55 protein-coding genes, 1 tRNA gene and 1 other annotated feature (2 of these 57 cut by a window edge) are annotated in these 57,671 nt (G+C 37.8%); of the genes, 3 read left to right on the top strand and 53 right to left on the bottom strand.

Annotated features, from left to right (window positions below; all coding sequences use genetic code 11):
* The 14 genes from sigH to DW000_RS02300 form a co-directional block, all read right to left on the bottom strand.
* Positions 1 to 171, bottom strand: the 5' portion of a protein-coding gene (gene sigH, locus DW000_RS02235) for an RNA polymerase sporulation sigma factor SigH (protein ID WP_004695993.1). Its footprint begins 504 nt before the window's first position; 171 of the gene's 675 nt are visible here — the first part of the coding sequence; the start codon lies at positions 169 to 171; its stop codon lies off the left edge, out of view.
* A 73-nt stretch (positions 172 to 244) separates the two neighbouring features.
* Positions 245 to 778: an NYN domain-containing protein gene (locus DW000_RS02240; protein ID WP_004695995.1), complete on the bottom strand. Its 534-nt coding sequence runs from the start codon at positions 776 to 778 to the stop codon at positions 245 to 247.
* A 2-nt stretch (positions 779 to 780) separates the two neighbouring features.
* Positions 781 to 1,512 (bottom strand): 23S rRNA (guanosine(2251)-2'-O)-methyltransferase RlmB, encoded by a 732-nt coding sequence (gene rlmB / locus DW000_RS02245; protein ID WP_004695997.1) that lies wholly within the window; start codon positions 1,510 to 1,512, stop codon positions 781 to 783.
* 1 nt (position 1,513) lies between these two features.
* Positions 1,514 to 1,990, bottom strand: a complete 477-nt coding sequence (locus DW000_RS02250) for a ribonuclease III domain-containing protein (RefSeq protein ID WP_101928324.1) — start codon at positions 1,988 to 1,990, stop codon at positions 1,514 to 1,516.
* Positions 1,980 to 3,428: a cysteine--tRNA ligase gene (cysS, locus tag DW000_RS02255; RefSeq protein WP_120054823.1), complete on the bottom strand. Its 1,449-nt coding sequence runs from the start codon at positions 3,426 to 3,428 to the stop codon at positions 1,980 to 1,982. Before cysS ends, DW000_RS02250 begins: the two co-directional genes overlap by 11 nt.
* Positions 3,429 to 3,477: 49 nt before the next feature.
* Positions 3,478 to 3,684 (bottom strand) — a binding site (T-box leader).
* Positions 3,685 to 3,923: 239 nt separating this feature from the next.
* Positions 3,924 to 4,877, bottom strand: a complete 954-nt coding sequence (locus tag DW000_RS02260; RefSeq protein WP_230949586.1) for a bile acid:sodium symporter family protein — start codon at positions 4,875 to 4,877, stop codon at positions 3,924 to 3,926.
* Between the two features lie 136 nt (positions 4,878 to 5,013).
* On the bottom strand, positions 5,014 to 6,483 hold the full coding sequence (gltX, locus tag DW000_RS02265; RefSeq protein WP_008601075.1) for a glutamate--tRNA ligase: 1,470 nt from the start codon (positions 6,481 to 6,483) through the stop codon (positions 5,014 to 5,016).
* Between the two features lie 2 nt (positions 6,484 to 6,485).
* Positions 6,486 to 7,661 carry a 2-C-methyl-D-erythritol 4-phosphate cytidylyltransferase gene (ispD, locus tag DW000_RS02270; RefSeq protein ID WP_120054824.1) on the bottom strand — a complete coding sequence of 392 codons (1,176 nt, stop codon included), beginning with the start codon at positions 7,659 to 7,661 and terminating at the stop codon, positions 6,486 to 6,488.
* On the bottom strand, positions 7,645 to 8,796 hold the full coding sequence (locus tag DW000_RS02275; RefSeq protein ID WP_004696009.1) for a TRAM domain-containing protein: 1,152 nt from the start codon (positions 8,794 to 8,796) through the stop codon (positions 7,645 to 7,647). Before DW000_RS02275 ends, ispD begins: the two co-directional genes overlap by 17 nt.
* 15 nt (positions 8,797 to 8,811) lie before the next feature.
* Positions 8,812 to 10,185, bottom strand: coding sequence for a DNA repair protein RadA (gene radA / locus DW000_RS02280; protein WP_120054825.1), 1,374 nt, complete (start codon positions 10,183 to 10,185; stop codon positions 8,812 to 8,814).
* Positions 10,186 to 10,348: 163 nt separating this feature from the next.
* A complete protein-coding gene (locus DW000_RS02285) occupies positions 10,349 to 12,796 on the bottom strand; it encodes an ATP-dependent Clp protease ATP-binding subunit (RefSeq protein WP_120054826.1) in 2,448 nt (815 codons plus the stop codon).
* Between the two features lie 234 nt (positions 12,797 to 13,030).
* A complete protein-coding gene (locus DW000_RS02290) occupies positions 13,031 to 14,092 on the bottom strand; it encodes a protein arginine kinase (protein WP_120054827.1) in 1,062 nt (353 codons plus the stop codon).
* Positions 14,093 to 14,101: 9 nt separating this feature from the next.
* Positions 14,102 to 14,641 (bottom strand): UvrB/UvrC motif-containing protein, encoded by a 540-nt coding sequence (locus DW000_RS02295; protein ID WP_077708473.1) that lies wholly within the window; start codon positions 14,639 to 14,641, stop codon positions 14,102 to 14,104.
* A gap of 6 nt (positions 14,642 to 14,647) precedes the next feature.
* Positions 14,648 to 15,127 carry a CtsR family transcriptional regulator gene (locus DW000_RS02300; protein WP_004696020.1) on the bottom strand — a complete coding sequence of 160 codons (480 nt, stop codon included), beginning with the start codon at positions 15,125 to 15,127 and terminating at the stop codon, positions 14,648 to 14,650.
* A 213-nt stretch (positions 15,128 to 15,340) separates the two neighbouring features.
* Between DW000_RS02300 and DW000_RS02305 the strand changes: the two genes are divergently transcribed.
* Positions 15,341 to 15,847: an S-adenosylmethionine decarboxylase gene (locus DW000_RS02305; RefSeq protein ID WP_004696023.1), complete on the top strand. Its 507-nt coding sequence runs from the start codon at positions 15,341 to 15,343 to the stop codon at positions 15,845 to 15,847.
* A gap of 80 nt (positions 15,848 to 15,927) precedes the next feature.
* Here the strand turns inward: DW000_RS02305 and DW000_RS02310 are convergent, their stop codons facing one another.
* From DW000_RS02310 to recG, 32 genes are all read right to left on the bottom strand, one after another.
* Complete coding sequence (locus DW000_RS02310; RefSeq protein WP_004696982.1) at positions 15,928 to 16,611, bottom strand: HAD hydrolase-like protein; 684 nt, start codon at positions 16,609 to 16,611, stop codon at positions 15,928 to 15,930.
* 1 nt (position 16,612) lies between these two features.
* Complete coding sequence (gene sufU, locus DW000_RS02315; protein WP_004696027.1) at positions 16,613 to 17,038, bottom strand: Fe-S cluster assembly sulfur transfer protein SufU; 426 nt, start codon at positions 17,036 to 17,038, stop codon at positions 16,613 to 16,615.
* Between the two features lie 14 nt (positions 17,039 to 17,052).
* Complete coding sequence (locus DW000_RS02320) at positions 17,053 to 18,282, bottom strand: SufS family cysteine desulfurase (RefSeq protein ID WP_004696029.1); 1,230 nt, start codon at positions 18,280 to 18,282, stop codon at positions 17,053 to 17,055.
* A gap of 12 nt (positions 18,283 to 18,294) precedes the next feature.
* On the bottom strand, positions 18,295 to 19,341 hold the full coding sequence (locus tag DW000_RS02325; RefSeq protein WP_004696032.1) for a SufD family Fe-S cluster assembly protein: 1,047 nt from the start codon (positions 19,339 to 19,341) through the stop codon (positions 18,295 to 18,297).
* Positions 19,342 to 19,350: 9 nt separating this feature from the next.
* Positions 19,351 to 20,760: a Fe-S cluster assembly protein SufB gene (gene sufB, locus DW000_RS02330; RefSeq protein ID WP_004696034.1), complete on the bottom strand. Its 1,410-nt coding sequence runs from the start codon at positions 20,758 to 20,760 to the stop codon at positions 19,351 to 19,353.
* Positions 20,761 to 20,768: 8 nt separating this feature from the next.
* The gene (gene sufC, locus DW000_RS02335) at positions 20,769 to 21,512 is read right to left on the bottom strand and encodes a Fe-S cluster assembly ATPase SufC (protein WP_004696035.1); all 744 of its coding nucleotides are present in this window, start codon (positions 21,510 to 21,512) and stop codon (positions 20,769 to 20,771) included.
* Positions 21,513 to 21,806: 294 nt separating this feature from the next.
* Positions 21,807 to 23,063 carry a diaminopimelate decarboxylase gene (locus DW000_RS02340; protein WP_004696038.1) on the bottom strand — a complete coding sequence of 419 codons (1,257 nt, stop codon included), beginning with the start codon at positions 23,061 to 23,063 and terminating at the stop codon, positions 21,807 to 21,809.
* Positions 23,064 to 23,126: 63 nt separating this feature from the next.
* On the bottom strand, positions 23,127 to 23,543 hold the full coding sequence (locus DW000_RS02345; RefSeq protein WP_120054828.1) for a DoxX family protein: 417 nt from the start codon (positions 23,541 to 23,543) through the stop codon (positions 23,127 to 23,129).
* A 332-nt stretch (positions 23,544 to 23,875) separates the two neighbouring features.
* On the bottom strand, positions 23,876 to 25,501 hold the full coding sequence (gene groL / locus DW000_RS02350) for a chaperonin GroEL (RefSeq protein WP_004696042.1): 1,626 nt from the start codon (positions 25,499 to 25,501) through the stop codon (positions 23,876 to 23,878).
* Between the two features lie 112 nt (positions 25,502 to 25,613).
* The gene (gene groES / locus DW000_RS02355) at positions 25,614 to 25,895 is read right to left on the bottom strand and encodes a co-chaperone GroES (protein WP_004696047.1); all 282 of its coding nucleotides are present in this window, start codon (positions 25,893 to 25,895) and stop codon (positions 25,614 to 25,616) included.
* Between the two features lie 131 nt (positions 25,896 to 26,026).
* Complete coding sequence (locus DW000_RS02360) at positions 26,027 to 26,605, bottom strand: response regulator (RefSeq protein ID WP_120054829.1); 579 nt, start codon at positions 26,603 to 26,605, stop codon at positions 26,027 to 26,029.
* Positions 26,606 to 27,997, bottom strand: coding sequence for a sensor histidine kinase (locus tag DW000_RS02365; RefSeq protein WP_120054830.1), 1,392 nt, complete (start codon positions 27,995 to 27,997; stop codon positions 26,606 to 26,608).
* A 2-nt stretch (positions 27,998 to 27,999) separates the two neighbouring features.
* Positions 28,000 to 29,031: a tRNA (adenosine(37)-N6)-threonylcarbamoyltransferase complex transferase subunit TsaD gene (gene tsaD / locus DW000_RS02370; protein ID WP_120054831.1), complete on the bottom strand. Its 1,032-nt coding sequence runs from the start codon at positions 29,029 to 29,031 to the stop codon at positions 28,000 to 28,002.
* Entirely contained in the window at positions 29,028 to 29,477 is a 450-nt protein-coding gene (gene rimI / locus DW000_RS02375; protein WP_120054832.1) for a ribosomal protein S18-alanine N-acetyltransferase, read from the bottom strand. The genes tsaD and rimI overlap by 4 nt, the downstream gene beginning before the upstream one ends.
* A complete protein-coding gene (tsaB, locus tag DW000_RS02380; RefSeq protein ID WP_120054833.1) occupies positions 29,477 to 30,235 on the bottom strand; it encodes a tRNA (adenosine(37)-N6)-threonylcarbamoyltransferase complex dimerization subunit type 1 TsaB in 759 nt (252 codons plus the stop codon). The genes rimI and tsaB overlap by 1 nt, the downstream gene beginning before the upstream one ends.
* Positions 30,219 to 30,713, bottom strand: a complete 495-nt coding sequence (tsaE, locus tag DW000_RS02385; protein ID WP_120054834.1) for a tRNA (adenosine(37)-N6)-threonylcarbamoyltransferase complex ATPase subunit type 1 TsaE — start codon at positions 30,711 to 30,713, stop codon at positions 30,219 to 30,221. The genes tsaB and tsaE overlap by 17 nt, the downstream gene beginning before the upstream one ends.
* On the bottom strand, positions 30,703 to 31,683 hold the full coding sequence (gene thiL / locus DW000_RS02390; RefSeq protein WP_120054835.1) for a thiamine-phosphate kinase: 981 nt from the start codon (positions 31,681 to 31,683) through the stop codon (positions 30,703 to 30,705). Before thiL ends, tsaE begins: the two co-directional genes overlap by 11 nt.
* Positions 31,684 to 31,795: 112 nt before the next feature.
* Entirely contained in the window at positions 31,796 to 32,356 is a 561-nt protein-coding gene (locus tag DW000_RS02395) for a GerMN domain-containing protein (protein ID WP_120054836.1), read from the bottom strand.
* A 3-nt stretch (positions 32,357 to 32,359) separates the two neighbouring features.
* Positions 32,360 to 33,457, bottom strand: coding sequence for an N-acetylmuramoyl-L-alanine amidase (locus tag DW000_RS02400; RefSeq protein ID WP_120054837.1), 1,098 nt, complete (start codon positions 33,455 to 33,457; stop codon positions 32,360 to 32,362).
* Positions 33,458 to 33,701: 244 nt separating this feature from the next.
* A complete protein-coding gene (locus DW000_RS02405; protein ID WP_120054838.1) occupies positions 33,702 to 34,646 on the bottom strand; it encodes a ComEC/Rec2 family competence protein in 945 nt (314 codons plus the stop codon).
* A complete protein-coding gene (locus DW000_RS02410) occupies positions 34,643 to 36,220 on the bottom strand; it encodes an NAD(P)H-hydrate dehydratase (protein ID WP_120054839.1) in 1,578 nt (525 codons plus the stop codon). Before DW000_RS02410 ends, DW000_RS02405 begins: the two co-directional genes overlap by 4 nt.
* Before the next feature lies 1 nt (position 36,221).
* Positions 36,222 to 36,593 (bottom strand): holo-ACP synthase, encoded by a 372-nt coding sequence (acpS, locus tag DW000_RS02415; RefSeq protein WP_120054840.1) that lies wholly within the window; start codon positions 36,591 to 36,593, stop codon positions 36,222 to 36,224.
* Between the two features lie 68 nt (positions 36,594 to 36,661).
* Positions 36,662 to 37,453: a hypothetical protein gene (locus DW000_RS02420; protein WP_120054841.1), complete on the bottom strand. Its 792-nt coding sequence runs from the start codon at positions 37,451 to 37,453 to the stop codon at positions 36,662 to 36,664.
* Positions 37,454 to 37,547: 94 nt separating this feature from the next.
* Positions 37,548 to 37,631: transfer RNA gene (locus DW000_RS02425), tRNA-Leu, on the bottom strand.
* 54 nt (positions 37,632 to 37,685) lie between these two features.
* Positions 37,686 to 38,447 (bottom strand): 5'/3'-nucleotidase SurE, encoded by a 762-nt coding sequence (gene surE, locus DW000_RS02430; RefSeq protein WP_120054842.1) that lies wholly within the window; start codon positions 38,445 to 38,447, stop codon positions 37,686 to 37,688.
* A 17-nt stretch (positions 38,448 to 38,464) separates the two neighbouring features.
* Positions 38,465 to 39,727 (bottom strand): glycosyltransferase family 2 protein, encoded by a 1,263-nt coding sequence (locus DW000_RS02435; RefSeq protein WP_120054843.1) that lies wholly within the window; start codon positions 39,725 to 39,727, stop codon positions 38,465 to 38,467.
* Positions 39,728 to 39,746: 19 nt separating this feature from the next.
* Positions 39,747 to 40,418 carry a CDP-diacylglycerol--serine O-phosphatidyltransferase gene (pssA, locus tag DW000_RS02440; protein WP_120054844.1) on the bottom strand — a complete coding sequence of 224 codons (672 nt, stop codon included), beginning with the start codon at positions 40,416 to 40,418 and terminating at the stop codon, positions 39,747 to 39,749.
* Positions 40,411 to 41,052 carry a phosphatidylserine decarboxylase family protein gene (locus DW000_RS02445; RefSeq protein ID WP_120054845.1) on the bottom strand — a complete coding sequence of 214 codons (642 nt, stop codon included), beginning with the start codon at positions 41,050 to 41,052 and terminating at the stop codon, positions 40,411 to 40,413. The genes pssA and DW000_RS02445 overlap by 8 nt, the downstream gene beginning before the upstream one ends.
* Positions 41,053 to 41,066: 14 nt before the next feature.
* Complete coding sequence (locus DW000_RS02450) at positions 41,067 to 41,789, bottom strand: WecB/TagA/CpsF family glycosyltransferase (protein WP_012864466.1); 723 nt, start codon at positions 41,787 to 41,789, stop codon at positions 41,067 to 41,069.
* 15 nt (positions 41,790 to 41,804) lie between these two features.
* Complete coding sequence (gene guaB, locus DW000_RS02455; RefSeq protein WP_004696085.1) at positions 41,805 to 43,259, bottom strand: IMP dehydrogenase; 1,455 nt, start codon at positions 43,257 to 43,259, stop codon at positions 41,805 to 41,807.
* A gap of 76 nt (positions 43,260 to 43,335) precedes the next feature.
* Positions 43,336 to 43,521: a 4-oxalocrotonate tautomerase gene (locus DW000_RS02460; protein ID WP_004696087.1), complete on the bottom strand. Its 186-nt coding sequence runs from the start codon at positions 43,519 to 43,521 to the stop codon at positions 43,336 to 43,338.
* Positions 43,522 to 43,651: 130 nt separating this feature from the next.
* Positions 43,652 to 45,694, bottom strand: coding sequence for an ATP-dependent DNA helicase RecG (gene recG, locus DW000_RS02465; RefSeq protein ID WP_077708490.1), 2,043 nt, complete (start codon positions 45,692 to 45,694; stop codon positions 43,652 to 43,654).
* A 223-nt stretch (positions 45,695 to 45,917) separates the two neighbouring features.
* On the opposite strand from recG, the gene rpmB reads away from it, so the two are divergent.
* A complete protein-coding gene (rpmB, locus tag DW000_RS02470) occupies positions 45,918 to 46,106 on the top strand; it encodes a 50S ribosomal protein L28 (RefSeq protein WP_008601135.1) in 189 nt (62 codons plus the stop codon).
* Between the two features lie 85 nt (positions 46,107 to 46,191).
* On the opposite strand, the gene DW000_RS02475 is transcribed toward rpmB, so the two are convergent.
* From DW000_RS02475 to tyrS, 6 genes are all read right to left on the bottom strand, one after another.
* Entirely contained in the window at positions 46,192 to 47,181 is a 990-nt protein-coding gene (locus DW000_RS02475) for a deoxyguanosinetriphosphate triphosphohydrolase (RefSeq protein ID WP_120054846.1), read from the bottom strand.
* Positions 47,178 to 47,999 (bottom strand): pyruvate, water dikinase regulatory protein, encoded by an 822-nt coding sequence (locus DW000_RS02480; protein WP_008601139.1) that lies wholly within the window; start codon positions 47,997 to 47,999, stop codon positions 47,178 to 47,180. The genes DW000_RS02475 and DW000_RS02480 overlap by 4 nt, the downstream gene beginning before the upstream one ends.
* 10 nt (positions 48,000 to 48,009) lie before the next feature.
* Positions 48,010 to 48,639, bottom strand: a complete 630-nt coding sequence (locus DW000_RS02485; protein ID WP_243624513.1) for a helix-turn-helix transcriptional regulator — start codon at positions 48,637 to 48,639, stop codon at positions 48,010 to 48,012.
* A gap of 98 nt (positions 48,640 to 48,737) precedes the next feature.
* Positions 48,738 to 51,119, bottom strand: coding sequence for a phosphoenolpyruvate synthase (gene ppsA / locus DW000_RS02490; RefSeq protein WP_120054848.1), 2,382 nt, complete (start codon positions 51,117 to 51,119; stop codon positions 48,738 to 48,740).
* Between the two features lie 77 nt (positions 51,120 to 51,196).
* The gene (locus DW000_RS02495) at positions 51,197 to 51,838 is read right to left on the bottom strand and encodes a CoA pyrophosphatase (RefSeq protein WP_005386328.1); all 642 of its coding nucleotides are present in this window, start codon (positions 51,836 to 51,838) and stop codon (positions 51,197 to 51,199) included.
* 239 nt (positions 51,839 to 52,077) lie between these two features.
* A complete protein-coding gene (gene tyrS, locus DW000_RS02500) occupies positions 52,078 to 53,286 on the bottom strand; it encodes a tyrosine--tRNA ligase (RefSeq protein WP_005386327.1) in 1,209 nt (402 codons plus the stop codon).
* A gap of 162 nt (positions 53,287 to 53,448) precedes the next feature.
* Here tyrS and DW000_RS02505 point away from each other — a divergent pair, with 162 nt between their 5' ends.
* Positions 53,449 to 55,539, top strand: a complete 2,091-nt coding sequence (locus DW000_RS02505; RefSeq protein ID WP_119207992.1) for a penicillin-binding protein 1A — start codon at positions 53,449 to 53,451, stop codon at positions 55,537 to 55,539.
* A 183-nt stretch (positions 55,540 to 55,722) separates the two neighbouring features.
* On the opposite strand, the gene DW000_RS02510 is transcribed toward DW000_RS02505, so the two are convergent.
* Positions 55,723 to 57,671 carry the 3' portion of an endonuclease MutS2 gene (locus tag DW000_RS02510; RefSeq protein WP_105089544.1) on the bottom strand. The gene runs 430 nt beyond the window's last position, so the window shows 1,949 of its 2,379 coding nt (coding positions 431–2,379); the start codon falls outside the window, past its right edge; the stop codon is at positions 55,723 to 55,725.

Consider the following 57,671-nt stretch of genomic DNA (forward strand, 5'->3'; position numbering starts at 1 on the left):
GGCACCTACCAAAAAATAGGAGCGAGCCTTAGCTCTTACAAAGTTCTTATATTTATTAACAATATAATCGATTGCAAACTCATTTTGCTCTTCCTGAGCTATGACCACAACTTGCTCATCGGTCATTTCCTTGAAATTGTAATCGGACTTGCGTGTATGAATCATTTTCATAAGCTCCTCCTTACAATTGAGCGAGAAAAACCAATATATTTATTATACTGGAACGGTATATGATTTTCAACTATCAATGACCTCGACGCAATTTCTCAAGCTTTTCAGCAACTTCAGGAGATAATAAACCTCCCACTTCATTACGACGCACTGAAAATTGATCACGTCTATGTTCATGAGCATATTGAAGTCGTTCTTCTTCCTTAGCTATACGAATCATATTTTGCAACTCACGAGCAGGAATGCGCAACCCGCCAGAGCCTAGAATTTGATTCTGTTCTGCCCCATCGGAGGTTACAACATATACATTAGTATATTTGCCTTTACGTAAAAATACCTCTCGTTCAATAAAGGAATCCGCCGTTTCTCCATCCTCAGTATACACTTCGATAAATCCACTTGTAATAGATTCAATGGAACCTCCAGATTTTGTATACTTACCATCAAATACAAGGATTACTTCGTAACCCTTAAATTTACCATAGTTCAACAATCTATCTCGAAGCTCCATTCTCGCATGTTCTAAAGACTCATGAGCCAATTTTTTCAAATGAGTCCAAGCAAAAATAACATTATAGCCGTCTACAATTAAAATATCTTTTAGCATGATTATTTCGCCTGGCGTTGACGTACCGCCTCATACATAAGAACTGCAGCTGCAACAGATGCATTCAAAGAATTCAAATTTCCATACATAGGAATTGTTACAAGGAAATCACAAGCTTCTTTTACAACGCGACTAATCCCCTTACCTTCATTACCAATGACTATAACCGTAGGAATTGTCATATCTGCTTCATACAAGGTACGATCACCTTCCATATGAGCCCCCATTACCCAAAATCCTTGTTTTTGAAGTTGTTTAATGGTTTGCACTACATTGCCAATTTGTACAAGTGGAATTTGTTCAATAGCTCCAGCAGATGTCTTTGCAACAGTAGCATTAATAGGCGCATTATGTCGTTTAGGAATGAGTACAGCCGTAGCTCCCGCACATTCAGCAGTACGAATGATAGCTCCCATATTATGTGGGTCTTCAACCCCATCCGTTAAGATGAGTAAAGGAACCTCATGTGTCGTTTCTTGTAATACCTCGCCCAATTCTTTAAATTGAACGGCCGATACAAGAGCTATAACCCCTTGATGTGGTACCTCTAAATCGTACTTATTCATCTGTTTAACTGGTGTTGGTCTAACTTCAATACCTTGAGATTTAGCAAGATTTACAATATCAGCTAACCCTGTTTTTACCTTATCTTCACTGACCAGAATACGTTGAATAGAACGGCCACTTTTAAGGGCTTCTTTAACCGCATTGCGACCTACAATATAATTATCCATACTACATACCTCGTAGAGTTATAGAAAAGGCTTGCCCCAAGATATGCTGTAAGCGCTCATCTTGGCGCGTTTCATAAAGAAATCCTAGTACTGCTTCAAAGGCCGTACTACTGCGATATTCTTGAACAGTACTACTTTTAGGCACGTTTACATTACTATTTCTAGCACGGCGTGCAATAGCTTGTTCATCTTCTGTGAAAGTATTTTCTATTTCTAGCAATACTTTTGCCTGTGATTTAGCACAAATAAATTCAGTAACGATAGTATGTAAGATCTGTACTTTTGTAATATTCATTTGTACTACGCGTTCGCGCACATACATGGAGTATACTGCATCACCGATATAAGCTAGCATAACTGCATCGGCACTTAGGCACTCCTCTATTGTTCGTTTGCGCAAACGAAGCGGCTCTTCTTCAAGAGCCGTTAGTTTCTTTATCGCTTCATTCTTTAAGAATTGAAATTGTTTAAACTTCACGTTTTTTCCACCGTGCACCTTGAGGAGAGTCCTCAATGGTAATACCAATCTCAGCTAATCGATCGCGGATACAATCAGCTAATGCCCATTGTTTTTGCTCGCGACAAGCTTGACGTACAGAAAGAATAACTTGCATTAATTCTTCATATTCAGCAGCATTAGCACCCGTATTGCCTTCCCAAGCTTCTTCAAGAACACCAATAACATCTGTCATAAATTTGAAGATTCGTTTCACTTCAGCAATTGCCTCTTGGCAAACAACGCCTTCTCTACTTGTTACAGCTTGATAGTAGATATTAATTTCTTTTGCAAGACCGAACATACTAGAAGTTGCTAAAGCAGTGTTGAAATCATCACTCATAGCATCCTCAAATTCTTCTTCGTATGCTTTCGCTTTTTCTAATAAGCGTTGAGCTTCATCACATGAGCCTGGCTCACATTTTTCAAGGTAAAGAAGGTTTTCAATAGCTGTGCTTAACCGTTCCAAAGATTTATTAGCTTCTTCTAGACGCTCATCAGAGAAATCTAATGGGCTACGGTAATGCGTGCTCAATAAGAAGTAACGCAATGCATCAGGACTATATTGTTCTAAAATATCTTTTACCAAGAAGAAATTATTCAAGGACTTAGACATTTTTTCAGAATTAATAGTGATAAAACCATTGTGCAACCAGTAGCGCACTGCTGGATGTTGACCAGAGCAACCTTCTGATTGAGCAATTTCATTTTCATGATGAGGGAAAATCAAATCGCTACCACCACCGTGGAAGTCAAATTCTGTGCCTAAATATTTTTGGCTCATAGCAGAACATTCAATGTGCCACCCTGGACGACCATTCCCCCATGGGCTTTCCCAATAAGGTTCACCAGGTTTTGCTGCTTTCCACAAAGCAAAGTCCATAGGATTCTTCTTACGACCATCTACTTCAATACGTGCGCCTGCTTCCATATCGTCTAATGTACGACCAGATAACTCACCGTAATGTTCAAATTTCTCCACACTATAATATACATCGCCATCGAGTTCATAGGCGTAGCCCTTGTCAATCAATGTTTGAATCATAGCAATGATATCATCAATATGTGTAGATACACGTGGATAAATGTCTGCACGTTGTACACCTAACGCATCCATTACTTCAAAATAACTATCGATATAGCGGTTTGCAATGGTATCCCAAGAGACACCTTCACCATTAGAAGTGTTGATGATTTTATCATCCACATCAGTAAAGTTTTGTACATATGTTACTTTATAGCCTACATGTTTCATATAGCGACGAATTACGTCCCAAGTCACGAAAGGACGAGCATTGCCAATATGAGGATGATTGTATGGTGTGACACCACATACGTACATTTTTGCCTCACCTGGTGTTACAGGATTAAAAACCTCTTTTTGGCGCGTCATAGTATTATAAACAGTAATTTCTCTCATCGTTACCGATGCCTCCAATTTTGTAAAATAAAAAAGACCTCTCATCTCATACAGAGACGATGGTCCGCGGTTCCACTCTGTTAGGTACCAATAGCGATACCCACTCATCGCATAACGGTGCGTCGCCGGACAAACCTACCTATAATCGGAGTGTCAGCTCGTGAATGCATTTCATCTACCTATCCATGAACCCTCCCACCATCGGTTCTCGCTAAAAAGTTAGTTGTAGAGTACTTCTTTCAGTCTCAGCTATTAAAATAATCTATATTCATATATAAAAATATTTTACCAATAAAGCTATAGAATGTCAATATTTACAAGAAAGATCCCCATCTTTCATAGGCAGCTATTCACATATCATAATAGGTATTTTAAATAGCTTAATTAGAAAGATGAGGATATATAATCAGAATATTAAATTACTATTATCATTCATAACAATAGCTTTTATAGTACACAAGTAATAATAATGTCATTACATCAAATCAATTAATATTAAGCATTTTCTAATTTATCTTGATCATCATGTTTACGGCAAATACCTGCAAAAATAGATCCTGTAAAGTTATGAATGATGGAGAATACTGCACCTGCTACCGCAGCTTGTGGTGTAAAGTGTTTTAGTGCTAAAGATACGGATAATGCAGAATTTTGCATAGCCACTTCAATTTGCATAGCACGACGAGAAGACACATCAATACTGAGAGCTTTACATATAAAGTATGTCACAACATAACCACTCAAATTTTGTACTAAACACGCTACAAAAATAATGAAACCAGTTTCGGCAATTTGCTTTTGGTTAACTGCAGTTACAGCTGCCAAGATAAGCAATACCGCGATAGCTGCAATGGTTGGACATACAGATTTTACAGGTTCAATTTTTGCGCCAATAAAGTAATTCAATACAATCCCCAAAATAATTGGTACTAACACGATTTTTACAATGGATATAAACATTGGCATAAATTGAATTTCAATAGAAGATGTTGCACCTGCATATAATACGACAAATAAAGGCGTTAAAATAGGTGCCAATAATGTGGATACAGTTGTTGCTGATACGGATAAGGGAACATTACCATTTGCAAGGAAGGTCATTACATTAGAAGCAGTACCACCAGGACATGCACCCAACAAGATAAAACCAATCCCAACTTCTGGAGGAAAATTAAATGCTAAGGCTACTAAGAAACCTGCCAATGGCATCCATAAGAATTGGATTACGGATACGAGAATAACCTTCATTGGTTGCTTAAATACATCAATAAAGACTTGAGCCGTTAATGTTAACCCCATCGCAAACATAACAAACTGTAGCATGTAAGCAATATATGGAGTCATCCAAGAAAATACTGCAGGTAGCATATATGCTAAAACAGCCATCAATAGTACTATCCAGGATAGATAACTATTGAATAAGTGATTAATAGAACGAATAACACTCATAAAAACACTCGCTTTCATAATAAATCAAAATTTAATACGCCGATTATTATAGCATTTCTATAGAATATTAACAACACATACAAAAGGAGTTCACATAACACTTGTTACGTGAACTCCTTTGATTAATTGATCAAATTTATTTTGTTAATGCACCTACATTATCTAAACGATGTAAGCACTTTTCTTTACCAAGTAATGTGACAATATTATTCAAATCCGGACCATGCATTTGACCTGTTAAAGCTACACGGATTGGCATAAATACGAATTTACCTTTTAAAGAGGTTTCTTTCATTACGGCCTTGATTGTTGCTTTTACAACTTCAGGTGTAATTTCATCAAGTTCAGCCAATGCATTCCGGAAAGCGCCGAGAACTGTTGGAGCTGTTTCTTCATTCAATACAGCACGCAACTCCTCTTCATGCCCCTCTTCAAGGAATACTGTTTCGCCCATAAACAAGCCTACATGATCTTTGATTTGAGCACCATAGCTAATATGATCACGGAATGTAGAGCATAATAATGTCAACCAATCAATATCAACTTGATTCAAGCTATCTGGAGCTAAACCAACCTCTTTCAAATGCGGCAAACAAAGGTGGAATAATTCTTCATCGCTCAAATTCTTCATGTAGTGGAAATTTATATGGTTCAATTTATCAATATCAAACACAGCAGGATTTTTCGCTACCCGATCCATAGAGAAAGCCTGAATTAATTCATCTTGTGTGAAGAATTCTTCTTCACCTTCAGGAGCCCAACCAAGAAGTGCCAAGAAGTTTACAAGTGCTTCTGGCAAGTACCCTAATTGTTTGTATTGTTCAACAGAGGTAGCACCATGACGTTTAGACATTTTCTTGTAGTCTTTACCAAGAATCAAGGAAATATGACCAAACTTAGGGACCTTCCAACCAAGAGCTTCATAGATAGCCATTTGACGAGGTGTATTGGATAGATGTTCCTCTGCACGAATAACGTGAGTAATCCCCATCATATGATCGTCCATTACTACAGCAAAGTTATATACAGGAATGCCATCAGATTTTACAATTACAAAATCACCAACGCCATTAGATTCAAAGGATACATGCCCACGTACCATATCATCAAAAGCGTATGTTTTATTCAACGGTACACGCAAACGAATTGTAGGTTTACGACCTTCAGCAATATATTTAGCCTTTGTCTCTTCATCTAAGTGTTCACAATGACCGTTGTATTTTGGTGTTTCCCCACGATCCATTTGATCTTGACGCACCGCATCTAACTCTTCAGGTGTGCAATAACACTCATAAGCTTTACCTTCATCCAATAAACGTTGTGTTACTTCTTTATATAAATCAAGACGTTCTGTTTGACGGTAAGGACCATTATTACCACCTACATCAATGCCTTCATCCCAGTTCATGCCAAGCCATTGTAAGGAAGCTTTAATATTCTCTTCACTTTCACGTGTAGAACGAGCTAAATCTGTATCTTCAATGCGCAATACAAATGTGCCTTTTTCCTTACGTGCTAATAACCAGTTAAATAAAGCAGAACGAGCACCACCAATATGGAATGGACCCGTAGGGCTTGGAGCAAAACGAACTTTCATGGAACTCATGATTAAATCTCTCCTTCATATACAGAAACGACAGCTTGTGCAGCAATGCCTTCACGGCGCCCAATAGCCCCTAGCATTTCATTTGTTGTCGCTTTAATACTAATGCGATCTAATGGTATCTCTAATATAGACTGTAAATTAGCCTTCATCATATCGATGTGAGGTTTTAATTTAGGTGTCTCAGAAATAACCATAATATCAATATTATAGGCTTGTAACCCACGTTCTTTCAATAAGAAATTTACTTTTTCTAGTAAAAGCATGCTAGAAATCCCTTTATACTGGTCGTCTTCAGGTGGAAAATAGTATCCAATATCCCGTAAACCTGCAGCTCCCAACATGGCATCCATCAAGGCATGAATGAGAACATCTGCATCGGAGTGACCATCAGGACCAAGGTCAGATTCGATATGAACACCACCTAAGATACAAGGACGACCTGCTTTTAATTGATGAATATCATAACCAAATCCAACGCGCATACACTTATCCTCAATTCCTAAATATCGTTTTGCTACAGCAATATCATTAGGTGTGGTCACCTTAATATTACAATAGTCTCCACTTACTATATGTACAGGCTTACCTAAATACTCGACGAGGGACACATCATCAGTGCCTAAATATTTTTCATCATAAGCCTTTTGATGGGCCGCTTTAAATAGTTCTTTTTGAAAGCCTTGTGGTGTTTGAATTTGATATAACTCACTGCGTTTCAAGGTTTCTATTACGGTATGCTCTGTATTAACCCGTTTAATCGTATCCGTAGCAGGGACACCTACAGTAGCAGCTCCATATTCTATTGCGGCCCTAACAACAGAATCAAACAGTTTAGTTGATGCTAATGGACGCGCTCCATCATGAACTAGCACAATATTACTATCTTCTGATACAGCTTTGAGCCCATATGCCACAGAATCTTGACGTTCTCTTCCACCAAGCACTATCTTTACAGGAATATGTAAATCCAACCCTTGAATATGGTTATACATATATTCTTGTTCGCCTTCAGCTACAACAAGAATAATTTCTTTTAAACCTTCAATCTTTTCTACATTTTGTATGGTACGTTGAATAATAGAATGTCCCCCTAAAGGAATAAATATCTTATTTTCTTTGTATCCCATACGGCGACCAGCACCTGCAGCGAGAACAATACAACTAATTGCCTTGCCCATTTTGTCCTCCATCTACACGAGCAAAAATCATCCGTCCTGCACTCGTTTGTAATATGGATGTAACCATAACCTCTACATTTTGACCAACATAAGGTTTACCATCCTCTACGACAATCATCGTGCCATCGTCGAGATAAGCCACACCTTGGTGTACTTCCTTACCTTCTTTCATGATTTGAACGCGAATCCATTCTCCAGCGATTAGAGCAGGTTTTAATACATTTGCCAATTCATTGAGGTTAAGCACTTCAATACCTTGTACACGAGCCACCTTATTCAAGTTAAAGTCATTAGTCATCAATTTCCATTGCTTATCTAAAGCAAGTCGCATAAGTTTTGAATCAACCTCTACAAGATCATCATAATCATCTTCAACAACTTCTATAGCTACCTTATTGGCATCTTGCATATCCTTCAAAATATCAAGGCCACGTCGGCCACGGTTGCGTTTCGTAGCATCCGCAGAATCAGAAATTACCTGTAACTCATTTAATACAAATAGTGGCACCATAAGAGGGCCTTCAATGAAGCCCGTAGCACATAGTTCTTTGATACGACCGTCAATGATAACTGAAGTATCTAGTAATTTTGGCGTACTAGAGGATTTATCTAATTTATGAGTTGAAAACATTTTAAAACGACTTGTTTTTTTAGTGCTATCTCCTCCCCATTGTTGTACGTAATTATTGTACATTTCGGGGCCTTTACGAGCCATGATTTTAAGTCCACTATATCCAAAAATAGCACTCAAAATTATAGGAATATAAGGTCCTATAATAGGTACTTGATTGAATGCAACGCCAATTAGATTTGCAATAATAAGGCCGAATAATAAACCGATGGTGCCTGCAATCAATTCTTGATTTGGAATATGAGTAAGAATACGCTCTAATCTTTTAGCAATTACTAAACCTTGTTTCAGAATAAATGATGAAATCAGATAACCAATAACAAGGCCTAATAGAGTACCTACGATTAATACTGCAATACGTGCAATTGTTAATGACATGTCCCCAAAAGATTCAAATTGCGAAACCAAATATGGATCAATAATAGGTGCTAAGCTATCCATTCCCACGTAGGCTGCTGTACCTACTAAAATGGCTATTACATAGCGTAAAATCCGATAAATCATGAAATCACCTCCTAATTATGAAAATACGAGTTGCATCGCCTCTTGTATAGATTTGACACCTTTAATTTTGATAGAACTATCATTATCCTTGATTTGTTTATAGTTGCCTTCAGGAATAATAAACTTTTTAAAACCTAATTTCTTGGCTTCATTTATACGCTGTTCAATGCGAGGAATACTGCGAACATTACCAGTTAAGCCTACTTCACCTAAAATTACCATATCTGTTGGAACGATTCGATTTTTCAGATTTGACACAATGGCAACCGCCATAGATAAATCACAAGCAGGTTCATTTACCTTGAGACCACCGATGACATTTACATACACATCTTTATTACCTAATGTAAAGCCACAGCGTTTTTCTAAGACTGCTAATAATACAATTAATCGGTTAAGATCATAACCAATCGCCGTACGTCTAGGCATACCAAAGGCCGTAGTAACGACCAAGCTTTGTACCTCTACTAAGATGGGCCGAACCCCTTCGAGGTAAATCATAACAGCACTGCCACTTTCTTCATCGGAACGCTCGGCTAAAAGCGAAGCAGACGGATTGGACAATTCCTGTAACCCTTCCTCTACCATGGCAAAAATGCCTGTTTCTGATGTAGAACCAAAACGGTTTTTAATGGACCGTAATATGCGGAATTGATAAGAACGCTCCCCTTCAAAGTAAAGCACTACATCTACCATATGCTCTAACATACGAGGCCCTGCAATATTGCCTTCCTTTGTTACATGACCAATGATTACAGTAGGTATATTTCGTTCTTTACAGAAGCGAAGTAGGCGAGATGTGCATTCACGAACTTGACTAACACTGCCTGGCGCAGCATCTATATCTCCAGTATACATAGTTTGTATAGAGTCAATGACTAGTAAGGAAGGACTCATTGCTTCAGCTTGCTCCAATATATGATCTAGATCAGTATCTGCAATAACTTGTAACCGTTCACTATTGATATGCAGTCGTTCTGCTCGAAGTTTAAGTTGTAACTGAGACTCTTCACCAGATGCATAAAGAACTGCTCCTACTGTATCGGCTACCTTCTGGGATACTTGTAGCAACAGAGTAGATTTACCAATACCAGGATCACCACCTAAAAGCATTAGAGCACCAGGCACTATGCCCCCACCTAATACACGGTCAATTTCACCAAAGGTTGTAGATACGCGTGCAATAGAAGAAATTTCGATATCTGGCAAGGCGGTAGGCTTCGCCGTTTGATTTCCAAGACCTCGAGAAGGTATTCGACTATGTTTAGTTTCTTTAATGATTTCTTCAACTAATGTATTCCATTCTCCACATTGTGGACAACGGCCCATCCACTTAGAGGATTCAGCCCCACAATTTTGACAAAAGAATACAGATTTTGCTTTTGCCATAACACCTCAATACATTTAAAAAGAAAGGTCATGAATGATAACCATTCATGACCTTTTATGCATAATTTTACTACATGGTTAACTATCATCATTCTATAGTATACCATTTAACTTATATTTTTTATATGAAAGGTAGTCATCAACTGTATAATTTGTATTTTTATCATATTGATACAACAAGATTGTTATCCTTTGCATCTGCTTTAATAATTTTACCTTCTTTTGCATCTCCTTTCAAAATAAGATCCGACACTGGATCCTCAATTAAACGTTGAATAGCACGTTTTAATGGTCGAGCCCCCATTGTGAAATCAGAGCCCTCCTTAACAAGTAATTGCATAGCCTCAGGAGAGATTTCTAATTGTAAATCACGCTCTTCAAGGCGTTTTGTAACATCACTCATCAAGATAGTTACAATTTCTTTTAAGTCCTCTTCTGTTAATGGATGGAATACAATCATTTCATCGATACGGTTTAAAAACTCAGGTCTAAAATGACGTTTCACCGCATCCATTACCGATTTCTTAGCCGCTTTAAAATCAGTTCCTTTATTTTCATCTACATTAGAATCAGACTTTTTAGCTGCTAAGAAACCAAGTTCTGGCAAGTTCTTATGTAAAGCTTTAGCACCTAAGTTACTTGTCATGATAATAACTGTATTTCTGAAATCAACAGTTCTACCTTGGCTATCAGTAAGACGACCATCATCAAGAACTTGTAACAAGATATTAAAGAAATCTGCATGTGCTTTCTCTACTTCATCGAGGAGAATAACGCTATATGGTTTACGACGTACCGCATCTGTTAATTGGCCACCTTCTTCATAACCTACATAACCTGGAGGGGCACCGACTAAGCGAGACACAGTATGTTTTTCCATATATTCAGACATATCAAGTCGAATCATAGCAGATTCATCGCCGAACAAGGAGGATGCAAGCGCTCTTGCTAGCTCAGTTTTCCCTACACCAGTTGGCCCAAGGAACAAGAATGAACCAATAGGCCGTTTTGGGTCTTTTAATCCAGCCCTTGCACGGCGTACAGCTTTAGCTACAGCAGTAACAGCCTCATCTTGACCTACTACGCGTTTATGAAGTTCTTCTTCCAAATGTAGTAAGGTTGCAGACTCTTCTTCTGCAATTTTAGCCACTGGAATGCCTGTCCATTGCGCTACTACAGCAGCTATGTCTTCCTCTGTTACTATTAATTTTTGATCGCTTTTTTCTTTAGCGATAGATTTTTTATCACCAATTTCTTTTAATAGTGATTGTTCTTCATCGCGAAGCTCTGCAGCCTTTTCAAAATCTTGAGACGTAACAGCAGCTTCTTTTTCTTTCTTAACTGTATTAAGGCGATCCTCTAATGCTTTAACATCAGGTGCTGCAGAAAATACTTTCATACGAACCTTAGATGCAGCTTCATCGACTACATCGATAGCCTTATCAGGCAAGAATCGATCTGTAATATATCGGCTAGATAAAGATACAGCTGCTGTTAATGCCTCATCTGTAATCTTAGCCTTATGGAAAGCTTCATACCGATCTCTTAATCCCTTTAAAATTTCAAGAGCATCCTCTTCGTTAGGCTCTCCTACTTGAACGGGTTGAAAACGACGCTCTAAAGCAGCATCTTTTTCTATATGTTTCTTATATTCATCAAGTGTTGTGGCACCGATAACTTGGAATTCACCTCGTGCCAAAGCAGGCTTTAAGATATTAGCTGCATCCATAGCGCCTTCAGTAGCACCTGCCCCAACCAATGTATGAATTTCATCTATAAAGATAATCATATCATCATGTTGTTGTACTTCATCAATGGCTTTTTTCAACCGTTCTTCAAATTCACCACGGTACTTGGCACCCGCTAACATAGAACCAATACTAAGAGAAATAATGCGTTTATTACGTAAAATCTCCGGTACATTACCAGTCACAATACGCTGTGCCAAGCCTTCGGCAATAGCTGTTTTACCTACACCTGGTTCGCCAATAAGAACAGGATTATTTTTAGTTCTACGGCTGAGAATTTGAATGACTCGTTGAATCTCCGTATCGCGGCCAATAACAGGATCAATCTTACCTTGTTTAGCAGACTCATTAAGATCAGTTGCAAAATCTGACAGCTCACCTAAATCATTATTGCTATTTATTCCCTCTTGACCACCATTGTTGCTACCTTTATTCGAGCCAAGAATACTACGAATTGCTTCTACTACATCATTACTACGTATATTCATAGCTCGTAAAATAGCAACTGCAACACCGCTACCATCGCTAAGTAGGCCCAATAGAATATGCTCAGTACCAACGTAATTGTGATTCATTTGATTTGCTACTTGAATGGCAAGCTCAAGTACATGTTTAACACGAGGTGTCATATATATTGACGTTGCTTTTTTATTACCACGTCCTACATGTTCTTCTACAGCTTCAAAAATATCTTCTGTAACAAGGCCAAGCTCTTCTAAAGCTTTAGCTGCTACACCATTTTTAACCTTTGTAAGGCCGATGAGTACGTGTTCAGTACCGACATAGTCATGTCCTAACTCCAATGCAGCCTCTTGAGCTAACGAAAGAACACGCTGTGCATCGTCTGTAAACCGTTGCATCATAATATCACCTCATCTATCTATGTAAATTGTAATTATTTCTTTTCAAATATATATAAACAATGGTGAAATAACCATTGGAATATCAAAAATAATATTAAACTCTATTAATCTATTATGCTATCTAGTATTAATATTTACTATTTTTTACAAATCTCTTAACAGTAAACTAAGAAAATTATATAAATCAATCTATACAAAATAAATAATCATACATTAATTATTTATGTACTTATATTAATTTGAAAGTTTTTGACGTATCACCTTTGCACGATAGCTGTCGCGATCGGTATCTGTCAAATTTTCACTACCTAAGTATTTAGAAAGGAAGTTTGGTCTAGTTATAGCAACAAGCTCATTAAAAGTATCTTTACCCCAGAATGGTAATATTTCTAAATCTACACCTAATTGAATGTCGCTAAGCTTACTAAGTGCCTCTTTACCGCTTACACGTCGTGCATATTGTAAAATTCCATAGGATCGCCAAAGTATATCTTCCAAACCTTCTTTATCGTTGTGTAATAAAGATTGCCGAGACTTTCGTTCTTCTGCAATAATTCCTTCTACGATTTTAATCAATTGCTCAATAGTTGCTTCTTCACTAATCCCCATCGTTCGTTGATTAGAAATCTGGTAAATACAACCTAAAGCTTCGGAACCTTCCCCATACAACCCTCGTACAGAGTAACCTAATTGTATTATGTTACGAATGAGTCTCGTAATACGACCAGATAACGTCAATGCGGGTAAATGTAACATAACAGAGGCTCGTAAACCTGTACCCACATTAGTGGGGCAAGCAGTTAAATAACCAAATCGCTCATCAAAGGCATAAGGGTATTTTGCTTCAATAGCTTTATCAATTTGAACCGCATGATTATAAGCTTGTTGCAATTTAAGTCCTGGAGCCATAGATTGAATACGTAAATGATCTTCTTCATTTACCATAATTGCGATAGAAGCATCATCAGATACGATCAAATTACGATACGGTAATTGTTCCTCTAAAGCAGGACTCATTAAATGCTTTTCAACTAAGACAGCACGTTCACGTTGACTTAATTGCTCAAGGCTAATATTTGTATATTGGTGCTCATCAGCCTTTTTTAATATTGGCAATAGGCCTCGAGAGATTATATTCACTTTTTCTAAGGAAACTGTATCTTCACGATTCGTAAATAATATATCATCAAAATTTCTCGCCAATCGTATACGGCTTGAAATTACAATGTGGTCTGTCGCCTCTGTATCCTGACACAGCCACTGACTTAGCGGAGAGTCCAATATAGTATCTAACATAAGAACCTCCTATTCGTTATCACCATCAATGATAACTTCTAGATTTTTAATTTTGTCTCTCAAAATTGCGGCTTCTTCAAAGTTTTCAGCTTGAATAGCTGTATCTAATTGGCGGCGCAATTGCTTTACTTCATACTTTGCTTTAAATACATTAGTACCACGACTAGGTATAGTCCCTTCATACTCAGAACTACCTTGTATTCGTTCTAATAATGGATTTATTTCACTATTAAAAGTCTCATAACATTGACCACAGCCAAACTTACCTACCCGATTGAATTCATCATAAGTAATACCACACTGAGGGCATCTCTTAGATTGATGAGCTTTTAATAAATTATCTGGATACACCATATTCTTAAAAAAATCATTAGTAAAAAAGTTATTATCCCACATATCATTCATAAAAGAACTATAAGGAGATAATTTCCCAGCTTGTTGTAACTCGGTGGCACAAGTACTGCAAAGATGTTGCTCAGTCTTTTGATTATTTATGATATTAGTCATATGGATAGTAGCTTCATTTTTATGGCAATGATCACATAACACAAATCATCACTCCTTCCGCAAAGTGTCCACCATTGATGCATATAATTGACGAACAGCATCATTACGTTCTTCTACGTCTACATTTTCAATTAATGTAGCAAAAGAATTATGCATCAATTGAGCTTCACGACGGGTAATCTTTTCAGATTGTAATAATTGAAATAATGATTGATCTACATCTCGCATATCAATTAATCGTTCTACCGTATTTGGACCTTCATAAATCCGATAAGTTGTAACAGCAGGTAAAGAATCTGAACTTTCTGGGTTAATTTTTTTGATTCGAATATATCCACCCAAGCCACGTCTTGACTCAACATCGAAACCGCGCTCATTAGAAAAACGCGTACTTAATACGTAACTAATTTGGGATGGCGCACAATCTAATTCATCAGCCAATTCATTACGCTTTAAAATTAGCTTTTCTTGTTCTTCACGCATACGGTCTAATATAAATTTTTCTATTTTATCAGCTATCATACTCATAAAAAACACCCCTTTAAAGTTTATTTACTATAGTTTTGACTATTTGTTCTTTAGCATAACTCTATTATATTTGACTTTTTGACCTTAGTCAATATAAAAGTCAAATTTTATAAAAATAACGTTTGACTTTTAATGTATTCTCATATAATTGGACTTAATCCTTAAATCTATGTATAATAAATGAGATATTATTTTCTGAAGGAAGGTGTTGTTATGGCAGAAGCATTAGGACAAGAACTGTTAATTGATTTATATTCCTGCGATGAAGACGCAATTTCATCCGCTACAGCTGTACAGGAAAGTGTAGCAACCGCATTTGACTTAGCTGAACTTGATGTAGATGAAATCAGTTGTCAAGTTATGGACGAGGAAATCGCCCTCCTTTCTGTCGCACCAGGTTTTCACTTTACATTGCACACATATCCTGCACTTGGTTATGTAGCAGTTGATTTGTATTCCTTCGAGCAAACATTACCACTTACATTAATTATGAAAGCCTTACGTAAATCTTTTAGAGCTGAAAAAGTAAAGGCAACAAGTGTGCAACGTGGCGACTTTGGTAACGAACGTGATATGAAGCCACGTCGCAAAACTAAGATTACTACACTTGGTCGTGTTTCTCGTACACGTATCCAACTCAAACAAACAGGGGGCAAGTTGAAAAAACAAAGTGCTAAGGTTATCAAAACATTAGCTAAAAAAAGTGGCCTAAAAAAATAACATAAAATGAAGATGCAAAAAAGCTAGAGGATTTCCTCTAGCTTTTTATTTGGGTTGATATGTAATTCTATTTATATAGCTTATCTACGAACCATCATTTCTTCAAGATTGAGAACATCAGCAATTTCATCAACATCGTCACAGATATATTCGGCATCCGCTTCCTTTAACTCAGATTCCGTACCATAACCATAGGTAACGCCAATGGAGATACAGCCAAGTTCATTAGCTGCTTCTACATCGTACTTACGATCTCCAACCATGAATGTCAATCGACGACCATTTTCATCAGTTAATGGGTTACCACATAGCGTGAGAGCTTTTTCAAGAATTTCTTTTTTGTGTAACAATCCCGCTTCGTAATTAGCACCAACAATAACATCAAAGTATGGTGTCAATTCAAAGTGATCAAGAATATCTTTAGCATAATGTTCTGGTTTTGCAGTAGCTACAGCTATAGTATATTGTTCAGTTTTGCATTTAGCCAATAAGTCTACAATATTCGGATATACTTTATTTTCAAATTTACCGATGGTACCATAACGTTCACGGAATTTAAAGTATGTTTCTTCCGCTTGCTCAAAGGTCAAACCACAATGTTCTTGGAAAGCATCTACCAATGGTGGTCCTAAGAACAATTGTAATGTTTCTTCATCAGGTACAGTATAACCGAAATGTTCCAATGCAAATTTAATGCTTTTAAGAATACCTTCTTGAGAGTCAGTTAAGGTTCCATCTAAATCAAATAATATCGTTTTCTTCATATTATTTCTTTAAAGCCTCTTTCAATGTATGCCATGCAAGAACTGCACATTTTACACGTGCTGGCATATTAGAAATATTTTGTAGAGCCATAGCATCTTCTAATTCTTCTAACTCATTTTCATCGGTAATCTCTTTTTTAATCATACCCAAGAAAATTTCTACTAAACGAAGCGCTTCCTCAACAGATTTGCCCTTAATGATATCAATCATCATAGATGCAGATGCTTGGCTAATAGCACAGCCAGAACCTGTATATGCAGCATCTTTAATGATACCATCTACTACATTGAGTTGTAATGTTAGATCATCACCACAACTAGGGTTATGTCCATGTTCAGAATTTGTAAATTCAGATAATTCATGCTTATTACGTTTATCTTGGTTATGTTCCAAAATAAGTTCCGTATATAATTGATCCATTTCCATTAGTGGTAATTCTCCTAATCTTTAAAACCCATTACTGAACGAACAGTCTTTAATACTTCAAGGAATGCGTCTAAATCTTCCTTGCGAGTGTATAAGTACATACTTAAACGAGTAGATGCAGATACATTGTAGAACGCACCTAATGGTTGTGCACAATGGTGACCGGAACGAACGCAGATCCCCTTAGAATCCAAAATTGTAGCTACGTCATGAGGATGTACATCATCTACAGTGAACGCAATAACGCCATGTTTTTCCTTAGGATTTTGAGAACCAATAACATGGACATGTGGCAATTCAACAATCTTAGGAAGAATATAAGCTACTAACTCCTCTTCATAGGCTTCTATAGCATCCATTCCAAAGGATTCCAAATAATCAATAGCTGCATGCAAGGAAACGGCACCATCAGCATTTGGAGTACCTGCCTCAAACTTATATGGAAGCTCATTGAATGTAGCAGTTTGCTCTTTTACATACTCAATCATATCGCCACCCAATAGGAATGGAGGCATAGTTTCTAATAAATCACGTTTACCGTATAGTACACCAATCCCTTGAGATGCACACATTTTATGGCCAGAGAATACGAAGAAATCGCAATCCAATGCTTGTACGTCAATTTTTTTATGAGGTGTAGATTGAGCACCGTCTAGAACAACAATAGCACCTACAGAGTGAGCCTTCTCAGTTAATTCTTTTACTGGGAATTCCATACCAAGCACGTTACTAACATGAGCGAAAGCAACAATTTTAGTCTTTTCATCAATTTTATTGATTTCACCATCTTTTAAGTGCCCATGTTCATCAAGATACATGTATTCTAAGGTTGCCCCCGTCTGTTCTGCCACATATTGCCATGTTACAAGATTCGCATGATGTTCAGCAACAGTAATGACAATCTTGTCACCTTTTTTCACATTATGAAGGCCATAGCTGTGGGCAATCAAGTTCATTGACTCCGTACTATTACGTGTAAATATAACCTCTTCTCGTTCGCGAGCATTGATAAATTCAACTACGCGATCCCGTGCATTTTCATAGTCTTCAGATGCTTCAATGGCTAAAATATGAGAACCACGATGTGGGTTACCATTACGTTGTGTCATATGTTCCACAACACGGTCAATTACGGACTGTGGAATTTGAGCAGTAGCACCGCTATCTAAATAGATAACACGATGCCCATTATGCTCTTTATGTAATATAGGAAAGTCTTTGTATGCTTCTGCAATTGGTCTCATAAAAACGCCTCTTTAAATTTTATTACGTACAGCTGCTAACGCTGCTTCTTCAATCGTTTCATCACCAATGCGATCAATAATAGGTCGAATCATAGATTCAACAATGATATGTTTTGCCTCTACCTCACTAAAGCCACGGCTCATGATATAGAACAATTTATTATGATCAATTTGGCCTGCACTTGCTGCATGATTACCAACTACATTATCTTCTTTACACAATAAAAGTGGTAACGAAACAGATTTTACAGTTGGATCTAACAATAAGCAAGTATCTTCTTCCGCACCTTCAGAAGCTGTTGCTCCATTAAGGAAATCAAGGGTCCCTCTGAAGGATTTTTTAGAATTGCCACTAAGAGCACCTAAGGTATGAATATCACTAAATGATTTTTTACCACCATGACTCATAACCATAGAAATATCAAATTTTTGCTCTTTATTACCAAGATAAGCAATATCATGAACCATACGGGATTCTTGACCTACTAAATCATGATAGTAATTCAAGATGTTTTCACTGCCACCAATTTCAATATTGATGTATTCTACATCTGCTTTTTCTTCTAATTTAGTGTATCGATGCTCGATATGTTGTACATGTTCAGGCAAAAGATTTACCTTTTTTACTACAACCTTACCAGCTTCTTTCACATCGTATTCGTTTAAATAGCTAACATTTGTCAATGCATCCCCAGAGCCCGTTACATAAAATTGCACTTCTAGTTCAGCACCTTCACCAACGATAAATTGGAAACGGTTTGCCACACGAGCATTAGCATCAATGCGGATGCCTACAACTTCTTTCGCCTTAGGAGGCACATTGATAGCATAGCCTTCCGCTTTTTCAACTAATACATGAACAGCTTCTTTATTAGCACCTTCATAATTACCATCTAGTAATGCTGTACCAACAGGTAATGGTGAAAGTATATCTTTATTAGCTTCCACAGCGATGGATTGTACCGCTGTATCTTCTCCAGCTAGAGAGCTTACAGTATGATTAACACGCAACCATCTGAATGTCGGTCTAGGGAGTTCATTAAATAGTAATTCGCTCATAATTCCTCCTTAACCGATAGAACCTTCTAATTCAAGATTGATTAGATTGTTCATTTCTACTGCATATTCAAGTGGCAATTCTTTAGAGATTGGCTCTACGAAGCCACGAACGAGCATCGCACGAGCTTCTTCTTCACTAATACCACGAGTCATAAGATAAAAAATTGCTTCGTCGGAAATACGACCGATTTTAGCTTCATGACCTAAATCCACATTGTCATTTTCTACAATAATAGCCGGGATTGTATCAGATTGAGACTCAGCATCAAGCATCAAGGATTCACAAGAAACGGTTGCTTTGGAATGCTCAGCTTTAGGGCCAATCTTCAAAAGGCCACGATAAATTGCAGCGCCACCGGATTTAGAAATAGATTTAGAGTTTACATTACTTGTTGTATATGGTGCATTATGTACCACTTTACAACCTGTATCGAGGAATTGTCCTTCACCAGCGAATGTTACACCTGTAAATTCAGCATGTGCACCTTCACCGTTGAGAATACTCATTGGATACAAACAAGAAACTTTGGAGCCAAAGGAACCAGATACCCACTCAATTGTACCATTTTTACCTACTACACAACGTTTTGTGTTAAGGTTGTACATGTTTTTAGACCAGTTTTCAATTGTAGAATAACGCAATGTAGCATTATCTTTAACGAACAGTTCAACAGCGCCTGCATGAAGGTTAGACACATCATACTTAGGAGCAGAACAACCTTCGATAAAGTGCAATTTAGCCCCTTCTTCTACGATAATCATCGTATGTTCGAACTGACCAGCACCTGGTGCATTCAAACGGAAGTAAGATTGCAATGGAATCTCTACTTGTACACCGGCAGGAACGTATACGAAGGAACCACCAGACCAAACGGCACCATGAAGGGCAGCCCATTTATGGTCTGTAGGTGGAATTAATGTCATCCAGTATTTTTTTACGATTTCTTCATGTTCATGTAATGCTGTTTCGATATCAGTATAGATAACACCTTGCTTAACAAGATCTTCTTGAATACTGTGGTAAACAACTTCAGAATCATATTGAGCACCAACACCAGCTAGAGATGTTTTTTCCGCTTCTGGAATACCTAAGCGGTCAAAAGTACTTTTAATTTCTTCTGGAACTTCATCCCAGTTTTCTTTCATATCTACTTTAGGCTTAACATACGTATGAATATTTGCCATATCTAAGCCCGAGATATCAGGAATCCAATTCGGAATGCCCATGCGATTATAGATTTCCAAAGACTTTAAACGGAAATCGAGCATCCATTCTGGTTCATTTTTATTAGACCAAATCTCACGGATAATATCTTCTGTTAAACCGGCATCAGAGATATAAGAATATTCAAATTCGTTCTTTATATCATAGACGCCACGGTCCATATCCGCGACTTGGGTTTTCTTTCTTTCTTCCATTATGCCTCCTATGCTAATGCTTTGTATGCGTCATAACCTTTTTCTTCGATTTCACGTACAAGAGAAGCATCACCAGTTTTAACAATCTTGCCATTAATCAACACATGAACATAGTCTGGTTTTAGTTTTTGCAAGATTTGGTTATGATGAGTAATGATTAATACAGCATTTTCTTCGTTATGGAAACGTTGTACACCTTCAGATACGATACGAACCGCATCTACGTCAAGGCCAGAATCAGTTTCATCAAGAATAGCCAATTTAGGATTCAAAATGGACATTTGAAGAATTTCATTCTTCTTGCGTTCACCACCAGAGAAGCCTTCATTTACATAACGTTGCGCATAAGATAAATCAAAGGACAATTCATCCATTTTTTCTTTCAATTCTTTTTTGAAAGATAATGCACGTACATTTTCACCAGTAATTGTGGATTTAGCTGTACGAATGAAGTTTTCTACAGTAATACCAGGAATAGAAATTGGATTTTGGAAGGACATAAAAATACCCGCTTTTGCACGATCATTTACTGCATCTTCCGTAATATCCTTACCATCAAAAATGATAGAACCACTATCTACTGTATATGTAGAGTTACCCATGATTGCATTAGCAAGTGTAGATTTACCAGCACCATTTGTCCCCATCACAACATGAATTTCACCTTTATTAATTGTTAAATCAATACCTTTTAAGATTTGTTTCTCTTCAACAGATACCTTTAAATCTTTTATCTGAAGTAATTCAGCCAAAATGTTCACTCCTTTTATTTGTATGTAACCATAAGAAACATACACTCATTATATATAAAACGTATATACTGACACATATAAAAAGGCGGTACGCACTAACGTGAATACCGCCGTAATTCTCGCCAACTTAGCAAGTATGTGCATAACAATCTACACTCATTATACATTCTTATCTAAATGATAGCAAGATATTCCTACTAAAATATACAGGAATTAAAAGAATATCAAGTATTACATATATTGATAGGTTTTTATTAATATTAATTCTCATCCTATTCGATTCTCAATATTAAATTATAGGTTTGAAAAATCAAGAGTTCCAAATAAATCATCATATGTTTCAGCACGACGAATTTGTGTAACAGAGCCATCTTTATGTAGCAATAACTCTGCAGAACGTAATTTACCATTATAATTGAAACCCATAGAATGTCCATGTGCACCAGCATCGTGAATGATGACACGATCTCCAATATCAATTTTTGGCAGCTCTCGTTGAATAGCAAATTTATCATTATTTTCACATAAGGAGCCTGTTACATCATATACATGATCCTTGGGAGCATTTTCTTTCCCCATTACGGTAATATGATGATAAGAGCCATACAACGCCGGACGCATAAGATTTGCCATACAAGCATCTAAACCGATGTAATGACGATAAATATCTTTTTTATGAATAGCAGTAGAAACAAGGTAACCAAATGGACCTGTTACCATACGCCCACATTCATAAGCCAATGCAACATCATTAAGTCCATTAGCTACTAAAATCCGATTATACGCTTCTTCTACACCCTTGCTTAATACGCGGAAGTCTACTGGTGTTTGTTCTGGTTTATAAGCTACACCTACACCTCCACCTAAATCAATAAATTCAATAGTGATACCAAGTTCTTTTTTAATATCTACAGCAAGATTAAAGCAAAGCTCTGCTGTACCAACTAAACCGTCAATATCAAGTTCGTTAGAAACAACCATTGTATGAATACCAAAGTGTTTTACACCTTTAGCTTGTAATTGTTTATACGCTTCAAATATTTGTTCGCGTGTCATACCATATTTAGCTTCTTCAGGAAGACCAATAATTGTATTGCCCCCTTCCTTTAAAGAACCCGGATTATAACGCACGCAGAATGTATCTGGCAAAGAGCCATGATTTTTTTCTAAATATTCGATATGTGTAATATCATCAAGATTGATAATTGCACCCATTTCAAGTGCCTTTTTATACTCCACATACGGTGTGTCATTAGATGTGAACATAATATCATGGCCCGTAATACCCACTTTTTCACATAAAAGTAGTTCCGCTAAGGAAGAACAGTCTGCGCCAACCCCAAGCTTTTGTAACAAACGCATGATATACGGATTTGGAGTTGCTTTAACTGCAAAATATTGCTTGAATCCCTTATTCCAAGAGAATGCATTGATGAAAGATTTCATATTCTCAATAATTCCTTCTTCATCATAAATATGGAATGGAGTTGGATACTGAGCAATAATATTTTCTAATTGTTCTGACGTGAATGGAACTGTTTTTTTGTTCATGATAACCTTTCTACATAAATAAAAGACTCATCAGCCGATGAGTCTTTTATTCTAATTCCCTAATTATTTAAATAAAGCTTTATCTAAACTAAAGCGACCAGCACCAGCAAAGAATAACATAAGTGCACCAAAGCCTAATTGAGATGGGTAGTCCCAGCTAAAGAAACTACCATTCAAACTCACAATAGTCGCAGTTGCTAAAGTACCTACAACTAGAATAGCACCAATACGTGTAAATAATCCTACTGCAATAAGAATACCACCAATCATTTCTGCAAGTGCTGCCATAGTGCCTAGCATCTCATAACCACCGGATACACCTAAAGGTACCAACATAGTCCCTACTTTGTAGAGCCCTTCAGCTCCGCTAAGCCATTTTAAATAACCATGATAAAACATGGAAATGCCCAATGCAAGGCGATAAATCAATAAGCCAAAGTTTACATAATTAGGTTTACTTTTAAAAATAAAGTTCAACATAGTGATCCTTCTTTCAATTCAAATATAACAAATCGAATAAATTCGATACATTAATTATACTATTAGAGAATAACTATGTCAATAAGACTCACTATTAAATTCTATAGAATTATAACATACATTGTATACAAAATCAATTTTATCGATGTAATCAACATAATATAGTCAGCTTAAATACAATCATAGTTTTTTTGAAATTTGAAATTTAAAATATTACACCCTTACAATAGATTAATTTATCAATAAAAAATAATCCTAATGAATATGAAAAATGTAATTCACAATTCATTAGGATTATTATGTTTCTTATAAAATTAATTCTAAGCAGCTGATTACATCATACCGCCCATACCACCCATTGGAGGCATTGCAGGAACTGCTGCATTTTCATCTACCTTATCAGCTACGATTGTTTCAGTAGTTAATACAAGAGATGCAATAGATGCGGCATTTTGAAGGGCAGAACGAGTAACTTTTGCAGGATCAACAATACCAGCTTTAACCATATCGATGTATTCTTCAGTCAAGGCATTGAAACCTACACCAGCTTCAGTATTTTTAACTTTTTCTACTACTACAGAACCTTCGAGACCTGCGTTGTATGCGATTTGACGAAGTGGTTCTTCTACAGCGCGTTTTACAAGGTTAATACCAGTTTGAACGTCACCAGTAGCTTCCAATGTATTCAATGCAGGGATGATATCGATGAATGTAGTACCACCACCAGCTACAATACCTTCTTCAACAGCTGCACGAGTTGCATTCAATGCATCTTCAATGCGAAGTTTCTTATCTTTCATTTCAACTTCTGTAGCAGCACCTACTTCGATAACTGCAACACCACCGGACAATTTAGCTAGACGTTCTTGTAATTTTTCACGGTCGAAATCAGAAGATGTTTCTTCAACTTGTGCACGGATTTGGTTAACGCGTTTAGCAATTACATCTTTATCACCTGCGCCATCGATGATTGTAGTTTCATCTTTAGTGATGCGAACTTGACGAGCTGTACCAAGATCTTCAAGCTCTACAGAATCAAGCTTACGACCCATATCTTCAGTAATAACAGTACCGCCTGTTAAGATAGCGATATCTTCAAGCATAGCTTTGCGACGATCACCGAAGCCAGGAGCTTTAACGGCTACAGCTTTAAATGTACCACGTAAACGGTTTACTACTAATGTAGCCAATGCTTCCCCTTCTACATCTTCAGCGATAATAAGAAGTTCTTTGCCTACTTTTACTACTTTTTCAAGTGTTGGCAACATATCTGCGATGGCACTGATTTTACGATCAGTGATCAAGATATATGGGTTATCCATAACAGCTTCCATACGATCAGGGTCAGTTACCATATAAGGGGAAATATAACCACGATCAAATTGCATACCTTCTACTACATTTAATGCAGTTTGCAAACCTTTGGATTCTTCAACAGTAATAACACCGTCATTACCAACCTTTTCCATAGCTTCAGCAATTAAACCACCGATTTCTTCGTCAGCAGCGGATACGCTTGCAACTTGAGCAATTTCAGCTTTACCAGAAACTTTGATAGAGCGTTTTTTAATTTCTTCAACCAAAGTTTTTACTGCTGTTTCAATGCCTTTTTTCAAAATCATTGGGTTTGCACCGGCTGCTACATTGCGCATACCTTCTTGAATCATAGCTTGCGCCAATACTGTTGCGGTAGTAGTACCATCACCTGCTACGTCGTTAGTTTTAGTAGCAACTTCTTTTACTAATTGAGCACCCATGTTTTCAAATGGATCTGGAAGTTCAATATCGCGAGCAATGGTTACACCATCATTTGTAATTGTTGGGGAACCAAATTTTTTATCCAACACAACATTACGACCTTTTGGACCTAATGTAACTTTTACAGCATTTGCTAATTGATCGACGCCACGGCCTAAAGCGCGACGAGCTTCTTCATTAAACAAGATTTCTTTTGCCATATGTATTACCTCCTAAATAGTAACACTATCCAATGTAACGAAATATATGTGCCTTTAGGCAATATAGAATGTATCATCAGTTTTTATAGTCATATAGACTATAAATCAGCGATTATAATACTGCTAAAATATCGCGTTCGCTAATAATCAAATGAGTAGCGCCATCGATTTCTAATTCGCTACCAGCATATTTTGCAAACATAACAGTGTCGCCAACTTTAACTTCTGGAGCTACACGTTGACCATTGTCATATACTTTACCAGCACCTACAGCTACAACTACACCTTCTTGAGGCTTTTCTTTAGCTGTATCAGGAAGGAAGATACCACTTTTAGTTTTTTCTTCTTTTGCTTCTAGACGGATAAGAACGCGGTCAGCTAATGGTTTTAACATATAATGTCACTCCTTTTTAATAGTTAATCTCCATAATTTATTAGCACTCTAACTCATTGAGTGCTAATCACAAGTATTATTATAACCGAAGTTAAAATAATTGCAAGTACTAATTTTGATTTTTTGACTTTTTAGATGTTATTTGACTTATTAGACTGTTTAATAATGAGATTACATGTTTCTATAATAGATATTTGTTTATTCATACTTAAGGTGCGAATGCGATTATACGCTTCCGCTTCAGATATAGAATATAGTTCCATTAATATACCAGTTCCCATTTGAATGATTTTACGATCTTCTAATGACTGTTCTAGCTCAGCCATCTTTTCGCGCAACTGAGCATCACTTTTATAGCGACCTAAAGCCATCTCTAAGGAAGGAACTAACTGTTCCTCCCGTACTGGTTTAATTAAATAGCCATATACACCAGAATCTCGAGCCTTATCGATTAAATCTTGCTGGCTATAACTTGTTAATAATACTACAGGTGCTTCATGGTGAAAGCCAATTTGACGTGCCGCCTCAATACCATCTAATTCTGGCATTTTAACATCCATCAATATAATATCTGGCTTATGTTTTTTACAAAGTTCTAAAGCTTCAACACCATTTGTACCTTCTGCAACGACTTCATGACCACAAGACTCAATAATATCTCGTAAATCCATACGTATTAGAGATTCATCATCCACGATTAAAACGCGCATTTATGCCTCCTTCTTCATATGTATCGTCACTAATACACCTGTACCAGTATTTTCTATGGATAAACTACCCTTCAATTCGTGGGTAACTAAATTATTAATAATAGTTAGACCTAAACGTTTATTAGATGTGAAAGAAAAATTGCTAGGCAATCCTTTACCATTATCCGAAAAAGCTAGTTCGATACTCCCGTTTATATCCGTTGCAGTCAGATGAATTTGACCATTTCTACCATCTAAACCATGTTCTAAACTATTACTAATCAATTCATTGATTATGAGGGATACATAACTTGTCATATGAGAGGAGATTAATATGTCTTCGCCACTGTAAGAAAAAGTAACCTCTTGGTCTTGCCGCACCATACTCATACGCAACAATCGACATAATTCATCGTAGATCGATCGTATACCAATATAGTCCTCATCGTAATGGGACACTATATCGTGAACAAGAGCCATACTTTCAATACGGTTAATCCCTTCTTGCAGTGCTTGCTTCACTTCTGGCAAACTGGAGCGTCTCGCTTCCATCCGCAATAAACCTGCTACAGTTTGTAAGTTGTTTTTTACACGGTGATGAATCTCTTTAATAATGGAATTTTTTACTAATAATTCTTGTTGCTGTTTACTTTCACGCGTACAATCATGAAGCACCAAGAAGCAACGCGTTTCATTACGCCCCATAGCAATAGGAATCATATGCTGACGAATTACCATATCTTGATAGATTTCTTCATTTGTAAGTATACTTCTATCTGATAATACTTGTTGTATAGCGGACATCTTTAAGGTACTGCTAAGAATTGATGAACCTACCAAGCGACGATCAAAGCCTAATACATCTACTAACTTCATAGCTGCATCGTTAGCATACAGTATTTTATAAGTGTCATCAAAAATAATTAAACCATCAAAATAGGACATTGGTTCGTAAGACAGTATTTGTTCATCTGTAGCTGTCAGCATAAGACGTTGCATCGTATCAGACAGAACATATTCTTGCTCGTATTGTTCTATCTTAATAGATGATGACAATGTAAAAGATATCCCCCCAATAATACGCCCTCCATTGTCTACAATAGGAAAAACATGTTGACGTTGCTTATCATCTAACCCGATAAGTGGCTGTCCATCTTTCATCATAGCATGCCACGTATGACTGCCTTTTAATTGACGTGTAATAATCCCTTGATCACTGCGTTCTATGCATAGCATATCCGCACATTGTTGTGGACTCTCACTTTTTCCTGTCTCTAATAGAGGTGTAAAAATCTGTATCCTTTGACGAGTTAACGACTCGCCAAAGGATATGAGTTTACTAATATGCTCAAGTAATGAGATTTGTAATGGTCCTAATGGTGTTCTATTTAAAATATCTTGACCAATATCCACAATTAATCCTCTTTCCAAGATACGTAACCAATTTCAACACTGGGCTTAGCATTTAGTGTTAAATCGGCAAATTTTCCAGCCTGTGCCATATAATAAGCTCGACAACCGATCATGGCCGCATTGTCAGTAGACAAAATTTTATGCGGTTTGTAATAAGTAAAACCTTCTTTTTCGCACATAGCTTCTAACGCTTTTTGTAAGCCTTTATTAGCTGATACACCGCCAGCGATGGTAATGCGACTTTCACCTAATGTATGTGCGGCATCTCTCGTCTTTTCTACTAACACATCAACAATGGCCTTTTGGAATGATGCGGCCACATCAGCTTGATTGATAGACTCATTCTTTTGTTGCTTACTATTTAAATAGTTCAGAACAGCGGATTTTAATCCACTAAAGCTAAATTCAAAATTACCAGGTTCACTTAAAGCCTTTGGAAATTCAATAGCCTCTGGATTCCCTTCGGTAGCAAGCGCATCAATATGAGGTCCACCTGGATAAGGGAATCCCATAACCCGTGCAATCTTATCAAAAGCCTCTCCAGCTGCGTCGTCACGTGTCTGTCCAAGAATATCAAATTCTTCATATCCTTTTACATGAACTAGCATTGTATGTCCGCCAGATACAACAAGACTCAGAAATGGTGGTTCTAATTCAGGATTTGCTAAAAAATTAGCAAAGATATGACCTTCCATGTGGTGGACTGGCACCAAGGGAATACCTGTAGCAAAAGATAAACCTTTTGCAGCAGCTACACCAACTAATAAGGCCCCTACAAGACCGGGACCATACGTTACACCAATATGATCGATATCTTGTAAAGTCACATTTGCATCACGTAATGCTTGGTCTATAACGGGTATTACTTGTTCTATGTGATGACGTGATGCAATTTCAGGTACAACGCCACCAAATTTTCTATGTATTGGCACTTGGCTTGAAATAACATTAGACAAAACAATACGCCCGTCCTTAAGGACAGAAGCAGAGGTTTCGTCACAGCTACTTTCCAAGGCTAATGTGTATATACTCATTCTATTTCCTCTGAAACGAGAGACATAATATAAGCATCTTCCGTAGGCTCTGAATAATAATCTTTACGAATTCCTTTTACAGAAAATCCTAAATTTCTATACATAGCCAATGCTGCAAGATTAGATATGCGCACCTCTAAGAAAATTTCTTTCATACCTCTCGTAAGACATTCATCTATTAATTGTTTTGTAAGTTTTGATCCATATCCCTTACCTCGTGCGGAAGGAATAATGGCGATATTCGTAATTTGACCTTCATCGTATACGAGCCAAACACCTGCGTATCCAACAATTTGGTTCTCCTCACAAATTACCATATATAATTTATTTGATGCCCCTTCTAACTCACCAAAAACAGAATCTAAACTCCAAGGAACAGAAAAAGACTGCTGTTCAATAGCATAAATAGCTTGAGCATCATCTATGGTAGCTAAACGAATCTCCATTATTCTGCTCCTGCTGCCTCAGTAACTACAACTGTGGGATTTTGGTTCAACATTTCAGGATTATTTTTATGGCGTTCTTCCCATAACACTTCTGCTTCTGAGCGTCGAATATAATAAGGAACCATATCCATAGGGTCAGAACTCTCTTCAGAGACTACCAATCTATGGCCAGCCAGTAATAGAGAACTAGCTTTTGGAATACGTTGCGATATATCTAAAATCGTTAAATTTGTATCACTTTCATCGAGTAGCTTCTCTATTCGCTTGACGCCATCCCCAAGAAATACTACATGTTCTTCAGATGCTCGGAGTCGATCTAATAAATCATTAGCAGCAATGACAAAAGGTTCCTCTTTGCAGACTAATTCATTACCATCATATTTGTAGATACTTGCATAGACATGTTTTTTTTGAGCATCAATAACGGTACAAATCGTGCGGTCCGTATAAACTACATTACGAGCTAAACTGTCCATAGTCATTACGCCATATAAAGGAATTTGTAAGGCATAAGCCATAGCTTTAGCTGTCCCCATACCGATCCGTAAACCCGTAAAAGAACCAGGCCCAATGCTGACCATAATACCTTTTAATTCACTTTTTTCAACTTGAGAGGCTCGTAATAGCATATCAATATGAGGTACCAACTGCTCAGAATGAGTCAATCCAGCTTGAATGGTCAATTCCCCAATTAGGCAACTTTCATCCATTAAAGCCACACTCGACACGAGTGAGCTCGTCTCAATTCCCAACCACATATGGGCCTCCTATTTCTTCTAAATCATCCGCTGTAAGGTAATCACTAGCTAATGTAATGGAACGGCTTGTATCGTCAATGCGCGTTAAATAAATCCATAACGTTTCATCAGGTAACTCAAGAGGGAATTTATCGGCCCATTCTACAATGGATACGCATTCTTCTGTATATTCATAGAAGCCAATATTTTCCAGTTCACTAACATCTTCCAAGCGATATACGTCAAAATGATATAAATGAGTTCTATTCACATCATAGGTATTCATGATAGCAAAGGTGGGACTTGTAATTTCTTCAGTAACTCCAAAGCCCTTTGCAATACCTTGCGACAAATGTGTTTTCCCTGTCCCCAAGTCACCAATTAAGGCTATACAAAGAGAATCCCCATTACGTTTAATCCATTCGCCTAATAGTTGGCCAAATTGTTGTGTATCTTCTACTGTATGAGTCTCTAATTGGACCTGAACCTTATCCTTCATGAAAATGATTATATCCTTTCGCTTCTATGGCCTTAATCGTTTTATCGGATGTTACCATTTGAACCCGAGGAGGGCCAGATAAAACTTCTCCAATCAACGTAATGCCTGCTAACTTTTCCAATTCCGAAAGTAATGATTTTGGTGCTGTAAAGACTAACTGAAAGTCTTCACCACCATATAAAGCATAATCTACTGGATTAGTTTGTAAATGCTTAGCTAATGCGTAAGTCTCCTCATGTAGAGGAATTGCTTGTTCTTCGATTACAATGGATACATTACTAGCTGCAGCAATTTCATTCAATTCACTACCTAGTCCATCGCTAATGTCATTCATACTATGGATACCAAGCAGTCGCAATTTTTGCCCCAATTCAATCTGTGGTTCAGGACGTTGATGCCCCACTTTGGTCATATCATAGCCTACTAAATTATATGATAACGCACCTAACCCTGTAGCTGCATAGCCTACATAGTTTGTAAGACCAACAACGTCTCCTACTTTCGCACCACTTCGCATAACCGCAGTACCTTTAGGAACCTCTCCGATAATTGTTACGGTCCAAACCATGGGGCCTTCCGTACGTACCGTATCTCCACCCAATATATTGAGTTGATACCGCATACATTGATCTTTAATTCCCCTATAAATTTCATCAAGAATTGCTGTATCAATATGGTCTGGTACAGCAAGAGATAATACAATTTGTCTAGGAATGCCACCCATAGCCGCAACATCACTCAAATTAGCCGTCATAAGGCGATACCCTACATCATAGGGCTTCATATAGTGAAAGCTAAAATGAATACCTTCTACCATTGTGTCAGTGCTTATCAATTGCTCTGTATTTTGTTCAGTTTTATAAATAGCGCAATCATCACCAATACCGTACACTACGGTATTAGGGTTGTAAATCGTGTTATTTTGAATTTGACGAATGAAATTAAATTCCCCAACATCTTTTAATTGCATCTGATCACCTAGTTTCCTATTATTACTTATTGTATTGTAACATATATAAAAGACAACAAAAATAGCAGATAGTTGATATATCAACTATCTGCTATAAATGTTCCTAAAGGAATTATTTTTTAATTAGATTCGTCATTCTCTTAACAGGTTCTTTAGTATCAAAGGAGCCTACAGTTGGAACCTTTTTACCATTATTGACGAATAGAACACCATTAATATTATCAAAGGATGTCAATGTATTTACAATGGCAGCCATTTGTAACTTAACAGTTAAATCTCCTCCATTACCCTTTATGAATGCATCATTTACTTCAACAGAAGCAATGCCATCTTTTACAGTAACAGATGTAATTTCAATATCCTTAGAGAACACTGGATATTTTTGTGCTCTATCGGCATTTAACATCGCTAAAAGAGCTGCTTTAGGCGTAACTTTATTCGCCTCTATCTCAACGGTAGTTTGTTTTACTCCAGAACCATCCTCTGTAGGAACAAAGAAGGCCATCTTAACTTTTTCTTGAGATACTTTACTTGTTTCTGCATCCTTATTGACTTTCGTCTCTTGCGTAGGTTCACTTTTACCTGTTGTAGGAGCTTGTTCATGTGTACAACCCACTACAAATGCCAGCATACCTACACAGAGAATCGATAGAACTTGTTTACGTAATTTCATCGATTAACCTCCAAAGTAATTAGCAATACCATTTGCAATGCGGTTAGCAAAGTCTTCTTGAGTTTGAGGAGATTGTAGCACACGTTCCTCATTAGGGTTAGAAATAAAACCAAGCTCTACAAGAATTGCAGGCATATTAGAATGTCTCAACACGTATAAGTTACCTTCTTGAATGCCACGATCACCATTGAAACCAGGTGTGTTAGCAATTTGAGATTGTACCTTTTGCGCTAATCGAGCATCGTTACCGGTTTTGCTATAGTAATATGTTGCAATACCACCAACGCTAGGATTATTAAATGCGTTGATATGAACGCTTACAAGAGCATCAGAATTGCTACGGTTAGCCACGTTAACACGAGCCCCCAATTCATCAACACCACTTGCATTAGGGCCATATACATCTACATCAGTAGTACGAGTCATAAGCACTTTAGCACCACGATTTTCTAAAGATTTTTTCAAATACATAGAAATCGGTAGTGTAATGTTTTTCTCTTGTACACCGTGAGGTCCAATAGCACCTGAATCACTACCACCATGTCCTGGGTCAATAGTAATTGTTTTACCAGATAAACCGCCACTAGTAGAGTATTTACCAGATTCTGTAGATACATTTTTTGCTGGATGCGCAGATTGAGATGGCTTTTTACCATAGTAAGCGGGCTTAGCTGCAACACCTTTTTTCTGAACATCAACAACGATACGATACGGTTTCTTATTAACCGTATCTTTTTTCAAGGAAAAAACCTTTACATCACTAGTATCAATAGATGAAGGTGTCTTGATTGTTACTTTAACATCTCTGCCATCTTGTGAAAGTTTAGCAGAGCTAGCAATAGCCGAGTCCATAGAAATGTTCTCTTTAGCCGTCTTTAGCTTTGTATTTTTTAAAGTAACAGTCGTAGTTTTCCCATCTTTGCTAATTGATGCAGACGCCTTTATAGGTGCCGATAAGTCCATAACAATACGAACATACGGTACAGGTGCATCTGTTCTAGTCACCCATCGAGCATCTTCTAAATTAGCTGCCTTTGCTTGCGTCAATAATAAAGGTATTGCCATCAAGACTGCAAGGCACATAAAAAATAGTTTACGCAATACATTCACTCCAATCTAACTGACATACATAGTGTCCAAACCATAGAGATGAGTCGATGATATTTTTATCTATCAAAATCTCATCGTTCCAATCTATCCATAAACTAATGTTAGATTATAAATAGATTATTTCATACAAACATGAAGATTAGTATGCCGATTACACATATTACTATATAAAGACCTTATTCAGAATACACAAAAAACAGTTTCATAAAATTATTTTTTGTATAAGTAATCAAAACTAACGTTCAGTTGTAATTTGCCATTCATTCCCATCCGTACTAATATGAATACGACCCATCGTATCTGTACGGTAAATAGCAATATTATTTTCCTGTAAACGACGTAATGTCACATCGTGAGGATGACCATACTTATTATACATGCCATTTGAAATTAATGCACTTTCAGGCTTAATAGATTTCAAAAAATCTTCAGAGCTACTTGTACGAGAACCGTGATGACCTACCTTAAGAATACGAGAAAACAATCTAGAATTCTGCTCTTTTATAAGTTTTTTCTCTTCTTGTAATTCAGCATCACCCGTAAAGAGCATAGAAAAATTACCGAAGATTAATTTACCTACAATAGAATTATTATTAAAATCTGTCTCTCCTTTTTTATCAGTCAAAGGCTCAACCCAAGGAGCATATACTACAAAGACAGCACCATGTCCAAAATCAACTACATCTCCACTTCTCAAAGTAGTTCGTTGAATTTTATTTTTCTCAATCCATTTTTCATAGGTTTTGTACATATTATTATCAACAGCAATACCATCATCATATACATGTTCAATAGGCATAGCCTTTGCAATAGCATAAAAACCACCCATATGATCAGCATGAGGATGCGTGATAATAATATTTTTTAACTTTGTTACACCCATAGTTTTAAGTTGAGCTACAATATTTTCACGATGTTCTATGTCACCAGTATCGATCATGCTATACTCATCGCCTACCTTAAGTAATATAGCATCCCCCTGACCAATATCTAGCATATATACATCTAGCTTACCTTCAGGGACAGTCGTTTTAGTATCGATAGAGTAAGCCCCATTAGCATTAGTAGTTACTTGATTTGCTGCGTTTGCTACATCATTATTTGTGCATCCTGCAATGGCGAAGATAGGAATACATAATACTAGCAAGAAAGCTATAAAGCGTTGTATTATATTTGTCATTCATAATCTCCCAAAAATTCACTAATAACACAGCCTAAAGTAGTACTGACATCACTCGGAGTATAACCCCAACTCTTTGTTTCATTCAGAATATCTGCACTACGACTATGTACATATACACCTAGAACAGCACTATCTTGTAGTGAATAACCCTGACTTATAAAACCAGCAATTACACCAGTCAGCACATCGCCCATACCGCCAGTCCCCATGCCCGCATTACCGATAGTATTTACATACACTGTTCCATCAGGTAATGCCACAATTGAAGGAATTCCTTTTAGTACAAGAATAACTTGATGAGCCTTAGAAAATTCTCTAGCCAACGTAATATAATGACGCTCAATCCATTTAATAGGTAAATCAATAAGTCTACTAAATTCACCTAAATGAGGTGTCATGACACAATATGGAAGTTCTCTTTCTACTGCATATGCAGACTCAATATCACCATCTCGCAAAATATCTTTATCAATACAACCAACATGTCCCAATGCATACAAAGCATCAGCATCTAGTACTAATGCTCCTTCGTAAGCATCTAAAATATGATCTACTAAATCACAATTTTCATGGGTGCGACCTAACCCCGGTCCCATAGCAACAACTTGGCGACAATCAAAAAGTTCTTTATTATTCTCTGTAGAAGTAACCATCACCTCAGGTATGACACGACTTTGTACAACCTGCTTGATTATTTGAGGCACGGCCAATGTTACCTTACCAGCACCGCTATGAACTGCCGCTTCAGCAGCTAAAATAGGGGCACCTATCATATCATTTGAACCACCAATAATTAAAGTATTTCCATTAACGCCTTTATGCGCCATTGGTGTACGATAGTTGATAATTTTTTCTGCTAAATCAAAATCAATGGTTATTGTTCTAACACGTTCACCCAGTACCTGCTGCCAAGGAGCACCCAATGGAGCAACCACTGAGGTTCCTCCTATAACCTTTCCTGGATATAATAACAAACCTTGTTTGATTGCCCCAAAAGTAACAGTATAATCATAGGTCAGTGTGCCTTCCGCTACTTGACCAGTAGTAGCATCCAAACCCGCAGGTACATCAATAGCCCACAAATCAAAATTATACTGACTACGCATAGTATCAATATCATGCAATATATCGATGGTCAAGTCTCTTAATTTTCCAGTTAAACCTGTTCCCAGGATACCTTCCACAGCGATAGCTACATTGGACCAATCATTGAATTCATCATACATATTGATGATACAACCCATAGCTTCACAGCGCTCTAGTTGCACTGCAAAAAGATTACTACACTTGTTTGTATCTCCTACTAGTGCAATTTGTACTGATACACCTTGCTCCATCAAATGACGAGCCGCTACAAGGCCATCTGCCCCATTATTACCCGTACCACATATGAATAAAACAAAACTATTTATGGAACGACCATTATTCAGGGAAAACAAATCGTATTCTCCCCATAAGGCATCTACGATACCACGCCCAGCATTTTCCATGAGGATTTCTAAAGAAACTCCTAATTGCTTAGGAACCTCTTGATCTATAAATCGAGCATCTTCAGTTGTTAAAATATTCATCTTATGCTCCTTCAAGTATGACTGTACTCATTGCATAATCCTTGCAATGACTAATAGACACATGAATATCAGTATAGCCTGATGTTTCGTAAATATCTTTGAAAATATCTTGTAAGCGAATTAAGGGTGCTCCCCACTCATCATGGTAAATTTCTATATCTTGCCATGATCCATAACGCATCCCTGTTCCCAAAGCTTTAATAAAAGCCTCTTTTGCAGCATATATACCTGCAAAGGATTCGTAACACCCTTTATTCCTACTTTTACAATATTCAATCTCATGAATCGTATAAATACGCTCTTGAAATGAGCTTGATTTTTCTATAGCTTGACGGATACGATCAATCTCTATAATATCATTCCCTAATTTCATAATAGCTCCTAAAATACCCTAACACTATTATTATACACTCATAAAGGTGATAAAAACATAAGTAATATCTAGACATTTACCGAAAATGGTAAGCTAGACAAACTATAAATTTCAACTTTACCTTTACGATTAACCGCCATATACATTTGACCATTTCGACAATCCATGTCTTCTACTTCCATTCCAGAAGCATAAGGGCTAATATTTTTAACAACTCCCTCTTCATCGACATATACAAAGGTTGTCAAAGTTGTAAATAAAGTATTTCCATTAGATGCGTAAGCACCGTTATTATTTAAGTTTGTATGATTAGCATTAATTTTATAAGAACGAATACGATTAAAATTAGAGTCGTAATAATTAATTGTCCGTTCAGAGTTTGTTAAAGGCACAATTGATACATATTCATCGCGTACTTTATCATATGCAAAATTAAAAACTTTCTCTTTTAGTTTAATAGGCGCTTCAACAATCATGCTATCCGCTTCAATAGGAGTAAGGTTATATCCATCTACAACAGCATTTGTTGTATAATAGCGATTATTGACAGAATTATAAGTTAAGGTATTCATATGACCTAATAAACTTTTATGACTATACTCATATTTCGCAACAACAGTAAAGGTTTTAGGGTTAATTTCATAAATGATTTGCTTTGTATTATCAGAATTAATACAAGCTAAAACAAAAACGTCTTTTTTAGAATTATAACAAAATCCTTGACACTGATTTACAGATCCATCTAATGGTATTTCTGCCAAGCGAGATAATGGCAATGGCATCTGTACAGCGCTAACCTGTTGAGTAAGTTTAGGAATATCAAAGATATTTGTAATATAATCAATTACACCTTGATCCATACTGTCACCTCATAAAATTAATAATGTATATTATGGTATATAAATTCATAAATATAAAAATAGGCGGTAAGACAAAAGTCTTACCGCCTAATGTTGGTGCCGGAGGTGGGACTTGAACCCACACGGTGTTACCCGCTTGATTTTGAGTCAAGTGCGTCTGCCATTCCGCCACTCCGGCGTATCGGAACATTTGTTATTATACAGACATCCCTAAGCAATGTCAACATATTTTTTATATTTCATCTAAAATATTTTGAACCGTTTTCATATCTGTATCACATTGTTGTTTCCATGTAAGTGCGACACCTGTAATATAACCTTTACGGGCAAATTCTACATCGGTAGGAACACTTTCAGCACCATAGTCTAGCTCGCCAGCTAACCAATAATAATCCTGTCCTCTTGAATTGATGCGAGCTTCGATAATATTACTATAGGTTTGTAAGCCTTGGCTCACCATTTTAAAATGGTCCCAATCACATGTGCCACGTAATGGGAAGTTCACATTTAGTAAACCGCTAAACTGGCCCGCCACATAAATTTTCTCAATCAATTCATGTATAAATGGATGCATCTCGTCTCCCCGTTCAACAGAATACCTCTCAACAGATAATGCTAAACCAGGAATACCATAGAAACAACTTTCCATAGCTGCCGAAACAGTGCCGGAATACAATACATCAGAGCCTAAATTAAACCCATGATTAATGCCAGAAATTACAAGATCTGGCATATCATCAGTCAATAAATAACTAAGACCGAACTTCATGCAATCGGACGGCGTTCCCGTTAGAGCATAAAGGCGAGGATTTTCATCCTCGCCATTGTAAGCATCTAGTTTCAATGGAACCTCGGTCGTCAATGCATGGGATTTAGCACTTTGCTCATTAGCAGGTGCTACAACGGTAATTCTATAATATTGACTTAAATACGATGCAAGATGACGTAAACCATCTGCTAAAATACCATCGTCATTACACATTAAAATATGCATAGTCACTCCTATAGATTCTATTTTTCATTCTTATTCATATTGCCCATACGTGTTAATTTAACATCATCTAATCCCACGGCTCTCGTATGGACTGTATGAGACCATACCTTATTATGACGGCGGAACCAACCTAGGATATTTACTGGAATCCAAGAATATACGAATAATGGATATAGTAAATAATAGAACCAAATCTTTGGTGGTACCTTGATTTTCAATAATACGATTAACGGGAATAAGTATTGCCCCACACCTATAATTGTCCACACAGACATAGGCATAATTTGATATAAAATATTTGTATAGATTGGAGTATACGCATTGATGTAAGACAGTACCAAATATATAGTTGTTAACAACAAGAAATAAGGTTGACTCACTTGGAAGATACCATCCAAAATCATGATATTCCCTGTTTTGATACCAATAGCAAATAATTTAGGAATATATCGACCCGCACAGTCAAATTGCCCCTGAGCCCACCGTAAACGTTGTCTGCAAGAAGCCATCATAGTTGTAACCTTTTCATCGTATACGATAGCATCATGCCCCCAACAAGTACGGATACCATGAGTTAATAGCTTCATGGAAAATTCCATATCTTCGGTTAAGCTATTGCAATCCCAACCGTATTCGCGAATAATAGATGTACGAATACACATGCCTGTACCACCTAAAGCCGTAGATAAACCAAGACGATATTTTGCTAAATGCCACATATGGTTAACCATCCAAAAGGCGATGGAGAACGTACCTGCAACCCAAGAGTCAGTTGGATTTTTAGAGTTCAAGTAACCTTGAATTACAGACTCACCTTTTTCAAGATGATCATTCATTTCTAACATAAATTGAGGGTGTACTAAATTATCGGCATCAAAAATTAGGAATGCATCATATTTCCGATCCATTTGTTCTACCCGATCAAACATCCACCCCATGGCATAACCTTTACCTATTTCTTGTTTATTTTCACGTACATGTACATTAGCGCCAGCAGCACTTGCTACTTTCGCAGTCTTATCTGTACAGTTATCGGCAACTACAAAAATATCATATAGATCATCTGGATAGTCTAGGCCACGTAAGTTTTTAACTAACTCACCAACAACGGCTTCCTCATTGTGAGCACATACAACGATGGCAAAGGAATTTTTAGGGGTATAGTTTTTATGTACTCGCGACCGCCACATACCAACAACGGCGAGTATAAAATAATAAACCGTATATATAACGATTATTACCTGCATAGGGATCAGTAATAGATCCAGTAGGTAATTCATACTATTCTCCTCCACACATCTATTTACGTACTATATTTAAAGCTCCATTAATGAGCCCAAACATCACATAGCCTGCAAAAATCATAACAGCCAAGGTATGCCAATCATACACGAGACAAGCTATAACAAAGATGGCTGTAAGTACAATAGAAAGTTTATTGATATAAATCGCACTTTTACCTTTAAAGTCAGGATATTTAATTTCACTAACCATTAGGAAACCTACACCAATCATGCAAAATACCAATACGAATTGAGGTACTGATACTCCACACAATACATAAGTCGCTGCTAAGCAACCTGCGGCTGGAATTGGTAAACCTTCAAAATAGCCATGAACTTCGTCAGTTTTAATATTAAAACGCGCTAAACGAAATGCACCAAGTACTGCAAAAGCTAGTAATGGCACATATGCAACCCAACCTAAACCGTACAATTCTTTCATATAGAGCATGTAAGCAGGTGCTACACCGAATCCCACTACATCAGACAAAGAATCTAATTCACGGCCCATTGGACCGGCAACGTCTAAGGCTCTTGCTACGCGACCATCTAAGCCATCTGCTACTAGGGATAACAATATACATATAGCAGCACAGAAAGTATTACCCGTAGCAGATAAGGTGATACCAAGAACACCAAAGGCTAAATTTGCACTTGTAAATAAATTTGGGATAATAGATTTATTCATGTCGTAACCTCCCGATAATAGTGTCACCGCCTGTAATATGTTGACCTTTTTCCACGAACAGCTCTACATCCTTATCCATATAGAGCTCAGTACAGGAACCGAATTTAATCATCCCGTACAACTGACCGCGTTCAAGTACACTATCTAGGTCTGTCCAAGATACGATACGTCTTGCTAAAAGACCCGCAATTTGCGTTACTAATACGGAAGTACGATCATTTTCAATACAAATAGTATGACGTTCATTTTCAAAACCTACATCATCTTTAAAAGCAGGTAGGAAACTACCCATCGTATAGTGACGATATGTAATTTTACCATCAATAGGCGCACGATTAGCATGCACATCAAAAACAGATAAGAAAATAGTTACTTTTTTACATTCTTTGTGTAAGTAAATATCTTCGTATACATCAGAAATATCCATGATTTTACCGTCCGCCGGAGATAAAATCAAATCTGGATCTTGAGGGATTACACGTTTAGGATTTCTAAAGAAATTGACGAAAAATAATGCCAGAATAAATGAAATAATCGCAATTACATAATGTCCTAAATATCCTAACACCACAGTGATAATGAGCATAGCTCCTATCAGAGGAAACCCTTCCTTAATTATTGGTCCTGTAGGCACGATTCAACACTCCTCTATTTATTTCTAATAACGGTCCACATAAACTTTGGAATAGCCAACATGCGGCCAATCCGTTGAGGTTCTAAATATAATCGATACAACCATTCAAGTCGATTTTGTTGCATCCATTCTGGGGCCCGAGGAATATTACCTGCCAAGACATCAAAGGAACCACCAATTCCGATGGCAACTACGCCATCGAGGTGACTCAACTTTTCTGCAATCCATTGTTCTTGCTTTGGCACACCTAAGGCAACAAATACCAATTTTGCCTTAGAATCAGCTATAGATTTAATGATTTCTTGTTCCTCTGCACTATCAAAGAATCCGTCATGAATTCCTGCTATATTTAATACACCTACCTGAGCAGATACATTATCAATCGCTCGTTGAGCAACACCTGGTGCCGCCCCCAAGCAGTATACAGGAATTTGATGAGTCGCCGCAACTTTAAACAATTCCTTAGTTACGTCTACGCCTGTTACACGTTCAGGCACATGTTCGCCTTGACGCTCTGCAGCCCACAAAATGCCAGCCCCATCGGGAACGACGAGACTAGCATTATTCAATATGGAGTGCAATGTAGGATTTTCATTAGCCAACATAACCATTTCTGCATTAGCCGTTGCTACTAAATGTAGCCCCGGCTGTTCAGTTAATTGTAAAATACGTTGGACTGCCTCATCCATTGTGACACAATCGATAGGCACAGATAAAACAGAAATACGTTTATTCAATGTAATACTCCATTATCAACCACTATAATTTGGTGCTTCAACGGTAATGCTTACATCATGCGGATGACTTTCTTTCAAACCAGCAGCTGTAATTTGAATGAATTGAGTGTTTTCAATCATTTCTTGGATGTTATGACATCCGCAATACCCCATACTTGCGCGCAAGCCACCAACCATTTGGAAAATTGTATCGGCCAACATACCTTTATATGGTACTCGACCTTCTATACCTTCAGGAACTAATTTCTTAGCTTCTGTTTGGAAATATCGATCTTTACTACCAAGTTTCATAGCCCCTAAACTACCCATGCCACGGTATACTTTATAAGAACGGCCTTGATAGATTACTGTTTCTCCAGGGCTTTCATCAGTACCGGCTAAAATATTGCCCATCATAACTACATTAGCACCAGCCGCAATAGCTTTAGCAATATCTCCAGAATATTTAATCCCCCCATCAGCAATGATAGGAACTCCATAGCGACGCCCCACTTGAGCAGACTCATAGACTGCTGTGATTTGAGGTACCCCAATGCCAGCAATGACACGAGTTGTACAAATAGACCCAGGTCCTATACCAACCTTAACTGCATCAGCTCCAGCTTCGATAAGAGCCTCAGTGCCTGCTGCAGTTGCCACATTACCTGCAATTACAGGAATGTGAGGATACGCTTGTTTAATGTCCTTCAACGTACGAAGAACACCTGCAGAATGCCCATGGGCAGTATCAACAATAATTACGTCAGCTTTAGCAGATACAAGCGCATCAAGTCTATCATACAAATCTTGAGAAACACCTACTGCAGCACCAACTAATAATCGGCCACTACCATCCTTTGCTGCATTTGGATATTTAGTCGCTTTTTCAATATCTTTAATCGTAATTAAGCCTTTTAAGTTACCGTCGCCATCTACAAGAGGTAATTTTTCAATACGATGTTCGCTTAAGATAGCTTTCGCCGCTTCAAGAGATGTACCTTCCGGTGCAGTAACTAGGGAATCTTTTGTCATACATTCCCCAATTTGTCGGCTTAAATCAGTTTCAAAACGCATATCGCGATTTGTAATGATCCCTACTAGTTTACCATGTTCTGTGATAGGTACACCAGAAATTTTATATTTTTCCATAAGTTCTGCTGCATCGGATAGTAAATTTTGAGGGCTTAAGAAAATAGGATCAACGATAACACCGTGTTCAGAGCGTTTTACCTTGTCAACTTCATGAGCTTGCTCTTCAATAGACATATTTTTGTGGATAACGCCAAGACCTCCTTCACGAGCCATAGCAATCGCCATCCGTGATTCAGTAACCGTATCCATCCCAGAACTAATCATAGGAATATTTAATGTAATGTCACGAGTTAATTGAGTTTTTAACTCTACTTGATTAGGCAGTATATCAGAAGCTGCTGGTATTAATAATACATCATCAAAAGTTAGTCCACGCATACCGAATTTATCGTCTCTCATATTTCTTTCCTTTCCGTATAATAAAACAAAACTACGACCCGCCTAGTCCCTATGGACTAGGCGGTCAGTCGTAGCCTTAGCGTTCAGACCGCAAAATGCCGCCTTCCATATAATCGTCTTTTTTCATATCTACGAAGATAACTTTTACTGCATCAGCAGGAACATTTACGATATCAACCGCAGCCTTTGTAATTGCTTCACCTAATTGTTTCTTTTGTTCTTTTGTACGCCCTTCGACGAGCTCTACATGAATAATTGGCATATTAACCTCCATAGATGAAAAATGAAATAAATTGTTTGTTCTATTATACGGTATGAAGGACATATAGACAAGGAAAAAGCCAGATAAAATCTAATATTATCGATGCTTATATACTTATTAATCCTACCTCTTAATTATACAATATTCTTAGAAATTTTTCACCAAATCTTTTTTCTAATTCTTCTTTCATGATAGATTCTAATTTTTCTATTCCGAATTGATTTGCAAAATCTAGTACATCCTTGCGAGCCTCTACTAAAATTTCAATATCTTTGATAATATTAGCAACGCGTAAATCTGGCAGCCCCGATTGAGCTAATCCAAATAATTGACCAGATCCGCGAAGCAATAAATCTTGCTCTGCAAGCTCAAATCCATCCTGGATTTGTTCCATCAACTTTAAGCGCTCTTGACTTACATCATTTTTAGAATCACTAACAAGAATGCAATAGGACTGATGAGCGCCACGACCTACACGGCCCCGCAGCTGATGTAGCTGAGATAGACCAAATCGCTCTGCCCCTTCAACGCACATAATGGTCGCATTTGGCACATTAACCCCCACTTCGATAACTGTTGTAGAAACAAGTAATGAAATTTCACCCCTATAGAAGGCATTCATCACTTCATCTTTTTCACTCGGCTTCATACGACCGTGAACGAGGCCCACTTCATAGGCCTTATAAAAGTACTCTTTTAATTCTAGATACAATTCCTCAGCGGCTTGCAAGTCTAATTTTTCGGATTCTTCTACAAGAGGGCACACCACGTAGACCTGACGCCCCTCTGCCATTTCCTTACAAAAGAAAGTGCGTAATCTCTCTTTATAAGAACTATCTACAGCATATGTTTTAACAGGTTTTCGCCCTGGTGGCATTTCTTTAATTAAAGATACTGCTAAATCTCCATATACGGATAATGTCATGGTACGAGGGATTGGTGTAGCCGTCATGATAAGTACATGAGGATATGTTCCCTTCTGTTGCAATCTCGCCCGTTGATCTACGCCAAAGCGATGTTGCTCATCGACGATAACAAGGCCTAGATTATGAAAATTAACCCCCTCTTGAATAAGAGCATGGGTTCCAATAATCATATGAATTGTTCCATCAGCTAAGCCTTCATAGATGCGTTCTTTTTCCTTTTTCGTGGAGGATCCAGTTAATAGTTCTATAGTAATACCTAAATTAGCACATACAGTTTGTATCCCTTCATAATGTTGAGCCGCTAAAATCTCCGTAGGAGCCATAATTGCCCCCTGATACCCATTTTCGATGGCTTTTAATAAACTCAGGGTAGCCACAACGGTTTTACCAGAGCCTACATCACCTTGCAACAACCTTTGCATAGGTCGTTCGTCTTCCATATCGATACGAATATCCTCTAATGCTCGTTGTTGATCACCTGTTAAGGAAAACGGTAAATTCTCTATACACTGAGCCATTAGTTCCCCATTTGGTCCCATTTTAGGCCCTCTATGGCATTGTTCTTTATTTCGCAACAAAGCTAAACCAGCTTGCATGACGAACAACTCTTCATAGGCCAATTGATAACGAGCCTTTTCATAGAGCTCTGAGGAGTCTGGGAAATGCATCATCTTAAAAGCATCATAGCGACTCATATAATGATGATCATCACGAACCTCCACAGGTAAAATCTCTGGTAATTCATGGTTAGCTGCGAACCAATTACGTACAGTTGAACGAACCACAAACTGAGATACCCCATCAGCAAGCGCGTAAATAGGAACGATACCTCGATCTGGTTCACCACCGTCTCCTAAGTTTTCCATTTGCGGTGTATTCATTTGCATGGAACCATATTGAAACTCAGCCTTACCATATGCATATATACGTTGTCCTTTTTTGTAAAAGTTTTTTTTATACCCTTGATTAAACAAAACAATCTTCAAAGGACCTGTGCCATCTGCAATGACTACCTCTAAAATAGACAATCGAGGGCGAGGGCGTTTCTCTTGTACAGCAATAACAGTACCTACGATACCACCTGTCATACCTGATTTTAAATCACCAATTCTATAAATCGTACGCCGGTCTTCATAGGTTCTGGGAAAGTAAGTCAATAAGGATGTAACATTGGTAATTCCCAATTTATGCAATTGTTTCTCACGACCAGGACCAATTCCCTTTATAGTCGTCAATCGTTCATCCATAAGAACTCCTTTAAATATACGATAAACACATGAGATATATCCAATTTTTGTATATCCTTGTGTAAAAGTCCATTTATATCTTAGAATATGATATATAGTATACCTTATATTGTAGTATATTTCATAAAAAGAGCAATATGTACGACAAAAATACTTGCTTTAAGCTATTCTTTATGATAATATACTTTTGTTATGTTATAGATTAAGCTTGGAGGTGGAAACTATGGCAAACCTTTGCGAAGTATGTGGTAAATCCACATCTAGTGGTATGAACGTGAGTCATTCTCACATTCGCACAAGAAAAACTTGGAAACCGAACATTCAAAGAGTACGGGCGGTTGTAGACGGTGCTACAAAAAAAGTAAACGTATGCACTCGCTGCCTTCGTTCTAATAAAGTTACACGCGCGTAAAATAAAAAGTACATGTACTCTTTGGGGTTCTAGAGCCCCAAAAAAAGCAGTTAGTTCATTTTGAACTAACTGCTTTTTTTGTTATTTATAATGTAATATTTGGAATATAATATTGCTTAAATAACTTAATAGCATATTGATCTGTTAAGCCTGCTACATAATCAACTACATCACGTGTAGAGTAAAACGCTTTACCTGTTTCACAACCTTCCATATCATCAGGGTGTTCCATGAAGTGAGTAAATAGATTTTTTACCACATGGGATGCCTTTTTGCGATCCGGAATTAAAGCTGGTGCCAAATATACATGTTTAAACATAAATTGACGGAATAGATTCATCGTCATTTCCACATCAGCAGACATAGATATAGCTGGCTTATCCAAGGATTCGCGTACCATATCCTCTACCATTGCAGTAATCATACTGGATGGAGTCATACCAAAATGTTCGCGCACTTCAAAAGGCAGCTCCTCTGCCGTCAACATACCTGCTCGCTGTGCATCATCAAAATCATGGCACAAATACGCAATACGGTCTACAATACGAATAATTTGACCCTCTAAAGTCACAGGAATTATAGCTCCTGTGTGACCTACGATGCCATCTCGAACAGCGGTGGTTAAATTGAGTCCTTGATGATCACCATGTCTTTCTAATACCTCAACCATGCGTAAACTTTGCTCATTATGATTAAAGTGCCCCACCATATCTCGCAATGCATATTCACCTACATGACCAAATGGTGTATGTCCCACATCATGACCCATGGCAATAGCTTCCACAAGGTCTTCATTTAAACGTAATGCACGAGCCACAGTACGACCGATTTGACCTACCTCAAGGGTATGAGTCATGCGTGTCCGATAATGGTCACCTGGCGCAATATATACCTGTGTCTTATGCTTTAACCGTCTAAAACATTTACTATGAATGATGCGATCCCGATCGCGTTGAAACGCGGTTCTAAGTGGATCAGGCTTTTCTTCTATATCACGGATTGCATCGCGGCTTTTAGCTGCATAGGGAGACAGAAGCAAAGCCTCCCTCTCCTCTATTTGTTCACGTATATTCATTTACCCTCCGACGCGCGATTTTTATCAATCAATTGCATGACAAGGGAAGCTGTTTCTTCAATGGATTTATTAGAAACATCTAACACTTGGCAGTGCAAACGACGCATAATAGCCTTTGCATAATCCAATTCAGATTGAATACGCTCAATAGATGCATAATTTGCTTCGTCTTCAAGACCGATAGCGCGTAAACGTTCACTACGAATATTATTTAATTTGTATGGATCTATAATAAGGCCCACGATTTTTTTTGCCGGAATCTTGAACAATTCCTCTGGCAACGGTACCTCTGGAACTAGTGGCAAATTTGCGGCTTTAATCTTTTTGTACGCCAAGAACATGGACAATGGTGTCTTACTAGTTCTAGATACACCAATAATAACTATATCAGCCTTTTCAAAACCAGATGGATTTTTACCATCGTCATATTTCACGGCAAACTCAATAGCTTCAACCTTTTTAAAATACTCTTGGTCGAGCTTATGAACCATACCTGCTGTCATACGAGGTTTAGTAGTCGCGATAGTACCAACTGCATCGAGAACAGGGCCCATGATATCCACAGCCGGAATATTATATTCAGCCACCTTCTCATGCAAATACTTACGTAAAGACGCAGACACAATGGTATGGCAAATAACATGATTTCCACGTTTTGCGTCGTCTATGACCTCATCAATTTGGCTTTCACTATCAATATAGGGAACGCGAACGATTTCAATTTGCTCCTTATCATATTGACTCGCCGTAGCTCTCGCTACAGCCTCGGCAGTTTCCCCTAGGGAATCCGATATTGCATAAATAATTTTTTCTGCCATTCTATCAACCTCAGTGTATGCTACATTCTAAAAATACTTTTGCTACCGTCGTTTTTGATACACGGCCCACAACCTTTAAACGTTTCTTGTTACCCACATCCTCACGAACGACGACAGGTAAACAATCTACTTCATAATCTATCATTTTCTGTGCAGCCTCTACCAAAGTATCGGTAGGCTCCACCGCTATAACCTTGCTTACAGGGGTCATAATCATAGATATAGGCATGGTATGCGAATCTGTTTGTCCCATAGAGGCGCGTAATAAATCTTTTCGAGATACCACACCTACTAGGTATGAGCCATCACACACTAATATGGTACCTACATCCTCTGTAAATAATGTGACAATTGTATCATACAAACTCGTATCCCCATTGACCACAACTGCTTGAGATAATACATCACTTACCAGAAATGACTTTAATCGCTCAGCCGTTTGTGTTTCCTTTGAAAGTCCTACATAGTAATAGCCTACGTTTGGACGTGCATCTAACACACCTAACATGGTCAATACAGATAAATCTGAGCGCAACGCAGATCTTGTGACCTCTAAATGTTCAGCAATGGCACTACCTGTTACAGGACCTTCTTCGCGAACGATTTGAGCAATTTGTTCTTGTCGTTTCGACAGTTTCACACGGTAACCCCCTTTCATCTCTGTTTGTATTATATCCTAAGTTACCATTCAGAAAAAGAGGAGACCCACAGGTCTCCTCTTTCACTATAACTATATTATTACCAAATTAGTTCGTCAGATTCTTGACGACCACGACCAGTCATAGCATCGAGCATAATTCGTTGTTCGATTTGAGCCACCATTTTCTTAGTATTAACTACTGCATCTGGGTTAACAGAAATGGAGTCGATACCGCTCTTCACAAGGAATTCGCAAAGTTCAGGGTATACGCTTGGCGCTTGGCCACAGATAGATACAGTTTTACCATCTTTATGGGCCACCTCAATGAGGTGACGAATTGCTCTGCGAACTGCTAAATTACGTTCATCATAGATATGTTGAACTGTTTCGTTATCGCGATCACAACCGAGTACAAGCATAGTCAAATCGTTAGAACCGATAGAATAACCATCTACATATTTATTAAATTGATCAGCTAAGATAATATTGGATGGGATCTCAGCCATGAGCCATACTTTAAAGTCTTTGCTGCGTGCAAGACCTTCTTGAGCCATTAAGTTAGTTACTAATTCAGCTTCTTCCACAGTACGGCAGAATGGAATCATAACTTGTAGATTTTTGAAACCAAATTCATTGCGAACTTTTTTGATTGCTTCTAATTCTAATTTGAAAGCAGGTGTGTACTTAGGATCATAGTAGCGAGATGCGCCACGCCAACCAAGTAATGCACTGGATTCATGTGGTTCATATTTATCGCCACCTTTAAGGTCACGGTATTCACTAGATTTGAAGTCGCTCAAACGAACTACTACTTGGCGAGGGGCTAATGCTTGGCATACTTTGCGCATACCTTCCGCCAATGTATTTACAGCAAAGTCACTGCGCCCTGTTTCGATAAGGTGCAATGGATGTTCATGAATAAAGGTTGTCCAAATGAACTCTTCACGCATGAGGCCGATGCCATCACATGGTAGTACACCATATTTTTGGGCCAAATCAGGATCGCCTAGATTCATATAAATCTTAGTGCCTGTTACAGGTACATATTCAGCTGCTGCCCCTGTAGAAACTTGAGCTTCAGGCTTTTTAACGATATCTTCTAATACGCCATCATATACGATACCATTTGTAGCATCAACGGTAATCATTTGACCATCTTTAATAGAGGTAGTCGCTTCATGACTACGACTCTTAGTACCTACGATACAAGGAATACCAAGCTCACGGCTAACGATAGACGCATGACAAGTCATACCACCAGCGTCAGTAACAATTGCTTTTGCCTTTTTCATGGCTGGCACCCAATCAGGAGCTGTCATAGCTGTAACAAGGATTTCGCCTTCTTTGAACTCATCGATATCCTCAGGATTGATGATAACGTGAGCTTTACCTGCTGCATTACCAGGGGATGCTGGCAAACCTTTTACAATAATATCGCGATTACCTGCATCTAATGTACTAGCTTTTTCGGACGTTTTTGATTTTTCTTTGCGGGACCAAACTGTTTCTGGACGAGCTTGCAAGATCCAAATCTTGTCATTGCGTTCATCTACGCCCCATTCCATATCCATGTAGCAACCATAATGCTTTTCAATTGCTTTTGCATATTCTGCAAGTTCCAAAACTTGAGCATCTGTAATAACTTGTTGTTTTGCTTCGTCAGCTGGAACCACTTCTTCAACACAGTCACCATCGGCTTTACGAACAAGGCGGACATGTTTATCGTTAATCATACGGTCCGTAATTTCCATCTTTTCTTTATCCACACGGAAATTATCTGGTGTAACCGTACCTTGTACAACATATTCACCAAGACCCCAAGAGCCTTCAATAAGAATATTGTTATCATTGCCTGTTACAAGATCAACAGTAAACATTACGCCAGCCGCTTTAGAGAATACCATCATTTGAACCGCAGCACTCAATGCTACTGTCATATGATCGAAGCCTTGTTTTACACGATAATATGTTGCACGATCTGTGAATGTAGATGCATAGCATTCTTTTACTTTTTCGATAATTACGTCAGCACCGCGTACATTTAAATACGTATCTTGTTGACCTGCGAAGCTTGCATCTGGCAAATCTTCTGCTGTTGCACTAGAACGAACAGCTACAAACGGATTTTCTTCGTTCACTTTTTTACCAAGTTCTTCATAAGCATGACGGATAGCATCTGCCAAGTCTTTTGGCATTTCTTCCTGACAAATCATGCGGCGAATCTTAGCACACACTTCGCGCAATAATGCAGAATTTTCTACATCATCTAAAGCATCAAGTTCAGCCCGGATTTTATCTTCCAAACCTGTAGCTTTCATAAACTCACGATAACCATGAGCAGTTGTTGCAAAGCCATAAGGTACAGGTACATTAGTGGAGGATGTCAATTCCCCTAAAGAAGAAGACTTGCCACCTACTAAATTAACATCTTCACGTTGTAATTCATCAAACCAAAGTACGTATGCTGTTTCGCGATTCATGTGAGAACCTCCTAGATTAATTAGTGCAACACATTAAACCTTTTACACATAAATAGTATACCTTAATTTACAATCTGTCAATTTATATGAGGATTATTATGCAAATCTATCTCCCTATATATATCTAAAAAGTTCTTCAGTACTCGCCCAGTTAGCCCCCATATGGTGTATTGTTTATAAGGATAGAAATAAACGGAGTAGTTTTGTCTGATTTTCCAGTCAATGTTGTAGCCTTCTAATAAATGGAACGGAAAGTCTCTTAACGGTTTCGTCCCAATGTCTAGATGACCTACCGTTGGCTCCATGTCTAATAGATATTGTAATGGAACTGTGAATACCTCTCCTACTTCGTCTGGATTTGGTTTCAAATCGCTTGTATGCAGGCGCACGGCTACGGCATATAGCTTGACACCTATCGCAGATACTAAGCAGTCTAAATTGCCCAGAAGTTCAATTTGATCTAAATCGATACCCAGTTCCTCAGAGCATTCACGCATGGCAGCATGGGCACCACTTTTATCATTAGGCTCACAATGTCCACCAGGAAAACTGATTTCACCTGGTTGACGGCGTAGCTTATTACTGCGCACAGTAAATACTACATGATCTTCCCCATCGATTTCTAATAATGGTACAGCTACTGCCGCAGTTATAACATCAATATCGGTAAGAACAGTATGTTCTCGTTGTTCTAAAAAGTTGCTTAGTTCTTTGTCCATATATAGTCCTCTTACTTTATAGATACTATACGATATCTCTATAAATCTTTTATGTGTCAAATTTGTATTTTATATTTGTATCTGTATTTAAATTTGAATTTATATTTTACTTTCATTATACATGAACTTGTAAGTCATTTTTTGCTTTACAAACAACAGATTTAGTAGATAAATAATCTTATAGACCAAATAGACATAAAAAAACTGTGATGAGGTTTCTATCTCATCACAGTTTTATATTAGTTAAATTTAATTTTTACAAATTTACGTTTACCAACTTGAACGATCATGCCGTCTTCAAGGGTAAGGTTTTCTTCTGTATATTTTTCACCATTGACTTTGAAAGCACCAGCTTTAATGGATCGACGTGCTTCACCATTAGAAGCAGTCAAACCAGCATCTGTACAGAATTGTGGTACAAAGATTGGTTCTGTTGGCGCATCCATAGCGCATTCAGGAATATCTGTAGGCAATGCGCGTTGTTGGAATACACGTTTGAATTCCTCTTCTGCCTCAAGAGCAGCCTCTTCACCATGGTACAAACGAACGATGGTACGAGCTAATTGCATTTTAGCGTCACGTGGATGTAATTCACCACTTTCAAGACGTTTTTCCATGTCCTCTTGTTCTTCAATTGGCATATCTGTAACGAGCATGAAGTAGCGCATCATCAATTCATCAGGAATAGACATTGCTTTACCGTACATTTCTTTAGGTTCTTCGTCGATACCGATGTAATTGCCTAAAGATTTACTCATTTTTTGAACACCGTCAAGGCCTTCAAGCAATGGCATTGTGATAACAACTTGAGGTTCTTGACCTTCTAATTCTTGTAAATGACGGCCCATTAACAAGTTGAAAGTTTGGTCTGTACCACCAAATTCAACGTCAGCATGTAATGCTACAGAATCTTGACCTTGCATCAATGGATACATAAACTCATGAACACCAATAGCACGACCTTCTTTAAAGCGTTTATTGAAATCATCGCGTTCCATCATACGTGCTACAGTATAAGAGCTTGCCAAACGTAGAACATCCGCAAAGTTCATAGATTCTAGCCATTCACTATTGTCGCGGACGATCGTTTTTTCAGGATCTAACACTTTGAAGATTTGTGTTTTATAGGTTTCAGCATTTTTCAATACTTCTTCTTTTGTAAGTGGTGGACGAGTTACACTTTTACCAGTAGGATCACCAATACGCGCAGTGAAACCGCCGATAACGATCACTACTTGATGACCAAATTCTTGGAACAAACGTAGTTTACGAAGTGGTACTGTATGGCCTAAATGAATATCTGGCGCTGTTGGGTCCAAACCTAATTTTACAACTAAAGGTTTATTTTCCTTAATAGATTTTTCTATTTTCTTTACAAGATCTTGTTCATTAATTAAATCTGCTACGCCGTGTTTAATTTGGCGCACTTGTTCTTGAGCACTAACCATGATAATCCTCCTCGAAATACTATTGTTTTAGTATACCATTATCTAAAAACTTTCACAATTATATATATAGTATTGGTTTTAAGCCATATATGATATAATATTTATAACTGCGTAATAGAATTTACGTTATATTTACTAACAAAAGAAAAAAGAGGTGACTCTATGAGTAATAACTCAAATGCGAGAAGCAGCCGCCGTTCTAATGGTAGCGGCGCTACACCGAAGAAGACAAGTCCGAAGCGTCTATTTTGGATTTGTGCCCTTCTCCTTATACTCATCGTAGCCGGAGGTGGCTGTGGTTTCATCAGTGCTACACTGTCTAACCTACCAGATGTATCCAATGTACGTCCTTCTGCATCGTCTCAAATTTACGATGTCCATGGTAATCTCATCACAACGGTTCATTCCACAGAGAATAGATTACCAGTACCTTTAAAAGATGTACCAAAGGATTTACAAAATGCCTTTGTTGCTACTGAGGACTCTCGCTTCTATTCCCATCACGGTATCGACCCTGTTGGTATCTTGCGTGCTGTATGGGTTAACATTGTTCATAGTGGCGTATCTGAAGGTGGTTCTACAATCACTCAACAGTTAGCGCGTAATGCATTCTTATCTCAAGACAGAACATTTAAACGTAAAATTTCTGAAGCATTGCTAGCACTTAAAATTGAACAACATTACACTAAGGATGAAATCCTTGAAATGTACATGAACCAAATTTACTTTGGCCAAGGTGCATACGGTGTACAATCTGCAGCTCATGTATACTTTGGTAAGGATGCTAGCCAATTAACGCTAGCTCAAGCAGCACTCATTGCAGGCTTACCACAAAGTCCTAACTACTACTCTCCATTCAATGATTTGGAAGCTAGTAAAAAACGTCAAGCCGTTGTATTAGGCCAAATGGTTAAATACGGATACATTACACAAGAGCAAGCTGATGAAGCGCGTCAAGCAGATTTAGGCTTAGTGGCAAAACAAGAACAAACGCATGAAAAATCTAATGCGTCTTACTTCATTAACTATGTTATTGCACAAGTTTCTGAAAAATATGGTGACGATGCAATCTATAAAGATGGTTTAAAAATTTATACTACTCTCGATATGGATGCACAAAATGCAGCTGTAGCAGCAATGCAAAACTTGCCTAACTACTACACAGATAGCAATGGTTTACATCAACCACAAGGTGCTATCGTAGCTATGAACCCTCATAATGGTTACATTATGGCTATGGTTGGTGGCCGTGGTGATGATGCATTTAACCGTGCTACACAAGCAGAACGTCAACCAGGTTCCGCTATGAAACCATTTGTATATTTGGCAGCTATTCAATCTGGTAAAACTCCTGGTTCTATCGTAGATGATAGCCCTGTTACATTTGGTAACTGGAGCCCTAAAAACTATGAAAATGACTTCGTAGGTAGCATTACATACCGCTATGCATTACAACATTCTCGTAACGTAGCTGCCGTAAAAATTGCTGATGAAGTAGGCATGTCTAAGATTATTAAACTTGCTAAAGAAATGGGTATCTCTACTCTAACTGATCAAGATAATAACTTGTCTACTGCACTTGGTGGTTTAACTCATGGTGTAACACCTCTTGAAATGGTTCAAGCTTATGGTGTACTCGCTAATGGTGGTATCAAAGTTCAACCTACGGCAATCGTTAAAATTGTAGACCGCAATGGTCAAGTTGTGGAAGAAAACTCCATCCAAGAAAAACGTGTTGTAGATGAAAAAGATGCAGCTATCATTACAAATATGCTAGAATCCGTTATAAATGGCGGTACTGGTGGTAATGCCGCAATCGGTCGTCCTGCAGCAGGCAAAACTGGTACAACAGATGATTCCAAGGATGCTTGGTTCGTTGGTTACACGCCTGATTTAGTAGCTGCCGTTTGGATTGGTGATGACTATGGCTCGGAAACATTACGAGGCATGACCGGTGGTGACACACCTGCTATTATGTGGGGCCAATTCATGGCAAATGCGCTTGCCAATACCCCTGCTTCTGACTTCTCCGTTCCTGCTAGCGCTCAATCAGCTGTTTCTGAAGGTTATTATAATCCTGTAAAAGCACAGCCTAAAAAAGAAGCTGCTAAGGACGAAAAAGCAGACAAAAAAGACGATAAAGACAAATCGAAAGATGAAGCTGTAAAAGATGACAGTGGCTCAAAAGATGATGCAACTGAACAGAAATCTAATTCATCCAAAAGTAAAAAGTCTAGTAAAAAAGATCGTTAATCTCATACGCTAAAGGAGCGGAACATGTGTTCCGCTCCTTTCTTTTACGTAAAAAGGTAGTAAGTTCTAAGAACTTACTACCTCTTCTATTTCTATATAGGTATATGGCTATACCCCATAACCAATTTGATATACGATAATAATTTACTGTATTATCTATAACTATATCACTATTGTGTAGCTTTATTTCAAAACTACATTCGTAGCCCCTGCACCACCTTCGTCATAGCCTGCCGTTTCAAAATGAGCTACATGAGGTAAGGTACGCAAATATTGATGTACACCTTCTCGTAATGCGCCAGTCCCCTTACCGTGAATAATGCGCACTTGATTAACACCACCAAGTAAAGCTTGGTCAATAAATCTACCAACAGAAACTGTCGCTTCATCTACCGTTTGTCCAAGAATATTGATTTCAGTACGAACCTCTTTTTGGCGTTGTACGGCAGAGCCACCCATACGTTTTCTAGTCTTAGGCATAGCTGCTTTTTGTTCCCGTTCAAGCTTATTTCCTTCTTCACGTGTAGTAGATTGTAATTCGCTAACCTTTACAGTAGCTGTTAGTCCATTAATATCTACATTCACACGATTGCCATTGATAGCTAATACGGTACCTAATGAGCGTAAAGATGTAACATATACTGCTTGGCCTACCTTAATAGCATCTGCCGTCAAGGACTTACGATCATCATCTACTGGGGCTTCTGGTACATGTACATTAGAAATGCCCTTACGTGCAGCATTAATAGCAGATTGACGCTTATCCTTATTTGTTTCAGAGAATTGCGATTTCAATTGCTTAATAATCGCTTCCCCTTCGACGCGCAAGCTACGTTTCATAGATTCTGCATCAGCTTGAGCTTTGGCTAAGATTTGTTTACGCTTTTCGTTAAACTGTTTCTTTTCCTTCTCTAATTGACCACGCATGCGACGTGTTTCATCAAGCTCTTTCTTTAACGCTCTTTCCCGTTCAGATGCCTTACGAAGTTGCTCATTCAAATCTGAAAGAACTTCTTCCATTTCATGGCTACCAAATTGAGATTTATACTCTGCCGCGCGCGTTACGATATCTTTTGGTAAACCTAAGCGGGCCGCAATACTCAATGCATGGCTACTACCTGCTACACCAATATGAAGTCGATACGTTGGCTTTAAGGTACGCTCATCAAATTCTACATGGCCGTTTTCGATTCCTTCTGTATGGTATGCATAGTTTTTAAGCTCATTATAATGGGTACTTACCATCATAAGGGCACCTTTTTTACGGAAGAATTCAAGGATAGATACAGCTAAAGCACTACCTTCCTCTGGATCTGTACCAGATCCAAGCTCATCCAGCAATACCAAGTCATTTGGGCCACAATGTTTAATAATGGAAATAACTTGTGTCATATGAGCAGAGAACGTACTAAGGCTAGCCTCAATACTTTGTTCATCCCCAATATCGGCAAAGATATTTTGGAATATAGGCAATATTGAGCCGTGGTCTGCAGGGATAAATAGACCACATTGGTTCATTAAACTCAATAACCCTAATGTTTTAAGGGAGACTGTTTTACCGCCTGTATTAGAACCAGTAATCAATAAAATACGGTACGATGTACCTAATTGAATATTTGTAGGCACTACCACATTCGGTGGGATTAATGGGTGCCGAGCTCTCATGAGATTGACAGTTCTATCAGTACTCAAGATGGCCGGTACACCCTTATAAGAAATAGCAAGGCTCGCCTTACCATATACAAATTCGATATGGGATACCTTTTCACAAGCATCCATCAAATCATTACTATGTTGTTTTACAAGGGCTGATAACTCACGGTAAATACGCAATACCTCTTGCTCTTCACCAATCAACGCCTCTTGTAATTCATTATTTAGATTCACCAAGCGCATCGGTTCAATATATAAGGTTTGACCCGTTGCAGAACGGTCGTGAATAAGACCATCAAAGTATTGGCGATACTCCTGTTTTACAGGGATTACGTAGCGATTATTACGCTGCGTAATAATCGCTTCTTGGAAATACTTTTGATTATCCTTGTCGTGCAAGATAGCTTGAATGTCATTTTTAATCTTTTCACGAGTTTTAATAATCGTATTTCTAAGGCTCGCTAATTTAGGAGATGCTG

Origin of the sequence: Veillonella sp. AF36-20BH (assembly GCF_003602765.1) — a bacterium.
Taxonomy (GTDB): Bacteria; Bacillota; Negativicutes; order Veillonellales; family Veillonellaceae; genus Veillonella; species Veillonella hominis.

Excerpts from the sequence above, each read along its gene's own strand:
- DW000_RS02300 (WP_004696020.1), bottom strand. The coding sequence starts at position 15,127 with ATGAGTATGATAGCTGATAAAATAGAAAAATTTATATTAGACCGTATG.
- ispD (WP_120054824.1), bottom strand. The coding sequence starts at position 7,661 with ATGGGCAAGGCAATTAGTTGTATTGTTCTCGCTGCAGGTGCTGGTCGC.
- DW000_RS02505 (WP_119207992.1), top strand. The coding sequence starts at position 53,449 with ATGAGTAATAACTCAAATGCGAGAAGCAGCCGCCGTTCTAATGGTAGC.
- rlmB (WP_004695997.1), bottom strand. The coding sequence starts at position 1,512 with ATGGATAATTATATTGTAGGTCGCAATGCGGTTAAAGAAGCCCTTAAA.
- rpmB (WP_008601135.1), top strand. The coding sequence starts at position 45,918 with ATGGCAAACCTTTGCGAAGTATGTGGTAAATCCACATCTAGTGGTATG.
- guaB (WP_004696085.1), bottom strand. The coding sequence starts at position 43,259 with ATGAGAGACGATAAATTCGGTATGCGTGGACTAACTTTTGATGATGTA.
- DW000_RS02305 (WP_004696023.1), top strand. The coding sequence starts at position 15,341 with ATGGCAGAAGCATTAGGACAAGAACTGTTAATTGATTTATATTCCTGC.
- DW000_RS02435 (WP_120054843.1), bottom strand. The coding sequence starts at position 39,727 with ATGAATTACCTACTGGATCTATTACTGATCCCTATGCAGGTAATAATC.
- DW000_RS02420 (WP_120054841.1), bottom strand. The coding sequence starts at position 37,453 with ATGGATCAAGGTGTAATTGATTATATTACAAATATCTTTGATATTCCT.
- DW000_RS02460 (WP_004696087.1), bottom strand. The coding sequence starts at position 43,521 with ATGCCAATTATTCATGTAGAGCTCGTCGAAGGGCGTACAAAAGAACAA.
- thiL (WP_120054835.1), bottom strand. The coding sequence starts at position 31,683 with ATGCAATTAAAAGATGTTGGGGAATTTAATTTCATTCGTCAAATTCAA.
- sufB (WP_004696034.1), bottom strand. The coding sequence starts at position 20,760 with ATGGAAGAAAGAAAGAAAACCCAAGTCGCGGATATGGACCGTGGCGTC.
- DW000_RS02340 (WP_004696038.1), bottom strand. The coding sequence starts at position 23,063 with ATGAACAAAAAAACAGTTCCATTCACGTCAGAACAATTAGAAAATATT.
- tsaB (WP_120054833.1), bottom strand. The coding sequence starts at position 30,235 with ATGTGGTTGGGAATTGAGACGAGCTCACTCGTGTCGAGTGTGGCTTTA.
- surE (WP_120054842.1), bottom strand. The coding sequence starts at position 38,447 with ATGCATATTTTAATGTGTAATGACGATGGTATTTTAGCAGATGGTTTA.
- DW000_RS02480 (WP_008601139.1), bottom strand. The coding sequence starts at position 47,999 with ATGGCAGAAAAAATTATTTATGCAATATCGGATTCCCTAGGGGAAACT.
- tsaD (WP_120054831.1), bottom strand. The coding sequence starts at position 29,031 with ATGAGTATATACACATTAGCCTTGGAAAGTAGCTGTGACGAAACCTCT.
- rimI (WP_120054832.1), bottom strand. The coding sequence starts at position 29,477 with ATGGAGATTCGTTTAGCTACCATAGATGATGCTCAAGCTATTTATGCT.
- DW000_RS02290 (WP_120054827.1), bottom strand. The coding sequence starts at position 14,092 with ATGTTAGATACTATATTGGACTCTCCGCTAAGTCAGTGGCTGTGTCAG.
- DW000_RS02310 (WP_004696982.1), bottom strand. The coding sequence starts at position 16,611 with ATGAAGAAAACGATATTATTTGATTTAGATGGAACCTTAACTGACTCT.
- DW000_RS02345 (WP_120054828.1), bottom strand. The coding sequence starts at position 23,543 with ATGTTGAACTTTATTTTTAAAAGTAAACCTAATTATGTAAACTTTGGC.
- tyrS (WP_005386327.1), bottom strand. The coding sequence starts at position 53,286 with ATGGTTAGTGCTCAAGAACAAGTGCGCCAAATTAAACACGGCGTAGCA.
- recG (WP_077708490.1), bottom strand. The coding sequence starts at position 45,694 with ATGGATGAACGATTGACGACTATAAAGGGAATTGGTCCTGGTCGTGAG.
- DW000_RS02285 (WP_120054826.1), bottom strand. The coding sequence starts at position 12,796 with ATGATGCAACGGTTTACAGACGATGCACAGCGTGTTCTTTCGTTAGCT.
- radA (WP_120054825.1), bottom strand. The coding sequence starts at position 10,185 with ATGGCAAAAGCAAAATCTGTATTCTTTTGTCAAAATTGTGGGGCTGAA.
- pssA (WP_120054844.1), bottom strand. The coding sequence starts at position 40,418 with ATGAATAAATCTATTATCCCAAATTTATTTACAAGTGCAAATTTAGCC.
- DW000_RS02240 (WP_004695995.1), bottom strand. The coding sequence starts at position 778 with ATGCTAAAAGATATTTTAATTGTAGACGGCTATAATGTTATTTTTGCT.
- sufU (WP_004696027.1), bottom strand. The coding sequence starts at position 17,038 with ATGGAAATGGATCAATTATATACGGAACTTATTTTGGAACATAACCAA.
- DW000_RS02475 (WP_120054846.1), bottom strand. The coding sequence starts at position 47,181 with ATGAATATACGTGAACAAATAGAGGAGAGGGAGGCTTTGCTTCTGTCT.
- DW000_RS02325 (WP_004696032.1), bottom strand. The coding sequence starts at position 19,341 with ATGAGCGAATTACTATTTAATGAACTCCCTAGACCGACATTCAGATGG.
- gltX (WP_008601075.1), bottom strand. The coding sequence starts at position 6,483 with ATGAGTTCCATGAAAGTTCGTTTTGCTCCAAGCCCTACGGGTCCATTC.
- DW000_RS02395 (WP_120054836.1), bottom strand. The coding sequence starts at position 32,356 with ATGAAATTACGTAAACAAGTTCTATCGATTCTCTGTGTAGGTATGCTG.
- DW000_RS02360 (WP_120054829.1), bottom strand. The coding sequence starts at position 26,605 with ATGCGCGTTTTAATCGTGGATGATGAATCTCTAATACGTATGGATTTA.
- tsaE (WP_120054834.1), bottom strand. The coding sequence starts at position 30,713 with ATGAAGGATAAGGTTCAGGTCCAATTAGAGACTCATACAGTAGAAGAT.
- acpS (WP_120054840.1), bottom strand. The coding sequence starts at position 36,593 with ATGAAATTAGGGAATGATATTATAGAGATTGATCGTATCCGTCAAGCT.
- DW000_RS02410 (WP_120054839.1), bottom strand. The coding sequence starts at position 36,220 with ATGAATATTTTAACAACTGAAGATGCTCGATTTATAGATCAAGAGGTT.
- ppsA (WP_120054848.1), bottom strand. The coding sequence starts at position 51,119 with ATGAATCGCGAAACAGCATACGTACTTTGGTTTGATGAATTACAACGT.
- DW000_RS02260 (WP_230949586.1), bottom strand. The coding sequence starts at position 4,877 with ATGAGTGTTATTCGTTCTATTAATCACTTATTCAATAGTTATCTATCC.
- DW000_RS02495 (WP_005386328.1), bottom strand. The coding sequence starts at position 51,838 with ATGGACAAAGAACTAAGCAACTTTTTAGAACAACGAGAACATACTGTT.
- DW000_RS02320 (WP_004696029.1), bottom strand. The coding sequence starts at position 18,282 with ATGAGACCAATTGCAGAAGCATACAAAGACTTTCCTATATTACATAAA.
- DW000_RS02275 (WP_004696009.1), bottom strand. The coding sequence starts at position 8,796 with ATGATTTATCGGATTTTACGCTATGTAATAGCCATTTTAGTAGGTACA.
- cysS (WP_120054823.1), bottom strand. The coding sequence starts at position 3,428 with ATGAGAGAAATTACTGTTTATAATACTATGACGCGCCAAAAAGAGGTT.
- DW000_RS02405 (WP_120054838.1), bottom strand. The coding sequence starts at position 34,646 with ATGACAAATATAATACAACGCTTTATAGCTTTCTTGCTAGTATTATGT.
- groL (WP_004696042.1), bottom strand. The coding sequence starts at position 25,501 with ATGGCAAAAGAAATCTTGTTTAATGAAGAAGCTCGTCGCGCTTTAGGC.
- groES (WP_004696047.1), bottom strand. The coding sequence starts at position 25,895 with ATGTTAAAACCATTAGCTGACCGCGTTCTTATCCGTCTAGAAGCAAAA.